Raw genomic sequence first — 53,754 nt, 5'->3', positions numbered from 1 at the left:
TGTGCTTGCTGATTGGCTAGCTGATACAGATGCTGAAGTACTTTGACTTGCAGATACTGACGCGCTAGCTGATTGGCTTGCACTGATTGAGGCAGACACGCTGTTACTCATGCTTGTGCTTGCTGATACTGATGCACTGATTGAGGCAGATACGCTGTTGCTCATGCTTGTGCTTGCTGATACTGAAGCACTGATTGAGGCAGATACGCTGTTGCTCATGCTTGCACTTGCTGATACTGAAGCACTGATTGAGGCAGATACGCTGTTGCTCATGCTTGTGCTTGCTGATACTGAAGCACTGATTGAAGCTGATACGCTGTTGCTCATGCTTGTGCTTACTGATTCAGATGCACTGATTGATGCGGACACGCTGTTACTCAAGCTTGTGCTTGCTGATTGACTTGCACTGATTGAAGCAGACACGCTGGTGCTCATGCTTGTGCTTGCTGATACTGAAGCACTGATTGAGGCAGATACGCTGTTACTCAAGCTTGTGCTTGCTGATTGACTTGCACTGATTGAAGCAGACACGCTGGTGCTTATGCTTGTGCTTGCTGATTGACTTGCACTGATTGAGGCAGACACGCTGGTGCTCATGCTTGTGCTTGCTGATTGGCTAGCTGATACAGATGCTGAAGTACTTTGACTTGCAGATACTGACGCGCTAGCTGATTGGCTTGCACTGATTGAGGCAGACACGCTGTTACTCAAGCTTGTGCTTGCTGATTGGCTAGCTGATACAGATGCTGAAGTACTTTGACTTGCAGATACTGACGCGCTAGCTGATTGGCTTGCACTGATTGAGGCAGACACGCTGTTACTCATGCTTGTGCTTGCTGATTGACTTGCACTGATTGAGGCAGATACGCTGGTGCTCATGCTTGTGCTTGCTGATTCAGATGCACTGATTGACGCTGACACGCTGGTGCTCATGCTTGTGCTTGCTGATTCAGATGCACTGATTGACGCTGACACGCTGGTGCTCATGCTTGTGCTTGCTGATTGGCTAGCTGATACAGATGCTGAGTGACTAGCACTGATGCTTGCTGATACAGAAGCTGAAGCACTTTGGCTTGCACTAATTGACGCAGACTGGCTCGCGCTTACTGAGATAGACGCTGAGTTCTGGTTGTTAGATGCTGAAGCTGAGGCACTTTGGCTTGCGCTTACTGATGCTGAAGTACTTTGACTTGCAGATACAGAAGCTGAAGCTGATTGACTAGCTGATACAGAGGCTGATTGGCTAGCACTGATGCTTGCTGAGATAGATGCTGAAGTGCTTTGGCTCGCACTAATTGACGCTGAGTGGCTCGCGCTTACTGAGATAGACGCTGAGTTCTGGTTGTTAGATGCTGAAGCTGATTGGCTAGCTGATACAGATGCTGAAGTACTTTGACTTGCAGATACTGACGCGCTAGCTGATTGGCTTGCACTGATTGAGGCAGACACGCTGTTACTCATGCTTGTGCTTGCTGATTGACTTGCACTGATTGAGGCAGATACGCTGTTGCTCATGCTTGTGCTTGCTGATACAGAAGCTGAAGCACTTTGGCTTGCACTAATTGACGCAGACTGGCTCGCGCTTACTGAGATAGACGCTGAGTTCTGGTTGTTAGATGCTGAAGCTGAGGCACTTTGGCTTGCGCTTACTGAGATAGACGCTGAGTTCTGGTTGTTAGATGCTGAAGCTGATTGGCTAGCTGATACAGATGCTGATTGGCTCGCACTGATGCTTGCTGATACTGATGCTGAGGCGCTTTGGCTCGCACTAATTGACGCAGACTGGCTCGCGCTTGCTGAGATAGAAGCTGAGTTCTGGTTGTTAGATGCTGAAGCTGAGGCACTTTGGCTTGCGCTTACTGATGTTGAAGCACTTTGACTTGCACTTACAGATGCGCTTGCTGATTGGCTAGCTGATACAGACGCTGAGTCGCTTGCACTTACAGATGCTGAAGCTGAAGCACTTTGACTTGCACTTACAGATGCGCTTGCTGATTGGCTAGCTGATACAGATGCTGATTGACTAGCACTTACTGATGCTGAAGCGCTTTGGCTCGCACTAATTGACGCTGACTGGCTCGCGCTTACTGAGATAGAAGCTGAGTTCTGGTTGTTAGATGCTGAAGCTGAAGCACTTTGGCTTGCGCTTACTGATGCTGAAGTACTTTGACTCGCACTTACTGATGCTGAAGCTGATTGGCTAGCTGATACAGATGCTGACTGGCTTGCACTTGCTGAAGCACTTTGGCTTGTGCTTACTGATGTTGAAGCACTTTGACTTGCACTTACAGAAGCTGATGCTGATTGGCTAGCTGATACAGATGCTGACTGGCTTGCACTTGCTGAAGCACTTTGGCTTGCACTTACTGATGTTGAAGCACTTTGACTTGCACTTACAGAAGCTGATGCTGATTGACTAGCTGATACAGATGCTGAGTGGCTCGCACTGATGCTTGATGATACTGAAGCTGAGGCACTTTGGCTTACGCTTACTGATGCGCTAGTTGATTGACTTGCACTTACTGATGCTGAAGTGCTTTGGCTCGCACTAATTGACGCAGACTGGCTCGCGCTTACTGAGATAGAAGCTGAGGTACTTTGGCTTGCAGATACTGATGCGCTAGTTGATTGACTTGCACTTACAGAAGCTGAGGCGCTTTGGCTAGCTGATACAGATGCTGAGTGGCTCGCATTTGCTGAGCTTGATGCTGAGTGGCTCACACTGATGCTTGATGATACTGAAGCTGAGGCACTTTGGCTTACGCTTACTGATGCGCTAGTTGATTGACTTGCACTTACAGAAGCTGAAGCACTTTGGCTAGCTGATACAGACGATGATTGGCTCGCGCTTACTGAGGCACTTTGGCTTGCATTTGCTGAGCTTGATGCTGATTGGCTCGCACTGATGCTTGATGAGATAGATGCTGAAGCACTTTGACTTGCAGATACTGATGCTGAAACTGATTGGCTAAGGGATCCGCTTTCTTTAATATTTACTTGAATGTCCTTAAAGTTAAGCTGTCCTGCTTCGTCAGTAATCTTATATTTAAGTGTTACAGTTCCTGTTTTAGTAGGCGTCCCAGAAATTTGGATAGATGGGATATAACCAGTTTTACCAGCCCCTGATTCATTGGTTCTAGTAGTAACTGTTAATCCAAGTGCTTCTAGTTCTTTCTTACCATGAATCAGTTCAACCGCTTGATCTGCAAGGTAAGAACTTTGCCAAGAACCAACAGACTTATCTCCTTTGTTATTACCATCATGAACATATAAAGTTTCATTAACTCGTTTACCGACTTCAATCTCAGGAACTAGTGGTTCAGGGGAAGGAGTTAGTGAGTCTTTGCTCTTGTTGATAATTGACTCCTGCGCAACCTCAGTTACAACTTCCTCTGGACGACCTAGATAACTAAAGAATTCAGCATCCTGACCTCCCAATCCATCATTATGTTTGACGAGCATATTAGGATTTTCAGTTAAAACCTTCCCTGTAATAGTGACTTTTGGAACATAGGTAAAATCAGCACGTCTTTCCACCCCTTGAACGAACCTCAAGCCCATATATTTGGTCCAACCACCATTACCAGTGTACAAGCTAATAGCATTTTTAGCATCTTGCTCATATCTATACTGTTTATCATTATGGAAATATATAGTTTCATTAACTGTGTCTCCTACCTTATATTTTGCAAGAGGCGCCAGTGCTTCATGTTTCCCTTCAGCATCATACGTCATGGCAGGACCCTTAAACTGACTAGTAGTAAGAGTTATTCTTATGTTGGTTTGAGGAAAACTACGTCCGTCAAAGGTCGCATTTAAATAAACAACATCGTTAAATGCTTTTGGATTGTCACTCTTGAAAGTTATATATGGAACATAACGTCCGGGTGCCACTTCCACACGACCTGTTTCCGAGGTAATATTGTATTTTGCTTGTACTTCTTCCCAGCTTCGAGTCCCTGTAGATTTTATTGGAGAAAGTCCTGCAAGCTCACTATCCTTATATGAACCGTAGGGATTTTCGTCCGCATCAAATTGAGACTTATGCATATAATATGTCACTGAGAAAGGTACACCTTCTCGTCCCTGAAAGAGCCGTTGTCTATTTAAACGACCAGTTGTTTCTGGAGAATTGGTACTATATGGGTCAGTATTTAGAAAGAAAGGTTCTTTTGAACCAGTATCGACTATATTTGCTCTAAATCCAGTATACCCTGATTTCTTAGGTGAGACAGAAACAGTATTGTCTACCTTTTGGTTTTTCTCAGCTTGCTTGGCTGTCTCCTTACCTTGGGCTTGGTTCTTATCTGCTACAACACCAGCTGCGATGTTGTTGCTAGTTGTTGCTGCTTGGCTTGTGCTAAGAGCTGCACTTGCCAAACTTTGGTTAGCACTACCTGATACAAGACTTGCCGCAAGGTTGACCTTAAGGTTGAGCGATGCAGAAGCTGAGGTAGACACAGAAGCCTGAGCTGATGGTTCGCTAACAACAGATGTACTCTCAACTACAGAGGCAGGTGCTTGAGCGCTCGCTGAGGCTGATGGTGTAGAGCTTACTGATGCAGATGCTTTTGCACTTGCTGAGACTGATGTAGGAGCTGATGTTGATTGACTTGCTGAGGCAGATTGACTGACTGAAGCTGACTGACTTGCTGAGGCAGATTGACTGACTGAAACTGACTGACTCGCACTCGCTTGATCCTCAACAGATTGACTGACTGATACAGAAGCTGTTGCAGATGCTTGTTCTGCTTGGGCTTTCTTTACTTCCGCTTGCGCTTGAGCGATGATTGAGTTGGCACTTGTTTCAGTTGTTTCAGCTACTTTCGGTTCAGCTGCGATGACTGTTTTATCCTTTTCTGTATACTCAGATGTTTCATCCGCATAAACAGTTTGCTCTTGAGTCATCACAAATCCTGCAGCCCCCGCGGCCAGGATTCCCCCTATACCCGCTAGCGTGTTAAAACTAAGGTGTGCGTGATCAAGTTCTTCAGTGTCTGACAGGGTACTAGAGACAACTTCGCCCATCCCACCGATACGGAAGAGATCCAATTGAGAGTTCGAGGCTTTTACCCAGTTTTTACCCGACTTGTAAAGCTTATAACGCTTTTTCTCATCTACGATCTCGAAATCTTTGTTAAATTTTTTACTTCGAAACATTCGATTCCTTTCTTTTATCCAATTGCGACCCTTTGTTAATCTCATGACCATTAACAAAGTGTAGATTGCGCTGCCTCCCAAAACCAGAGTTAATAAAAGTTGCAGTCAGTTTCAGTTTTTATCCCTTTGACTCAGAAAAAGCAGATTCCATCTGGGATATACCAGCCGTTTTTATCCAGTATATAACACTCATCATTTTACCAAAACGGATTCCCCTTTTCAAGTAATTATATGTAAAATAACAAATGAAAATAGCTAATTTTTTCAGAAAATCCGCTTTTAAGCTTCAAATTGTTGAAAGCGTTTTATTATCTTTCGAACCCCCTACTCCCCCTTTCACACTAGTTCAATTAGATAGAGGCAAAAAAACCTTGACGATTTGCTCGTCAAGGTTCATCTTTTCCAGAGACCTCCTCCATCCAGAAAAAATCCTAGAAAAAGTGTCCCAACTGCATGATGATTGTGACCAAGAGAGTGATAAGAAAAAGAATGCCACCTAACACTGCAATCATACTAAACTCTTGCTTCTCTCTTTTCAACGGTCTCCTACGATTATCTAGTTGCTCGTTGATATGTTCCTGCAGAATTCCCTTTTGCTTCTCTGGCATGATTGTCCTCCCTTACTAAATCTGCATAAAGGAACTTGCCCTCATCGAAAGCAAGTTCTCATGTATCTGGTTAAAGAATGGCCTTATATTGCTCCAAACTAGCTTGATTAGCAGCCTGTTTCTGTCTAGTAAGTGCTGCTTCCATCTCTGATGAGTGGGCAAGGACACTTTGAATCTTATCCACCATGGTTGAGACATTTTCTGGTGCGTAAATGTGATCATCCGCAATAAATCGACGACTATGGCAAGTGTTTTTGAAGCTGAGAATCAACATGTTGTTCTCAAAGGCTGTGCGACAAGCATTAAGGATTTCATCGCTGATATTGATATCTAGATACAAGTCACATCTCTCAAAAAGCTCTGCAACCTTTGCCGGACGAATATTTGGATAAAGCGAAACATTCGGATAACGATTGAGCCCCATCAAATGGCCAGACATTTCTGTGATGGCTCCAATATGGAAATGTACATTTGGCAGCTGAGTCAAGAGCTGCTCTATTTGCTCAAGCTGATCACTATTGGTCAAAATCAAGGCTTCTGGATTCATATTATTAAGACGTTGGTAATCATAAATATAACCAATATTGTGGAAATAGACTTTTTCTTCCGGTGTTGCCAAGCTTTGAATTTTCTCATATACCTGCCTGTCCTGAACAGCGATGCGGATATTGCGATGAGGCATTTTCATAGCTACTTTCATATTACCAGGTAAGGATTCTCCGATAGGCTCTTGCCAGAAAAGAACATCTTCTGCACGACCATTTTTAGGACGAAGAGCATAGGCCACCAAGAAGGGGGTTGCTAGAGAATTATAAATAATACGATCTGTATCATATCCACGATATTGCAGATAAAAGACGACAAATTCTTGTTTAGATTTAAAGATATGACGCTTTCCTTCAAGTGTCAAGATGATATCACCAGTCAGATGATTTTCCATAATGACTACGACATTGTTCTGGTCAAAATAACGAGTATGGGTCGGACGTTGTGTCTGATCATAGGTTATTTGTGCGAAAAGGCGTCCTTTGCGATTGTAGATATCTGCTGCTCGAACCTGCCCCTCTGTATCCAACCATTCGACAGCCCGCACACGTCTTTCATGCGTCGGTTGGCGATAGAAAATATTGGCACGCTTCTTGCCCATATCTAAGATTTCGCCATTCACATTGCTGGAGCGAATCTCCCATAGGTGAGGTTTCGGGACAAGATTAAAATAAATCGGCCGGCCTTCTGGTGTATCCAAATCTCCTGTAAAATAACTGTAAGGAGACTCGACATCTGGTGAAAGATAGCCATCGTCTTGTACAACAACAACAGGACAATCAAGTCCTGTTGCTTTTAATGAACGTAACAAATCAAAACTTGCTTGATCATAGCGGTCAAACAAACAAATCATAGTGGTTATGCCTTTCTTTCTGATTCCTACTTACTTGGTCTGAGCAGATCGGACAAGATCAGACCAGCGCTGGGCAATATGCTCATCAAGGTAAGGCTCAGCTACCTCGTAGGATACACGGGACAAATCTTCTTGAGAATGTTGAGTTAATAGCTGAACAATCTTTTCCGCATACTCTGTCGTCATAGCATCTAGATCATCTGGACGAGCCTTGGGAATTAGGTAGCCATTTTCTCCATCACGGATAAAGGTCGGATTGCCATAACGAACATCAAAGCCAATGATGGGCAGACCAGAGCCAACTGCTTCCAACAGAGTCAGACCAAAACCTTCACTTGTAGATGCAGCTAGATAAACAGAATAATTCTTATAAATATCCGCCATATGATGATGCCCCATCAATCGAATATAATCTTCTGCCTTCAAATCCGCAATCAACTTCCGCAGCATAGCTTCCTCACCGCCTGTACCGTAGATATCAAAAGTGATTTCCGGTAATTGCTCATGCGCCTTCACTACAGAGTGAATCAGCCAATCAATATGCTTTTCACTGGCCAAACGAGAAGCTGTCATCAAACCAAAAGGCTTCCGCTGACCTTCTGGTCGGCGCAGCTGATCCAAGCTACCCACAGGAATAGTTAAAATGTTCTTAGGCTTGATGTCGGTATATTGAGCAAACTGCTCTTTCAGCAGCTCTGTTTGAGCATCCGTCGAGTTGATGATGTAGTCCACTTCTTCTGCGTATTCAAATTGATACTCGTAGTAATTATTCCACAGGATATAATCTTGTTCTGCGGGATTTTCACTAAAGTGGTCTGCGTGAACGATGACAGCTAGTTTAGCAGCCCCCTTATTGGCGAAGATTGGCTGGCCAATATCTGTCTCTCGGTCTAGAATCAGTAAATCCTTATCTGTCAACTTCAAGCTTCTCATGAAATGAGCAACAAACTCCTGCTTGGAGTAGAAGACCTGATCTGGAAAACGATAAACTTGCGTTTCTGGCTTACCGTCTACTTCATCGATAATCTCTTCGTAAGCCACACTACCATCTTCATTGAGCCAAGTCCGTTGGTAGAGACGAGCCCGACCATCTACAGGACTATAGTATTCAATAAAGTTTTTGGTATAAGTATAATATTCTTTCTGAATGAGACAGCCACGCGAAACAATCTCTGCCCGCTCAATCAGTTCATTATCCATATCGCATGAATAGCACGTTACGAAATCATTATCTCCAAACAAGATCCGAAAGGTCTTGTTCTCAGGATTACGGACGATTTCTAGAGGTTCTCTATCAAAACTAGCTAAGACTTGTGCTAGAGTGTAGGTTGTTGGAGCAATCTTAACATCTGTAAAATATTGATAGAGCCAGATGACCTCAGAGTCTTCAAAGCCGATATTCTTCGTCAAATGTTCAATATTATCGGCTGAAATAAAATCCATAAAGATGAATTTTGCCTCTAAGCCCACACTGCGAAGCAATTTTGCACGATAAATTTGTGCGTACTCAACCCCGCTGCTTGCCCAACCAATTCCTAGGTTGATGTTATAAATTGTCATAAACCATGTTCCTCTTACAAAAGATTATCTTTTTTAATTCTTGAAAGGCGTTTGATGATTTTTCCTTTCTTCTTTTTCTCTTTTTCTTTATCTTCGTCTTTAGACTTTTTGACAGGAGAAGTGAAGTAAGTAACGGGAACAGAGCTATCTGTACCTGTCTTAGCAAATGTTTGCTCAATATTTACAACTTCTTTTTGTGGAGCAGAGATTTCTACTGGGACTTCTTCCTCACCAAAAACATCTGATTCATTTACTTCTTCTTCATGCGTTTCAAGAGAAGCTTCATCGAATAGACTTTCAGCTTCAACTTGCTCATTTGAAGCCTCGTCTTCTTCCAAAGGCGTATCAAACAAATGTGTAGCTTCATCTTCCTCTAAAGGAGTATCAAATATGCTTGCAAATTCGTCGTCTTCCGAAGCTTCCTCGATTAGACTTGCGATATCAATTTGACCCTCTAAAGTTTCTTCGTCTAGAATCTGACCAATTTGACTAAGAAGCTCTTTGATTTTTTCCTTTTGTGCCTTATAGAGCTGTTCCGTTTCAAGACGTTTTTTCGTCAATTCATCGATTTCTTCAAGGATAGACGATCTTACTTGTAAGAAGTCTTTCTGGGCTTTTTCTAGAACCTCTTGAGCCTCTTTTTCTGCCTTTTCATGTGCTTCAATAATCAGCGATTTAGCATAAACGACGGCTTCACCGATTTCTCTTTCTTGGTTCTTTAAAGCATCAATTTTTTTACGTAAAGATTCAATTTTCTCATTCTTTTTACGAATTTCACTATCAAATCCTTCTTCTAACGATTCAATGTATTCTTCAACTTCCTTGGCGCGATAGTTACCAAATAAGGTCTTTTTAAGTCTCATTCTGCTCCCTCTATTCTTCATTTATTCTAATTATATACTATCTTATCAATTGTAGCATAAAATGACGCTTATTACCATTGTTTTCTAAGCCTCAGATCAAAAAAATCCGAATTCTACAGGAGGAGATAGAATCCTATTCATCAACTATTTCGATGATTTTTTAAGATTATTTGCATCTGGTTTTATAAACAAAAACACCTGAATAGACGACATGCAATCCATTCAGGTATTTTCATAAAAGGTAACTAGATCTAAAAGCATCTATTCTAGAAATTAAGATCTACCCAACTAAGAGGCGTGTAGCCCAGAAGCTCAACACCATCATATTCTACTGTTTTCACAATCTCTTGAATATTTGTTTTTAGCTCTTCTATTGACAGGCTATCTGACTCATCTAATACCAAATCATCTTCCACAATAAACAGTGGTTTTTGATAGCGGTCATAAAGATTATTCATAGCTAGGCGAAGACCTACAGGATCAATTGGATTCTTATTGGTATTATTATAGCCATATTTATTTATAAAGACTTCTTGAGAATTACTAGATGCATGGTAACTAAAGCTAACAAAATCAACCTTTCCGACTCGTAAGTCAAAGAAGTCATCATTTTCAATATCCAAAGCAATCTGCTCACGCTCTAATCGGCGCAAGAAATGGTTTGGATAAGAACCACGAACTTGTACATCTGTAAAGACATAGTTTTCACGGTTCTTGACTTCTGCTTCCATCGCATCAATCGCACTATCTAGATTCTGACTATAGTTACGACTAACTACCAACATGCCACCAAATTGAAATTCTGGGTTGATTGATTTTCCAAGCTTAACAGCACGTGCCGAAGCGACCAATTGATAGTGAGCCGCCTGCCAGATTCGTTGGTTTCGATTTTCTCCATCTTCAAAGGACAGACCGCCACCAAGATATGGTAAATGATGTAAAATATTAAATTCATTAAAAGTAATCCAATATCTTACCTTGTCTTTAAAATGTCTGAAAACAGCTTCTGTATAATGCTCATAAAGTTCAATCATCTTGCGGCTCTTCCACGCGCCGTATTTTTCATACAGATGAAGGGGAAGATCGAAATGACTTAAAGTTACAATCGGTTCAATGTCCTTTTGCAACACTTGATCAATGATAGCTTCATAATATTTCAAACCTTCTTCACTTGGCTGCGCTTCTTCACCAGTTGGGAAAATTCGTGCCCAAGAAATAGAAATTCTATAAACATTGAAGCCCATCGATTGAATCATATTCAAATCACTAACATAATCCGGTTGACTCGCTAAAGTAAATTGCCCCAGAAGATCATAGGCACCTATTGGTACTTTTTTGTAGTTGATTTCCCCTGTCAGTACTCCTATACGTGGTTCACTAATTGGTAATACATCCGTCGTTCCCAAACCTTTATTGCTGTTGGGCATCGTATTTCTAATCATAATGACTCCTTTTGATTTTGTGAATATATGTGGATACTATTGTATCCTCTAGTATCTTTAAAATTATCGCTGATCTTTCTTATTTTGAGCGATAGAAGCCAATCCAGATAATGTACTAGCGACATTTTTTAAGTCAGGAGAAATTGGCTGTAAACCTGGTCTTACCATCTGATATGCCTCTTGATCTGTCACGCTCAAGTTTGGAGTTGTAGACACTTGAACAGACAAGCTTTCTTGAGATAGTGCAACCGCCTCTGAAAGTTCCTGAGATGCAAGGTTCATACTATCAAGCGATTCTTGTTGATAGGCAAGACGCATTGATTCTGTTCGAGACAAGCTAAGTGACAGAGATTCTGAGACTTGTAAACTATGTGATACTGACTTAGACTCTGAAACACTCTGTCTGTAAGAAAGCAACTCTGAGACTGAAATACTATAAAACTCAGATAAGGAAACTCTCACAATACTTTGACTGATTTGCTCTGATTCACTTAGGGAAATCGATTCACTCAAACTAAAGGAAGTTGAGATGCTGACACTATGACTAAGAGATTCTGAAAGACTGATAGAGGTTGAGGTGCTCTGACTAGCCGACTCTGAAACTGAAATTAACTTGCTCTCATATGCAGATTGGGCAACAGAAGCACTAACTGAGAGTGAAGAACTGATCCAATTGTACTCTGAAATTGATTGACTCAAACTTAAAGAAGTTGAAAGACTCGCACTCTCACTTAATGACTCAGAGATACTGAGGCTCTGGCTAAGACTTTCAGACTCACTCAAACTCAAGGAGCTTGAAACACTCAGGCTTTGACTCAAGGATTCTGAAACACTGAGGCTCTGACTAAGGCTTTCAGACTCACTCAAGGAAACTGATTCACTTAAACTAAAGGCAGTTGAAAGGCTTGCACTCTGACTAAGAGATTCTGAAACACTCAGAGAGATTGAAGCACTCTGACTAATAGAGTCGGAAATCGATGTTAACTTGCTTTCCAATTCAGATTGGGCAACAGAAGCACTAACTGAGAGTGACGAACTGAGCCAAGTATACTCGGAAAGTGATTCGCTCAAACTAAAGGAAGTCGAAATGCTTGCGCTCTGACTCAAGGATTCTGACACACTAAGGCTCTGGCTCTCTTGTTCAGATTGACTGACTGAAATTGACTCACTGAGGCTCAAAGAGAGTGAAGTGCTGACACTCTGGCTCAAGGATTCTGAAAGGCTGAGACTCTGACTAAGGCTTTCAGATTCACTCAAGAAAGTTGACTCACTCAAACTGAAGGAGCTTGACGCACTGAGACTTTCGGATTCACTCAAGGAAATTGACTCACTCAAGCTGAAAGAAGTGAAGACGCTCACACTCTGACTGAGAGATTCTGAGACACTAATAGACTCGGAAATTGATGCCAATTGGCTTTCCAATTCGGATTGAGCAACAGAGGCGCTAACCAACAATGAAGAACTTAACCAAGTATACTCGGCAACGGACTCACTCAGGGAAATTGACTCGCTCAAAGAGATTGACTCGCTGAGACTGAGAGATTCTGCTGTCCACTCACTCAAAGATTCTGAAAGAGAAAGGGACTGGCTATGGCTAAGTGATTCTGATAGCCGCTGACTCTCCTTGGCTGATTCAGATTCGAAAAGAAGTTGAGAAAATGCTTCACTCAAGGATAGAGACTGACTGATGCTCAAAGATTCAGATGCCGAAAGGCTAAGTGAAGTAAACTCAGACTGAGCCAGCCACTCAGAAGTAGAAAGGCTCAGGCTAGTGCTAAGAGAAATCAAGAAAGTATCCGGTTTATTCTCGTTTACTGAAGGTGAATCAGCTTCCTTCTCATAAACTGAATCTGAAAGACTCAGAGAAGCCTCTTCTAAGGCACTTAGAGACTCAGATTCTGAAAGGCTCAGACTAGCACTAATGGATTCTGACAGAGAAACTGACTGACTATCCGCTACCGAAGTTGAAACAAATTCGCTAAGAAGGATAGAAGCTGACTCGGAAAGGCTCTCGCTTGCACTGATAGAAGCGGATAACCATTCACTCTCATAAAGTGAATCTGATTCTGATATGCTGAGAGATTCAGATTCAAAGATACTCCAGTATTCAGACTCAGAAAGACTCTCACTGGCACTAATAGAAGCGGATAACCATTCACTCTCATAGAGTGAATCTGATTCTGATATGCTGAGAGATTCAGACTCAAAGATACTCCAGTACTCAGACTCGGAAAGGCTCTCGCTTGCACCGATAGAAGCGGATAGCCATTCACTCTCATAGAGTGAATCTGATTCTGATATGCTGAGAGATTCAGATTCAAAGATACTCCAGTACTCAGACTCGGAAAGACTCTCACTGGCGCTAATAGAAGCAGATAACCACTCACTCTCATAGAGTGAATCTGATTCTGATATGCTGAGAGATTCAGATTCAAAGATACCCCAGTATTCAGACTCAGAAAGGCTCTCACTTGCACTGATAGAAGCGGATAGAGATTCATCTTCAAGAACCAGCTCAGATTCTGAATCTGACTGATCGATAATATGAGAAGAGTCTAAAGAATAAGTCTCTAATGAATCATTTCCCCACAGCGAATCTTGAAGAGAACTCTCGCTTGTTGAAACAGAGCCACTATCGAAATGTTCAGCAGACAAACTCATTGAGGTCGAAACGCTCATTGATAAACTTTGACTGACATTTTTTATCAGATCATCTACTACCAAGCTATTATTGGCTTGAAAATCCTCAAAGTCTTCCATAATAGAAATTGGTTCTGTCTGTGGTTTTAATTCTTCATTAACACCTAACACAACCTGATTCTGCTCTTGGGGTTTTCGGCTAATAGGTTTTAAGATGGCTGCATCCGGATCATAATAATTATCATCCTCCGTCACCAATCGTTTAAACTTCGATATAACGCGCTTAAACCCCTTTGATTTTGCTTTATTATTCTTACCCATAAATATACATTTTCTCCCGAATGCAGTTATATCCTTATTATAAAGTCTATAGCACAATCTGTCAAAACTTTAGCCAAAGAAAACCTCTAATTTCCCTGTAGGCTGAACATTGACATAACTAAGCGCCATATTTTTTATAATTTTAAGATTCATGTCTGCATTCATTCTCTTATATGACTCAAAAGCCTCTTTATGAAACTCATATACAGGATTCTTTTGTGCATAACCTTGACTAACCACTAAAGTTTGAAATTGTTGGAGATAGTCAACTTGCTCCACCCAGCAATCATCCACTGCTCTTAGCACTACGGTACGTTGAAACTGTTCAAACATATCTGAATCCTCAATCCTATCTCGTTTTCGCTGATATTCTTCAATAAAAAGCTTGGTTAGAAATTTTTTGACTTGCTGAATATTTGTCACATCTAGATTTTTTGGAATGTCTTGACAATAGTAACTAATGTTATCCAAAACAAAACGATACAAATCATCTTGCTCTTTAAAGGGATGTTTCTTCACATAAGCATCCATGGCATCTGATAGCACAGATAGAAAATAATCTAAATCAAAATCCGGATGAGCAATGATGTCATTCCGTTTATTATAGATGATCTGCCGTTGAATTCGGATACTTTCGTCATACTGCTCCGTTGATCGTCTTGAAGCAGCTGCCGCATTATCGCTGTTTCTCTGAGCTTCTGTCACCTCATATTTAATACGAACCGATTTTAGATGAATCTTCTGTTTTTCCTCTGGCTTATCGACTTCTTTCTGATAAAAATCATTGATCCACTTACTGCCAGTCTTCGTAATAATGTCATCTTCGAGTGAAACAAAGAATTTACTTAGTCCAGGCGCACCTTGACGGCCTGCACGACCACGAAGCTGTAAATCCACTCGTTCACTGGACATTCTCTCTGTTCCAATAACCGCCAGTCCGCCTAATTTAGCAACACCTTCTTCTAAGATAATATCCGTTCCCCGACCAGCCATAGAGGTTGCGACGGTTACCGCAGAACGCCGGCCAGCCTGTGCAATCATCTCTGCTTCTTTTGCTGCATTGTAGGCATTTAGCACGTTATGAGCAATTCCTTCCTGCAGTAGGAGCATGGAGTAAATTTCTGACATTCTTACCGATCCTGTCGCAATCAGAACTGGCTGCCCCTTTTTGTGTAGTTTTTTAATATAATCCAAAGAAGCATAAAGTTTTTGAGGGATAGTTAGATAAATCTCATCTGGATAATCAATCCGTTGATTGGGTTTTCTAGTTGGTACAACGACTACTCCCAAGTCATACACTTCACGAAATTCATCTTCACAGACCTTCCCTGTACCCGTCATCCCCGCCAATTTAGGAAACATCTTGAACAGATTTTGATAGGTAATAGAGGCCATGGAGCGTGTTTCTAAGGAAATCTTTACGCGTTCTCTCGCTTCCAAAGCTTGGTGCAAACCAGATTGAAGTTTATTCCCTTCTAAAACTCGCCCTGTTGCCTCATCCATCAACTTGACTTCGCCATTTTCTACAGTATACTGACGATCTTTTTCAAATAAATGATTGGCCCTTAAGGCCAAATTGATTTGACGGATCAGTTGGTAGTTATTTGGATCGTAAGCATTTTGTACACGGAAGTATACTTCTGCTTCCTTGACACCTTTTCTCGTCAACCAGACTGAAGTCCGAGTCGAATCTAGCTTAAAATCTTCCCCTTCCTTCAAGGTCTTAACAAACTCATCACAGGTAACAAATAGATTGGACTGAACCCGCGGAGAGCCTGATATAATCAGAGGCATCTGGGCACTATCCAAGAGAGCTGCATCAACCTCATCCACTAAACAGAAATAGAACTTAGGCAAGAATTTCTTTGCTTGAGAGGTCGCTAAATTTTCTTCAAGGTAGTCAAATCCCAGCGCACTATGTGTTGTATACACGATATCACTTTGATAAATCCGCTGCTTTTGCGCAACCTTCAATTTTTTAGCTGGATTTTCTGAAACACCAATCCCAACTGTCATTCCTAAGTAATGAAAAACAGGAGCCATTTGTTTAGCGTCACGTATCGCCAAATACTCATTGGCCGTAACCAAGATGGTGCTGTTTCCAGTTAAAGCATTTAAGTACAAGGGCAGAACTGCTGTTAGTGTTTTGCCCTCTCCCGTCCTCATCTCGGCAATCTGATTGTCTTGCATGACTAAGGCACCTAAGATTTGCACATCGTAAGGATAGAGCCCCAAGACACGCTTAGCCGCTTCACGAATGGTGGCATAGGCTTCTGGTAAAATTTCCTGTAGCCTTTCTCCCTTAGAAAGACGGCCTTTAAACCATTGAGTTTTGGACTGTAATTCTTCATCTGACATGGCTGCATAATTATCAGAAAGCTGATTAATCTTTTCTAAGATTTTTTTATAACGCCTTAGTTTAAAGGAATTAGCTAAATGTAATTTTTTAGGCTTCATTCTTTCTCATCCACTCTTCCGTTTTCTCCAAGTCTATTTTTTGAAGCAAAAAGGACTGATCCAACAAATAATCAATTTTGGTTAGTACCCGTGGCCTATTTTTCAGATGGGCATATTCTTTTACTCTAGCTGGATTGAAGCGTTCAAGCAGCAAATCTCTGAACATAGGATAATTCACCCTATTTCGATAGCGATCCAGAATATGCTGATAATCCAATTCTGACATAAAATCATCAGTTACTAAAGCATAGGCATTTTCAAATTGCTGCGAGTAAAGCAAGGCTGCGATATTTGAAATCGGCCCATAGCCAGCAAAAGCGACCTTTTCAAAAGAATATTCTCGAGATAGCTTTTCAATTGTTCCAAGCAAGATTTCGAAAAACTCTTTTCCCATATACAAAAGAGCGTCTTTATAGGAAGAATTGACTACCAACAAATTTGGAAAATGTTCCCGAACAATTTCTGGAATGTAGCCCGTCCGATTGAAATCAGGCTCCGTAAAGCAAACGTAAATCGTCTCTTGATTGACGTCCTTATGCAACAATTTCGAAATCCAATAGCGATCGACAGTATAATCTGCCACACCTTCTTCAGCAATATAGATGCTTTCAAACAAGAAACGATGGCAACCTGAACTCACTAATTGAACTTTATAATGATGGGTATTATTAGGAACACGAACGCTCATCGTCTCACCCTGCTTAATAATTTGATTAAAAATCTCCTCATCACGCGCATTCAAAAACTCAATCTTCAAGTAGGTCGAATTTTCAGGAAGAGTCTCCAGATGGCTCCCAAAGATATATTTTTCTCCTCGCTTCAATTCAGGAAGCTGGCTCGTATTTCGTAAAGCCTGATAGTTTGCTTGCGAATGCCATTCATGAATGACTGTACCAGACGGCATGAATTGATTCTCATATAAAACATGCCCATCTGCTAGCAGCTTCACAGACGATCCATATAGATACTGTGATACACTTTGCATATCCCAATAAGCAAAATAGATTTCTTCCTTGTATCTCACGAATCAAACTTCCTTTCAAAACTATTCACTAATAAAGTTTTATATTGATTAAAGAACCATTCGACAATTCCTTGCGTATCATCATTATGTCGGCCAGTCAATCCTTTACTAATGACATTAACGCGATAAGCTCGCTTCCCTAGCTCTTCTAGCATATCAGGGTAGGCCGTACCATCGTAGTCATCATGATACATATAAGACACAATAAATTTCGTCCTTGAAAAATTAGCTTCTTTGAACGATGTCCAGAAGTGCTCATTAAGTTGAGCTATTCCTTCCTCTGATAATTCTCCTGTTGTACGAAGCACCAAATCTAAAGAAGTAGGAAAACCTCCAGGACGAATCGTGGATTCATTCTCTGCAATATCGCCTAAATTTACTAAGGGCTTACCGACAATCACTGCATGAGGCTCTAACTTGGAGGCATAATACAGGGCTCCAAAGGTCCCCATTGATAGTCCGGATAAGGTCAACTGATCCCTTGTAAAGCCTAATTCATCTAAACAGTGATGAATAACCTGAACAAGCTTTTGCTCTAGCTCTTCTGAGCCGAGATAGAAAGCACCACCCTCAGAACGTGGATCTCCAATCAACAAGAAAGGCGCTCCCAAATTGTTCATCATCCAGTATCCCTCAAACCCTTCAGCTGGACGATAACCAGAAAAATAAATATTGAGAGGTGGCTTCAAATCACCAGGATGGAAGTAGTAAATCAATTCCTCCCGATTTTTATCCACGACACGATTTCCACCGATCAACAAGTCTCCATAACCCAAATGAGACTGGCGATGGTGGAATGGTCCAATTTTCACAATTCCTTGACCTTTTACTTGAACACTGACGCTTAGGTAATAAGAATCGCTGGTATCCAAAACGAGAGGCTTATCAAAAGATTCTTCATCATAAATCCATTCTTGCATGGGAGAATTGCCAACTGGATAACCCTTGATGACATAACGAATTACGCAATCTTCAGAATTTCTGAACTCTGGCCATAAATCCAAAGGGGCGTCTGCACTCAGAAAGATATTGTACTGATAGGTTGCTACAGTTTGGTAATCCTCACCATATTGACCACACAGACGGAGATAGTTAGTTCCTTCATAGTTAATCTGACCTGAGAAGGAGGGATTGACGGCTAGATGATTAACACTGAGCTTGGTACCACTTTGCTTAGAAGAAAAGCCCCGTGAAAATAGATACAGCATCTGAGCTGGATCTTCAAAAGTAGACTGAACGGCCCTTTTGCGTAAAAGGAATCTTTCCAAAGTTTTTGTAGTGATTTGACAGCGCTCATGATAAAACAAGCGATAAACCTGAATTAAGCTGTCTAATACTGTGATGTACTCAAAATGCTCAACAGTATCGACCAATACAACATCATAGGGCTTAGCAGCCTTCGGTTTCTTCCCATCCTTTTTTAAAATACCAATATCTTCGGGCAAGAGAGACATGATATCTTCTGGTTTAACAAATGTCCATGCGATATTACTAGGAATCTCATATTGGTGCTGCCAATTCTCATTGGCAATCTGTAGGACACTAATTCTGTTCATTTAGCTTTAATTCCTTTATCGTATTTTTCCACATTTCGACAATTTCTCCCCTTGTATACAGCTCAATCCTCTTAACCGAATGCACCAAAGACTGATTCCAATGCTCCAAATCAGTCAGATAGTACAAGAGGGCGTCTTTCAGGCTGGAAATATCATCCATGATCCAACCATTTTCGCCATGCTTCACATAGGAAGAATTATACAAATTCACCTGAGGAATCCCTCCACTGATACCCGCAATTTGAGTTCGGATATCGGCCGGACTTCCCAAGTCTAAGATGATACGAGCATACTGCAAGGCTTTGGCCAAATCAGTATCACTCTGAATCACTACAGTATCAATCCGTTCGCGAACAATCTCCTCTTCATCATCAAGAACTCGGTTCTCACCTCTCGCTCTTTTCTCTTTATCAACAAAAATCAAGTCTTGTTCATATTCTGGCTTAAGTGATAGATAGCTTTCTAGCACTTGTTTTATATAGGCTTCTCGACCAAAGTCCTGACTCTGTGTCCCAACCAGTAAGTCAATCCACTCATGTTGTAACATCATATCAAATAGGGAAGTAAAGACATATTGGAGATGGTGCTCTGGTAAAGTATCGAAATTGACATAGACAATCAACTCTTTTTTCCGCTGACTATGCCCAAGATTCAACTGAGTGTCATAGGGGGGAATCTCATAATAAGCAGGAAGTTGCTCTTCTTCTACTTCCTCTACTTGTCCTGCAATCTTCTCGATTTTATCTAAGCTATCTACCACAAAAAATGGTGTATCTTTTAAATCAGAGAATAATTGTTCTGTATTCGTAATCGGATAACGATTGCCAAAGAAGGACAGAACAACAAGATGATCCTTCTTAATCCGTTGGAAAAAATGATTATGCTGCACATCTGCTGAAACAATAATCGAATCATCCTTGGTTAAAACAGAAGCCAAATGCTGCTCCAGCTTTTCTTTAACAAGCTCCTCAATATTCTGATAGACATCCTTGGCAAATGTGCCCTGTGCCTCAGGATTGATAATGACCTGCTGGTTATCGGCTGTCAAAAATTCTCTGAATTGCCATATCCCTTGTGCATTCAGATAGTCCTGATAATAAGGCTGATTGTGCTCAAAATAGATAATACTGGAGACAAAGCCACGGTCATCAAAAACAAGCTGATAATCTATCTGATTATTTTCAAAATAGGTAATATCAAAAATATTACCTATTTGTGAAAAATTAATCTGAGCATGAGGTAGGTGATCAACGTGAACATCGACAATAAAAGGAGTATAAAAGATTTCTGCTCCCTGCGGCCATTTCAAATCATCCAAACGAATTTTTCGTGCAGGCACATCTATTAGACCTTGTATGCTATCAAATAGATTCCACATGTCTTCTGACGAGATTCTCTGTTGATAAAAGAAGGTCCGAATATGAGGTGAATAATTCAAAATCAGGATAGAGTTGGACTCGCCTGATTGTTGAAACATCCGCAGTAAATTTACGGCATCATCAAACATCATATTTTTCGGTTGCAGATAGAAAGGTAGGGCAGTAGAATACCATTTTCGATCTTGTTTATACCAAGACGGTACAAAGTAAAACATATCCCTCTATTCTCCTTTTACTTCTAGTTCTTTATGATAATAAGTCCCGATTCTTAAGATTCGTATTTCTTCACGCAAGGGCAAGAGCATGCTGATCAAAATGACTAGTGTGCTTGGCAAGGTCAAAAAGAAACTTGGCAAAGGCAAGAAGAAATTAATAAAATAGGGCAGGCCGACATACAAGATGAGATAGATAGCTCCTATATTTGATTGCAAAGAAATATAGTGTTTTAACACTTTTAAGGTTTCTTTCCCAGGCTGAATATAGTCAAAATATTCTCCCTGACGCTGCAAGCGTTTCGCTGTCTCTTCTGGTTCCAAATTGATATAGGCAAACAAAATACCCAACAAGTAAATCGCAACTAGATAAACAAAGAGACCCAAGGGCTTTGTAAAGTCAAACAAATTCCCAAATTTTACTGAAAATCCTTTCCCTGTCCAGTCTAGTAATAATTGGAACAACATCAAGACACTTGTTGCATACATAATGGGCATTCCACCAGAAGGAATGAACTTAATTGGCAAATAAGATTTATCATAGTAGCGACTGCTTAACATGATCCGATTGAGAGGCAGACGTATCTCGGCTTTCTCACATACGACAGCAACAAAAGTCAAGAGAAGATAGGCCAATAAAGCCACAACTAAAATCATTCCTCCTCGGACAGAAGACAAGGATTTCCCAAGCAGGACTATTAATTGGTCAGCAAACTGGAGTAAAATACCTGAAATGATAATAATGGTTGACCCTCCCACTCCCTTACGAGTATTAAGACTTGACAACCAAATAATGATAAAACTACCTGTCACAACTGTGAATAAAACTGCTAGATTATAGAGCCAATCATCCACGAGAAGTAGAAAGCGACCATTTCCTCTATAAGCGGTGTACATAATGGCTAGTCCCTGCACAATCGCAAAGAACAAGGTTAGGATTTTTTGAAAGAAATCCGTTTTTTTAAGAGACCAAGCTTGTATATTCCAGCTTTTCTTTAGGTTCATGACTTGCCATACAATCATGGTCGTAATCCAAGGCCCTAAGCCTAGAGAAAATACTGAAATCTGAGAAACATCAATTCCTGCCAGCAAATACAAAGCGGCCAAGGGATTGTCTTCCTTTATCCGAAAAGCTTCCATACTGCCATTGTAGCCCGGAAGCAAGATATGTCTTCCTAATATATAAATAGCAATGATGAACAGTGTAAAGAGGATTCTCTTTCTAAAAATATTCTGACGCTTCTTTATCTTAAGACCAAAGTGCTCCATTTATTATCCTTTATTTGTATTTTGGACTTGCCCAGAGTCCTCTTTTCATACATAAACTTGTCTTTTAAGCCAAAGACTTAAGAAAGCAAGCCCATTCCATAGAATTATAGATAAGGAATCAACTTGCTTTCTCTATTTCGATTACAAAATGTAGGACAATTCGTCATTTAATTAAAATCTGATCGAATTTTTTCCACCATTTCCTGATAGTTCTCATGTGAGAATACTTGCTCTGAAATCCCTTCTGTTTGTACATTATCAAAGGAATAAACAGGCTTACCAGACTCTTGAAACTCTCTAATTACAGTATCGAATTTCTGATCGTGATTGATATCAAGATAAATGTCGCTGCTTGCAAGTAAATCTCTCAAAGGATATGGCAAAATTGCAGGGTGCAAACGAATATTTTCATAAGCCATCAGTTTGAGTAACTTATCAGACATCTGTGTGTAGGCAGCAATATGAAATAGACAGTTTGGTAATGCACTCGCCAAATCTTCAATTCCCTCTAGTCTATCTGAGTTTGTCAGGGTTACACAATGGAGAGCAAAGCCTTCATCCCTCTGTTTAATAGCTTTCTCGACATCAAATTCATCTGTCTCAATAATTGTAGACCAATCAAGAGAATTGTAAAACCACCATACTTCACGCAGACGCATGTTGGAAACAGTGTTCCATGGTTTTTGACCAGAAATATAATGCAAAACAGCAGGTAGTGGGGAAAGTGGGATTTCGAAAATCCAGTCATGCTTATCTAGCGCAGCTCCCATGTCAAAGCCGATTTGAAAATTGTAAGTATCTTCCAAATCAAGTTTTTTGCCCTCAAACATCAAATTCAAGATAGACTGATCACCTTCAGTAAAATTGGCTAATTCCCTATCTGTCAACTCAACCAATTGCTGAGCCATGTTTTCTTCACGCCAACGCTTATTATTGATGAGCAGCACTCCAGAATTAAAGCCCAAGCCTACTCCATACGTCGCGCGAATCGTTGCTACATAATAATCCTCCATATCCATCTCAAAAAGATGGTCCAGATTTCGTGTCACAACAATATCACAATCTAAATATAAGACTCTATCTGCTTCAACATAATTCGGTATAAAATAGCGCCCGTAAGCCATGTAGTTGATGTGAGCATAAGTTCCAGCTTCCCATTTCGATTTCACCTGATCGTCAATCTGATCATTAAACAATTTCACATCGTTCAACTGACTACCAGCTGCTTCTACCTTCTGACGCGTATAGTAAAACCATTCTTGAGGAATGTCCTGATTGAAAACATAAATATCTAAATTTTTATGATGACAGCAAAGAGATTTTATGGTCGTTTCAATCTGTCTGATATACCCATAATCTCCTGAAACCACAATGGCTTTTTTATTTCCCAAAATACTACTCCTACTATGTTTATGATATTCTCTAAAAAGATCACTATTAGGGCTCATTATACCATAAATTCCGCCTTTATTCAAACGCCTTCTTGGAAGCTAGACCTAACTTTTCTAGCCTTAAAAGAGAGGTGAAAGCTAAGCAGGAAAAAGAAGAAGGCTTGCTATAAGCGCTTCTAATATATCCATCCTTTTAAAATCAGACAGCCGCCACCTATAACATCTTTAAATAGATGCTGATCATGCTATCAAAACTTATAGAATTAGGCCATCTCAAAGAATTAGCAGGTATTTTCTTGAGAAAAATGAGAGTGGGACAGAAATCGGTAATTCGTTAGAATTCGATTTCGTCATCCTACCTCCGCACAGTTGAGTAGGACTGTATAAGCGGATGAAATCAGCCTAGTAGAGCCCACTCAACCACTGCGTCTTGCTCGACAATCCAAAGACAATTGAGAGGCTAGGACTTTTGTCCCAGCCTCATCTTACCCTACTTACATCACTTAGTTATTATGCACCCGATTCATGTATTCGGTGTAAGATTCTGTATGCATCAGTTCCTTGGCATTCTTGACCCGATCAGCAGTCGGTGGCTTCACCCCTTCCAGTGAATAAGGAATGCCCAACTCCCGCCACTTGAATTCTCCCATAGTATGGTAAGGAAGGATTTCAAACTTATCAACGTTCTTGAGTGTTTTCACAAACTTACCTAGCTCAATCAAGTCCTCATCACGGTCCGTCAAACCTGGCACCAGAACGTGTCGAATCCACACTGGCTTCCCAATATCTGATAGGTATTTCGCACAGGCCAAGATGTTTTTATTCGTCTGGCTGGTCACGATTCTATGCTGTGCTTCATCAATTTCCTTGATATCCAGCAAAACCAAATCCGTCACCGCCATCAGTTTATTAAACTTTTCTAGGTAACGAGGTGTGTTTCTAAAAGGCAGAGCGCAAGTATCCAGCGTACAATGAATCCCCAGTTCTTTGGCCTTAGTAAAGAAGGCAATCAAAAAGTCGATTTGCAGAAGTGCTTCTCCCCCGCTGACTGTAATGCCACCTTTATTACCCCAGAAACCTTTGTAACGAAGAGCTTCTTGTAGGACATCATCCACGGTCCGCAGCTGAGATTTGTTGGTCTCCATCTCCCAAGTATCTGGATTGTGGCAATATTGACAACGCATATGACAGCCTTGTAAAAAGACGATGAAGCGGATACCTGGTCCATCCACTGCCCCAAAACTCTCCGTAGAGTGCACCATTCCCGTTACTTTTCCATAATCAATCGCTTCTTCAACCATAATAACCCTCTTGCACTTGAAAACGTTTTATTTTATTTATATTATACCACGATTTGACTAAAAATAGATAGATTCTGCCTATTTTTTAGAAAACAAACTGTTTTTCAATTTCATTTTCATTGTGTTACAACAGATAGAGTTTTTCAGTTTTTCTAAAAACTACTACTCTCCGTTTCCATCTTTCTCCATAAAAAAAGCCGCCCTAGAGGGCGACCTTTTCGGAGATTGTTATGAAAAAAAGGTGCGGAACTATAGCTATAACAGCTGCTCATCTGTTAAACTAAAGGACTCCTTCTATCAAATAAAGTTAAGAGGTCTTCATTTGATGCTTTTAGTATACTGCACCATACTTAAAAGAAGCTTAAGCTGGTTTTAATCATTATTTTACTAGAATAGCTAATGTTTCATAGGGTTTCAAAGTCATAGTCGCGGCTACTGCTGTCTCCTCGTAATTCGAAATCAGCACCTGCCTAATTTGATAATATCTAAAAATGCTCTATCTTCTATCTCTCCGACGGCCGCCAGTTTCAGTATACAGAGAGCCGGCACAAACTAGATAAATTTCGCTTTGTGGACTTTGCCACACGACAGAAAGAATGAAGTTTTGATTCAGCGAGCATAAAAAATCTCCTCTGTCAGCTAAAATCTAGCTATCAGAGGAGTTTTCCTGTTCTTTAGTTTGTTTTTAGTTTTATACGTTGTTTATATTTAGGAGATGATATGAAAATTTATGAAATGTTGATACGAGAATCTATTTCTTGCTTCTATTGCTAGTACTGGTTAGGCTGCTTTGTTTAACTTGGAGCGAATAAATAATTTCTGATAGGTTACTTTTACTTTATACGTCATTGGACTGCCCTCGTTTCTTATTTGTTGAGACTAGTATAAGACTCTCAGCTTAAGCATTCCTTATAAAAATCTTGCGGAAAACTTAAAAAGAAGCTGAATTTATTTTTCAGCTTCTTCATTTTCTTCAATGATTTCAGATATTTCCACTTTCACCTTGGTGACACGGCCATTCTTGACCTTGTCATTGGTCAAAATCAGTTTTTTATTCTGACTTTCCACTTCATAGCTGAGCCGTTCTGTTGGATTTGGAATGGTCCCAACACCAGTCAGATAATAACCAGCAATAGTATCCACATCATCACTATCGATTTCAACTTCAAAGTATTCATTAAAGTCATTGAGGGTCATGGTTCCTAAGACAATGTAGGTATTCTCACCGATTTCATGGACCTCGATTTCAGCCTTGTCTGTCTCATCGTCAATCTCACCGACAATCTCCTCCAAGAGGTCTTCCAGCGTAACCAGACCAGCCATACCGCCATACTCATCCAAGAGAATCGCCATTTGGTTTTGCGTATTACGTAATTCCTTTAGCAAATCATCGACAAACATGGTTTCCGGTACAAAGAGTGGCTCCTGCAGAATCCTACGCAGAACAATATTGTCAAAACCATTTACAAAGCCTTCATTCAATAGACGTTTTGTGTGAATGAGACCAATGACATTGTCCTTGTCGCCATCATAGACAGGAATCCGCGAAAAACTCTGCTTGAGAATGCTTTTGATGATTTCTTGAGTATCATCCTGAATATCAACCATAAAGGCATCTGTCCGCGGCACCATGAGTTCACGCGCCATCAGCTCATCCAGCGAGAAAATACCCTGCAACATTTCGATTTCGTCTGCATCCAGCGTCTCCTCGCTCTTAGTCAACATGTACTCAATCTCATCCCGCGTCATCTTTTCGTCTGCATCGTCGAACTGCATCGGCGTAATCCGACTAAGGAGATTAGTCGAAGCTGAGAGCAACCAAACGAAAGGACTGACGATTTTCCCTAGGAAGATAATCACTGGCGCAGTGCGAATCGCCAAACTATCCTTGAGATTCATGGCAATCCGCTTAGGATAAAGCTCGCCCAAAACAATGGAAATATAGGTCAAAAGAGCAAGTGCCAAGAAACTAGCAACTGCATGTGCCGTTTTGGAATCACCCATCCAAGAAGCAAAGATTTTCCCTAGATTGTCCGCAAAGCTTGCCCCCGACAGGATATTGATGACGGTGATACCGACCTGAATCGTTGACAGAAAGTTATTGGGACTTTCAAGAACTTTTAATAAACGAATGTATTTGGCATCGCCTTCCTCGGCTTTCTGCTCGACGCGAGCTCGATTGAGTGATACCATCGCCATCTCAGAAGCTGAGAAAAAGGCATTTAGTAAGGTTAAAACGAATAGCAGTATTGCTTGCAATAAAATACTCTGACTGCCAGGGTCTTCCATGGATTCTTCTCCTAAAAATTATGATCAACCTTGATTATAACATATTTTTAGGATTCGTGCACAAAGATTTATTGGAAAGCGTTTTGCATCTTAATTCTCCAAATCCTGCAAGACTTTTTCTAGCCGAGAAATAGCTCCGACAGGCAGGGCTGTCTTGGGATATTTCTGATTGAAGGCCAGCAGGAAGTTTAAGCGAACCTGCATTCTTTCACGAATGAGCTGTCTGTACTTGTCGTCAAAGTTTGGAACAGCATAACCCTTATAATCTAGGTACTCAAAACCTTCCAAAGGACCAAAAGGCTTAAATTGAACCTTGCCGTCTACAATCTGCTCGATAATATCTAAAGATACTTCCTTTGAGATGCCCTTGCCCATGTAAAAACCAGTATTGATAATGTAGCAAGCAACGCCTGACTCAAATAAACGACGGAATTTCCGATAATCTTCTACCAGTGGATAAACGCGGAAAGGATTGGCATAGGGCTCAATAACCAAATCATCATGCAAGCCAGTGACATTCTCAGCATTTGAGCGCTTGGTCATCAGGGTGCAGCCCATTGTGGAAGCCATCAGCGGATCATTGATCTTAACCAGTGGCGGCAGAGAATCATCTTTCATAATCCAGAAGATAGCATTGATGGGCTCATCAATCCGGTCTACTCGATTTGGAGTCGCAAAGCGCGATTTGACAGTCCGTCCATTCCCATTGCGGATGTCCTCTGTTACTAGCTTTTTCCGCCCATTTTCATCCAGCGTCACTCCACAATTCTGCACGGTGACAAAGAAATCCTGCTCACTGTGACCCGTAGGGTAGTCATTGGTCTTGTCAAAATAAGACGGTTCGAGGGCAATAGAGGAGCCATCCTTGACCGAGATAATGAAGGCATCGTCATGGAGAACCTTGATGTCATATTTATGGTCATGTTTAGCATGCGTCAATGTGGATTTTCCTGAACCGGATAGACCAAAGAAAGATGCAACATAGTCCTCTTTGTCCGTATTTTGCTTGAAAATTTTCAAGCCCCCGTGGCAGGCAACATAGCCATTTCTGGCCGCTGTTCCCCACGCCAAAGTCAAGGTTGCCTTTTTCAGCTCCCCGAAATAATTTAAACCCAGAATAACGGCGCAATTATGATTGGTATCAAAGTAAACCAAACCTTCTGGATAGTCTGGATGCGTCCACTTGGGATCAAAAAAGACAAAGATATCATTTTCCTCGTACTTTTTAGAAGCTCGTAGGCGATTCTTAAATTCCTCATCCAAAATCTGGAAATTCAAGAGCCAAGAATAGAGATTGTTGATTTCTTCCTGAGGAACCATCAGATGGGCGCAAACCATGAAGTCCTCATCCAGCCCCACGACTGCATCTGCCTTATAAAAGGTCCTCTGATGTGCCTGATAAACAGCACTACGAACCAGAAACAGCAAGTGCTCATCTTCCTGACGATCTATGCCATAAATTCGTCTAGCCTTGGCAGTTCGGCCGACAACCGCCCCCGAATTAGTCAATAAAACGCGGGCATAAGAAGGAAGTCCCAGCTCCTTAGTATGAATCACCGGCATGTCCAGCACAACCGTTCCAGCAGCTACCGAGGCCAGTTGATAGGCCTCTTCTACGGTCTTGATTGCCTGAACCTGATTCTCATAAAAGGCTGTCTCTACAATGGTCTTCAAGGGCGAAAAATAAGAAGAATCTTTTCTTATTTCTTGCGGAGAAAATTTACGACGTGTTACCATAACGATACCTCCTTTATGCTATTACTATTATTTTAGCATAAATATCCAATGATAGACCATAAAAAATGCAGTAAAAAAGAGAAAGGTGAGCTTTCTCCTATTTTTTTATAATACCAAATTCTTCATTCTTCTTTTGCTGCTGAGCTTCTTTGTGATTGTCATAGAGGTTGGCAAGGAATTTCACAATTTCCTTGAGGATGGAGTAGGTCGGAATCGCTACAATCATGCCCATAATACCATAGATATTACTTGAAAGAAGCAAGAGAACCATAATCGTAATAGGGTGCACTTTCATAACACTCCCAACAATACGAGGATAGAGGATATTCCCATCAATCTGCTGGATAATCAACATATAGATTAAGGCTGCCAGCATTTTATTAGGGTCAGTAAAAAAGTAGGTAATCAGCATGGGAATCAAGCCAATACTAGGGCCCACATAAGGGATCAAGTTAGCTAAAGCCGAGAAAATAGCAAATACTAAGGCATACTTGAGTCCAATGACACTGTAACCAATATAAGCTAAGGTTCCAATCAGCAAGGCATCAATCGAAATACCACTGATATAACGGGCAACGGTCGCATTGAGATTGGTCAAGAGACTAGATATATTAAGCTTATCGCGCTTGAGAACAGTCCGCTCCAGCATAGGCAAAAGCTTGTGTCCATCCATCAAGAAGTAGACCAAAAAAATCGGGGTCATGATGAGAATCATGAGGGTATTGATGACAGCAGACACTACGCTACCCAGACTATTGGTAACACTATTTAAAATATTTTGCAGAATATCTACATAAGATAGATTAAGTTGCTGGATAGTAGACTGAATATTTAAACTCTTAAAGAGGGGATTTTTGGATAATTGATTGACAAAACTCTGTATTTCCCAATAGAGATTTTGCGTCGAATTAATCAAACTGGACAGCTGGTTAATCAAAATTGGCAAAAGGTAGATTACTCCGACTGTCACTAGACCAAACAGTAGGAAAAGAGTGATTAAAATCCCGAAAATTCGATTGATTTTCAACTTTTTTTCGAGCAGTGTCACCAGAGGATTTGTAATATAGTAGAGAAATCCTCCCATAACAAAAGGAATTAAAATCGTATTGATAACGCTCACCACTGGCGTAATCATATCTCCCATCTGGCGCCAGATGAAAAAGATAATCGTCAGCAACAAGACTTCACTGGTCCAAAACATTAACTTACTTTTATGAAACATCTTTACTCTCCTCCAAGTTATTTTACCATAATTTATCATAAAATAAAGGTGATTTCATAAAAGAAAGAATAAAAATGGAAACATTATTAAGTTCGAAGAATTTGGCTAGTCACAAAAGATCTCGCCATCAAAATCTAAATCAGACAAATAAAAAATCACCTGAAAGGCAAGGGCTGAAAAGCACAGACTTTCAAGTGATTTTTGATATCACTTCCATCAGGAAGCAGATGATCAATTGATAATACTATAAAAGTTTAAAATCTTAAGCAGATGATTAGCCCTTAATCGGGATTGAAATCTCAATCAAACTATTGGCATAGATCGTCCGAATAGCAGAGGCGTCAATATTCTTTTGGTCAATTTTTCGTTTCAAAAAGAATTCTCTAATTTTTTCAATTTCTTGCTCTCGTATCGCACGATGCTTATTTGAAATGAGAATTTCGTAATGGCTAGGGGCCTCTGTGAAAATAACATCACTATTGCCTGCAGAATAAACCTCTACAAGGGTTGCATCTGTGCTTTCCAACTGATTTTTTACTAATTCTGCGTGGGTATTCGTCGTATTTATAAGCTTCATTCATTTGCCTCCTACCTTAAATCGTCGCTATTATTATAACACGTTTTTCAGGAATTGTGAACGATTGCCTGTAATTTATATCATTTTAAATATAGCAGGCTAGTTATTCTGATATTTGCGCTTCCACTGCTCAATTCCCCATTTATGGCTGCCACGTTTCAATTTTTCAATCGCAAGATCGACAGGAAACCATGCCAGATTATTGAAGTCTTCCAGCGGCTTTTCTACTTCCTGATACGAAAGGGCTTCATAAATATAGGCTGGATTATAAAAATGCGTGTCCCGATGGCGAGAGTAAAAATATTCATCCGCTTGACCAAAGTAATCTCCTACCTGGATACTAAAACCAAGCTCTTCCAGCAATTCCCGCTCGAGAGTAGCCAGCTGGTCTTCTCCTTCTTCCATTTGACCTCCAGGAAGAAACCAAGCGCCATTAGGAGCTTGCACTAAAATAATATTTTCTTTCTTTTCATCCGGAATTACTGCATAAACTCCATAACGCGTCACATATTCGACATTTTCCTCATGAAATCCAAATACTGGATGGGCCATTATCTTTCCTCATTCCTTCTAATCTTTATTACTATCATAAATAACTTATACTAGCCTGTCAAGAGTTTAAACTTATTTTTTCAGCTTTCACAAAGAAGTCCAGTTCCTTAGTTTTCAAGTGAAAAAGTCCGCCTCAAGTGAGACAGACCTTCTTTTACTTATCAGTCAAATCCAATAAGATTCGGCTGGCTTATTTTTCTTCAAACCCTTGAGCTACTGCGTCCGCAAAGTTTTCTTCTACGATGCTTGCACAGTGGTCACAGATGACTGCATGGTAGCTACGTTCCGCAGTAGTTGGATCGATACGACGGCAACGGTCACAAACTTCACCAGCTGCACGTTCAACTGTAAAGGCAACATCTTCGAAGCTTACTGCTCCTTCTGGCGCTGCACCTTCTGCGATGGTCAATTCAGACACGATTAAAAGTTGGGCTACATTGCTATCCACTGCTCCAAGAAGCGTTTTCACCACTTCATTTGGATAAACTGTTAGATGTGCTTCGAGTGATTTACCAATAACTTTCGCATTACGAGCTTCTTCCAAGGCTTTTTGAGCTTGTCCACGGAAGTCCATGAAGGCTGACCATGTATCCAAGATTTCTTCTTGGTTGGCAAAAGTTTCCGCTTCTGGTAATTCTGACAATTGAACGAAGTCTTCAGCTTCAAACTCAAGATATGACCAGATTTCTTCCGCAGTGTGAGGAAGGATTGGTGTCAAGAGTTTCGTGATTTTGACAAGAATGTCATAGAAGACTGTCTGCATTTGACGGCGTTCGATTGATTTGGCACCTTCGATGTAGACAACATCCTTGGCGAAGTCAAGGTAGAAGGCTGATAAGTCAACGTTGATAAAGTTCACCAAGGCCTTGTAGATTGTCAAGAATTCAAAATCAGCATAGGCATCACGAATGGTCTTAACAAGCTGGTTAAAGCGGATGGTCATGTACTTATCAACGGAACGAAGCTCATCGTAAGCGACTACGTCCTGCGCTGGGTTAAAGTCAGAAGTGTTGGCAATCAAGAAACGAAGAGTGTTACGGATCTTACGATACGTTTCAGAGACTTGGCTCAAGATATCCATAGAGATACGAACGTCGTTGCTTGAGTCAACACTTGTTACCCAGAGACGCAAGATTTCCGCGCCAAATTGTTTTTCAACATCGCTTGGAGCAATGGTATTTCCAAGAGATTTAGACATCTTTTCACCTTTACCATCAAGGGCAAATCCTTGCGACAAGATTTGTTTGTATGGTGCTACGCCATGGTTGGCAACTGATGTGATGAGTGATGAGTTGAACCAACCACGGTATTGGTCAGAACCTTCTAGGTAAAGGTCTGCTGGGTATTTGAGTTCTGGGCGGTTTACTACAACTCCATTCCATGATGAGCCTGAGTCGAACCAAACGTCCATGATATCCGTTTCTTTCTTGAATTCGCCATTTGGTGAACCTGGATGCGTAAATCCTTCTGGCAAGAGGTCTTTAGCATCACGTTCCCACCAGACAATAGAGCCGTGCTCTTCAAAGAGTTGAGCCACATGTTCGATGGTCTCAGCTGTCATGATTGGTGTTCCGTCTTCTGCGTAGAAGATAGGAAGGGGAACTCCCCAGGCACGTTGACGAGAGATAACCCAGTCGCCACGGTCACGAATCATGTTGTAAAGACGAACTTTACCCCATTCTGAGTGGAATTTCACTTTTTCAATTTCGTCTAAGATTTCTTGGCGGAATTTAGATACAGAAGCAAACCACTGTGGCACTGCACGCCAGATGATTGGTTTTTTCGTACGCCAGTCAAATGGATATGAGTGAGAAATTTCTTCTTGTGCAAGAAGAAGATTACCAAGTTTTTCGATAACAGTTGGAACAACCTTATCATAGAACTGACCTGCAAAATCAGGACCAGCATTTTCCATCATGATACCGCGTTCGTTAACTGTTACAGCAACTTCAAGACCATTAGCAACGCCAACATTGTAGTCATCCTCACCAAAACCAGGGGCTGTATGGACGATACCTGTACCGGAGTCAGTCGTAACGTGGTCACCAAGAATCACCAGCTCATCTACAGAAGAATCCCAAGGGTGAGCTGTCACAATGTGGTTCAATTCTTGACCACGGTAAGTTGCTAAGACTTGTACATCAGCCCAACCAAATTTCTCAGACAAACTGTTCAACAATTCTGCAGCAACTACAAACTTACGAGTTTCACCAGCTGGTTGTACGACTAAATAATCAATATCCGCTCCAACTGTCAATCCACGAGAAGCTGTGATGGTAAATGGAGTCGTTGTCCATACGACAATATAGGTGTCTGTATCTAGAACACCTTTCCCATCTTTAACTGGATTGGCATAATAAAGGGAGGTTGAAAGCAAGTCATGGTATTCAATTTCCGCTTCAGCCAGGGCTGACTCAGATGACCATGACCAGTAAACTGGCTTGGCACCACGATAGATATAGCCTTTCTTAGCCATTTCACCAAAGACACGGATTTGAGCCGCTTCATAGTCTGGAGTCAAGGTCACATAAGGGTTTTCCCAGTCACCAGAAACACCCAAACGTTTAAAGTCTTCTCGCTGTTTGTCAACTTGAGAGAGAGCATACTCACGGCAAAGTTTCAAGTACTCAACCAAGTCCATTTCTTTACGTTTAACACCTTGTTTTGCCAAAACTTGCTCGATTGGCAGACCATGTGTATCCCAGCCTGGGATGTAAGGGGCGTAAAAACCTGACATGGATTTTGAACGAACAATAATATCCTTAGAAATCTTGTTCATTGCGTGTCCAACGTGGATATTTCCGTTTGCATACGGAGGGCCATCATGCAAGGTGAAATGTGGTTTTCCTTGGTTCAATTCTTGACGACGTTGGTAAAGTTTTGCTTCTTCCCATTCTTTTTGCCAGATTGGTTCTTTATTTGGCAAGCCAGCACGCATTGGAAATGCAGTTTTCCCAAGATTCAGGGTTTCTTTGAGTTTCATTTAGTCTCCTTATTCCATCATAATTTTCAAAATAAAAAACCACAAACTTCTCCGAAAGGACGAAAATTCGTGGTACCACCTTTGTTTAGACAGGAAAAAACCTGTCCCTCTTAGCCCGTAACGTAGGCGGACGTCGTTTCTTACTCGCTTCAGAAACGATGAAACAGAATGATAAGTCAAACAAAAGGGATTACAGGTCTTTCACCACCACCTGTTCGCTGAAAATATTTTGTTTGCCTTGTGTTTCTGCACTTATAAAAGATCCACTTGAACTTTAGAATCTTCATCCAAATCTGAAAGTTCTCCAGATTCTAAAATTTCTTTCTGTTGTGCTTGGATCAGCTCTTCATCTATAGTCTGAAGAGTCTGTGTTTCTGCCAAATCTCGATTTGCTTGCTCAATTCGTTCTTGTAATTCAGCTAATTCTTCCGGTGAGAATTGGCGCGTAACATCCACTTCTTCCTCTAGCTCGACTTTTTCTCCAAGCGCTTCTTCAACTACCATTTTAAAGGCTTCATCACTGGTTTGGAGATAGGCAGCAGTTGGGCGAAGAATATCTTCCCAATCTTGAGAATCAACAATACTTAGCTGACTTTCAATCGTCGATTTGAGGCGCTGATGAAAGACACGTGTTTTATTTTTCAATTCTTCTGTCTCAACAGCTACTCTTTTGGCGTTATCTGTAGCCTGACGAAGAATATCATTTGCCTTATACTTGGCTCTATCTAATAAACGTTGCGCATCTTGCTCTGCTTGCTGCACAATATTTCCTGAACGTTCTTGTGCAGCCTGTTTGACCCGCTCTGCTGTATCTTGTGCAATCAAAACAGATTGGCTGAGCGAGTCTTTCATTTCATCAAAATAAATTAGGCGCTCTTCAAGATTGCGGATTTTTGCTTCTTTCTCATGATTCTCGCGGATTAGCTCCTCATAATCATTGACAATGATATCAAGAAATTCTTCAACTTCATCAATATCATACCCTCTAAATTTGGTCGAAAAAGCTTTATCTCTAATATCTAATGATGTTAGTGCCATATTTCCTCCTTATTTGCTAGGTAATAATTCAACTGTTAGTTTATGCTTCCCGTTTTTGGAAAAACCATTTTCTGTTAAAATCTTAAATCTTCCATATTTCCTAACGCTAATCAAATCGCCCAAAGAGAGCTGTTGGCTAGGATTATCAATGGTTCTGTAGTTCTGCTTTACCTGCTTCCCCATGATTAGTTCCACAGCTTGACTACGTGATAACTTAAAGACTGTGGCTACCAGCTTATCCAATCTGAGACTAGAGGCCAAAACATCTGTTGTTTTAGTCGCTGGTGAGTCTTGTAACTGATCTCTGAAATCAACTCTTCTTAGCCGAACTGGAACTTTAGCTATTTTAGAAACATTCGTAATGAAATATTCTTCTAATCTTCTATCCACAAATACTTGTGCACGGTCATCCACGACGATGATATCGCCAAACGTCCGCCTCTCAATCCCTAGCTGATGCAAAAGGGTTCCCATAATTTGTGAATGAGTCACCTTATAGAACTTACTTGCATAGGTAATCTCTAGCAAGACCACATCGAAATCTTCGAGTTCTAATTGATAATAGGTAGGTGCAATCAATACTTTAGCAAACTCACTTGGAAAATAATCTGAACTAGAAAATACTTGCACATCATATTGCTTACTCAAATTTTTGAGAATATTGACCTGATGAGGATTCAAAAAAGCAGTCGTCTCATAGCTATATTGATTTTCTACTCTTTGAAGCAATTCCATGCTTTTATCCAGAAAATCTTGATCATCCTGAGAATAATGCTGATAGATATTGTTTACCATAGCAATAACAAGGAAGCAAGGAAATGGAGAAATAAGGTATCAAGCACTCTCAAGGCAAAAAGTGCCACCAGAACAGTAAAGTCTAATCTACCAAACTGCAAAGGTAACCTGCGGAATAAACGCAAAAATGGTTCAACCAGAGAACCGACAAGCCTTCCTAGGGCTGTTTGGTAAGCTCCAGGGAACCAAGACAAGAGTGCATAGATGAAGACGAGAAGGGAGTAAAGATCAATTAGATTAGAAACTAATTTTAAAATAAAGTAAATCATTAATTATCTGCTGCGTTTCATATCAAAATCGTATTCACTCAGATCCACATCGTTTGGAAGGCGAATATCTTCTACATTGACGACAACATTGATTGGAGTGAGCAAGTACATGGTACTAGCAACTTTTCTCAAGTTCCCAGCCAAAACATAGCGCGCCCCATCAAGATAATCCAAGCAACGTCTCGCTTGTACCTCTGTCATATATTGAAAATCAATTAAGATACTCTCATTCGCCACAAGTAAATCAACAACCTCTGTTGCTTCCTCATATTTTTTCGGATAGCGAACATCAATCGTAACCTTCTCACTAGATTTCACTCGATGCTGAGCCAGTTCTTGTTGGCGAGCATGCAATCTAGTAATATTTTCCGTTGCAGGCTTTTGTTGGACTTGTGAAGAAGCTGAACGAGTACGTGCGTTTTCCTTTGCTGATGCAGCCGGAACTGGCTCGATCTCTGCAGGCTTCAAAACAGAATCAGATTCATCTAAAGGCTGTACTGGTAAGTCAGACTTTTCTCCATCTTCTGTAAAGTATTCTATAAATTTATCAAATTTATCTTTAAATGACATAGTTCTTTCCTATTTAAAAAATGCTGTTCCGATTCTGACATAGGTTGAGCCGTTGGCAATCGCTTCTGGATAATCACGGCTCATTCCCATACTCAAATCAGAAAAGGGCATGTTTTTTAACTGTTTGCTTTGTAAGTTTAATTGAAGCTGATGTGCCTCTGAAAAAATCTGATTCAGCTCTTGATGATCAGCTTCGAGTGGAGCCATGGTCATCAGGCCAACAATGCAAATGTTTTCTAAGGCTGCAAGCTCTGGTAAAACACTATCTAGTTCTTCAACTAAAAAACCATGCTTGCTTTCTTCTTTTGAAATATTCACTTGCAAGAAACAATTAATCACATGATCTGCTCGCTTGTTGATTTCTTGAGCCAATTTGACAGAGTCTAAAGCATGGAAATAATCAACATAGTTGATCACATCTTTTACTTTCCTTCTCTGCAAACTACCAATCAAATGCCAAGTAAGGTTTTCTTCCTTTAAAGCATGATATTTTTCAAGAAACTTATCTACTCGATTTTCTCCAATATGTTTGATTCCTGTATCCACGAGTTTTTTCGCTGTTTCACAGTCAACATACTTGGTAACCGCAATAATGTTTACGGAGTCCTTCAATCGATTTTCTTTTTCAACTATTTGAGCAACATTTTGAAAAATTAAATCTTTATTTACTTGAAAATCCATTTAATTAGCGATTTCTAAAGAATGGCGGTGTTTCAAGTTCGTCATCCTCTTCCTTGATATCGGTAAAGCGCTCTACACGACTAGAAGGCACAGGTTCTGCTTGACGAACAATTGATTCACGGCGTAAATCCCAGTCTCCAAAGGCTGAAGCTCTAGAAGTTTCTACAGTTGAGCGATGAGAAGGAGCTGGCATTTCTCTTGTTTCTGCCATATCGAAGTTTCGATCATAATGAGCAGATGCTTGTGCTGAGCGTACTTGCTCAGCTCGGCTCGCAGGTTTAACGCCTTGCAATCCACTTACCTTATCAACCTTATCCTCTTTAACACCTGTTGCAACAACAGTCACACGGATTTCATCCTTCATAGATTCATCAATAGAAGTACCAAGCCAGATGTTAACACCATGACCAGCTGCCTGATTAACGATTTCAGAAGCTTCTTCCGCTTCAATCAAAGTCATATCTAGGCCACCAGTAACGTTGACGATCACGTCTTCTGCACCGTCAATAGTTGTCTCAAGAAGTGGAGAGTAGATAGCTTTGCGAGCTGCTTCGATAACACGTTCTTCACCGCTTCCGATACCGATCCCCATCAAAGCATTACCTTTATTTTCCATAACAGTCTTCACGTCTGCAAAGTCAAGGTTAATCAAGCCGGGGCTAGTAATCAAGTCAGTGATACCTTGAACCCCTTGGCGGAGAACGTTATCAGCTTCACTCAAGGCTTCCAAAAGCGGAGTCTTCTTATCAACGATTTCCAAAAGGTTGTTATTTGAAATGATCAAAAGAGTATCTACATGTTCACGCAGTTCATTGATTCCTTCAACGGCAAAATTACCACGCTTGCTTCCTTCAAATCCAAATGGACGAGTTACAACTGCTACAGTTAGGGCGCCTACTGATTTAGCAATGCGAGCAATAACTGGTGCAGCACCTGTACCAGAACCACCACCCATACCAGCAGTGATAAAGACCATGTCTGCTCCTTGAAGGGCTTCAGTCAAAACTTCTTCGCTTTCTTCAGCTGCTTTACGACCAACCTCAGGTTGACCTCCAGCACCCAGACCACGAGTCAACTTAGGACCAAGCTGGATAACTGTTTCTGCTTTTGCACTGCTAAGTGCTTGCACATCTGTATTTGCTGCGATAAATTCTACGCCAGCAAGACCTTCATCGATCATTCGGTTAATAGCGTTTCCGCCGCCACCGCCGACACCAATTACTTTAATGACTGCACCTTGTGCTGCAGCCGCATCAAATGAAAATGTCATAATCTATTTATTCTCCTTACTCAAACATATTACCAATTAAATTGCGCATCTTATCTGTAAGACTAGCTTTTGGTTCCTCTTGTGGTTCTTCATTTCTAAGCGGTGCAATTTCTGGTTCCACCTCTTGAACTGGTTGAACTGGTTCAACCGGCTGATGATCAAAGCGAGGTACTCTATGACTTGGACGTTCAAAGCTAGTTGCTTGATGACGCAACTGCTCGTCTCCACGAACAGCAGCTTGTGCAATTCGATCCACTTCGGTCAGATTGCCAGCATACTCTGAAAGACTAATCACGTGGGCAAAAGCTGGATTACGGATACCGATTTGATTTGGTACATATAATTTAGCGTGAACGCCAAATACTTCCTGAGCTAATTCTACAACGCCAGGCAAGATTGCTCCACCACCAACGATTACAATACCACCAGGAAGATCTAACACGTGTCTTCTATCTAAATCTTGCTTGATTTGTTCAAAAACATGTTTGATACGAGCAGAGATGATTTCAGCTAGATAGGTTTCTGTGATTTCAACTGGATTAACTTCCCCGATAACTTCAACTGGGAAAGATTCTGTGCCTGCAAATGGTACATAAGCTACACCATAGTTAAACTTCAAGCTTTCTGCCAATTTCTGAGAAGTTTTCAAGACTTTTGAAATGTCTTTTGTGACATAGTCGCCGCCTTCTTGATAGATATTGGTAAATTGTAATTCTTGATTTTTTACAGAAGCAACTGTAGTTTGTCCGCCACCCATATCAATGACTGTCGCGCCAAACTCCCGTTCTCCTTCGTTCAAGATGGATTTTGTCATCGCTAAAGGAGAAATGATAATATTCTCCAATTTCACTCCTGCACGCTCCACTGTTTTACGGAGATTATGCAGGATTGTACGAGGACCAGTGTAAAGTAGGCCGCGCATTTCTAGGCGAATCCCCATCATACCACGAGGATCACGGATCCCTTGGAAGCCATCAACAACAAACTCTTCTGGAATGAAGGTAATTACTTCACGGTCAGGAGTCATGCTCTTGGTCAAGGCAGATCTTACAACGCTCTCGACATCTTCATCGGTAATTTCTTTGGAGTCACTAGTCACAGGAATCATTCCTTGAGTTGGCTCAATTTGCAGTAGATTTGCAGGCAAGCCAACATTCACTAGTCCAATTGAAATCCCCGCTTTTTCTTCTGCTTGAGAAATTGCTGACTTAATAGCCGCTGCTGCTGCTTCAATATCGACAATAATCCCATCTTTAACGCCAGCACTCTTTGCATTGCTGACTCCAATAACATTCATTTCACCGTTGATGTGCTCTGCCACCAACACTTTAATTGTGCTACTTCCTATATCTAATCCAGTAAAAAAGCCATCTCTAGCCATTACATCAGTCCTCTCTGTCTTCCACGTTTCCATTCTAATACAAATAACTCTAGAAAATAGGGTTATCCAAACTTTATTATATCATAAAAATACGAAATTGGCGCAGTTTTTTATCTATAATAATTAGTTATTTTCAGAAATCTCTGGCTTTTCTGCCTGAGATTGAGCAGAATGCTCGGTAGATTGCTCTGCATGTTGAGTTGAAGATTCTGTATCTTGCACATCGTTACTAGCCTCATGGATAACTTCATTTTCTGTGCCTTGCGCATAGCTAAAAATACCAGCCTCCATATCGACCACGCTTGGCACTTCCAACTGAGGATGAATTCCTTCATAGTAGGGAAGTTTCTTAGCAATATGAGAAATAGGAACTAAAATTTGGTGTTCATCAAACATGGTAATAGTCACTAAATCCTCTGTCACCTTGCTAGGAGTTAAATCAACTTTTCTAATGCTCTTTTTGACTGAATCGGGAACATTCTTCAGTTGTTGAACAAACTCCTTGATCAAGCCTGCATCCGAAAAGGTCACATCCATCCGCTCTTCGGGCAAGGCATCAGCTGCAACCTCATTTTTTACGTATTCTCCACTCGTTAAAATAGGATAATACTTAGAATCTTTCTGCAAATAACCTAAAATGCCATATTCCTGAACATCGATTTTGAAAGTCAGCGGAAATTGATAGGTCATATCTACATTTTCAATCCAGGGGCTAGAAGCTTTCAGATTTTGCTCATAATGATGGCGATTTTTGTAAACAGTAACAGTATAATCGCGCTGATCGATTTTACTACTTCTTTTTAGTTCCTCCTGACTCACAACCTTGTTTCCTGTAAATTCAATGGTCTTCATAGTTGCAAGTGGCGTGAGGAAATAAAGGGACGCTAAAAAGATTAGGGAACTTGTCACTAAAACTGGCAAAGCCCGATACCAATGGATTCTCTCAATTGGAACCTTCGGAGGCTCAAGCTGATCTACTTCTTCCTCTTGCTCTTCTTGTTCTTGGACTTCCTCTTGCTCCTCACCTTCAGTTTCAGAATCTTGCACTTCAGTTTCTTCTTCACTTGTAGGAGAGTCTGTGTCAGTTTCTTCGGAGACTGTATGCTCTTCGTTAGAAGGCTCTTGATTTTCAAGCTTTGCCTTCATTTCTTCTTTTTTCTTCTCTAGCTCAGCTTGTTTCTGCTCTAACTCTGCTTGCTTCTTTGCCTTTTCTTGAGCTTTTTTCTCAAGATACTCTTTATTTCTGACTTGCCATTCAGAGAGAGAAAGTTGAGCATCTTTTTGCTTATCTTCCTTGCTTTTTTTCATATTTTCCCTTTGTTAATATTTTGCTTTAAAATTTCATAAAATTCATCTACTGATGTTAGTTCAGGCGCTTCTTCCATTCGTTGATAGTAGGCAGCCTTTTCCCTCAGTAAATCATCCACTGCTACTTGGAGATTGACCCGATTCAAGTTTTCTTCATTGATTTTAAGCGCATAGCCTTTTTCCAAGAAGTAGTTGGCATTTTCAATCTGATCTCCTCGACTTGCCCCCAGCCCTAAAGGTACAATCACTTGCAACTTCTTCATCGCCAGTAATTCAAAGATGGTATTAGAACCGCCTCGTGTCACGATGACATCTGCCATAGCCATCAGTGGCTGATACAGATCTGTCACATAGGACACCCGGTAGATACGGTGGGAAAGCTCATCCAAACTAGCATCGCCTGTCAGATTGATAATATTATATTTTTCAATCAAGCGATCCTTATTTTTTGTAATAAAATCATTGAAAACTTTCGCGCCTCCTGAGCCACCGACAAAGAGCAAGGTAGGTTTTCCTTCTGTGAAATGAGCCTTGATTTTCTCAATCTCAGCTGGTTCTGTTTGAGGGAGAGTAGCAATCTTGGTCACCGCTCCAACATGTTCAGCCTTGCTCAGTCCTTCAGCTTGCTCAAAAGTCGTGAACATCTTTGTCGCGCATTTATAACCGATTTTATTGGCCAAACCAAGCGACAAATCAGACTCATGGATAAAGACTGGAACGCCGGTCACCTTCGCCGCAATCACTGGCGGAACAGACACAAAGCCTCCTTTTGAAAATAGGGCTTTGGGACGGACTTTTAACATGATGCCCAGCGACTGGAGAATGCCGCCTGCCACTTTAAAAACATCCCAAAGATTCTGCCAAGAAAAATAGCGACGGAGCTTGCCAGTTGCAATCGAATGGAAAACAATAGGTAGTCCTGATTTTTGAATTTCCTTGTACTCAATCCCATGGCGGTCACCGATATAATGGACTTCCCAGCCCTCTTCGATAAATTTAGGCATCAGCAAAAGATTGAGGGTTACATGGCCAACTGTCCCTCCGCCTGTAAATACTATTTTTTTCATTTTATCCCTTTAATTCTTTAAACACTGCAAGGAATTCATCGCCCCGCACTTCAAAATTCTTATACATATCCCAGCTGGCATTGGCTGGACTGAGAAGGACAATATCCCCAGGCTCCGCCACAGAAAAGGCTTTGCGAGTAGCATCTCTGATATCTGAAGCGTCCAGATAGCTTACTTCTGCCTGATCCGCAGCCCGCTTAACACGCGCAGCCGATTCTCCCAGAATCACCATCTTTTTCAATCCCTTGATATCTGGCACCAATTCATCAAATTCATTGCCACGATCCAGGCCACCAGCAATCAAAATGACCTTGCTATTGTCAAAGCCTGACAAAGCTTTTTGTGTCGCTAAGATATTAGTTGATTTACTGTCATTGTAAAATTTGACTTGATTGATTTCGCCCACATACTGGAGCCGATGCTTGACACCACCAAAATGAGCCAAGGTTTCTTTAATAACTTGATTGTCAATCCCGCGCAGTTTAGCGACAGCAATGGTTGCTAGAGCATTTTCTACATTATGGCTACCAGGCACGCCTAGTTCAGAAGCTTTCATAATGGCTTCCCCACGGAAAGTCAGCACATCGCCGTCCAAGTAGGCTCCATCGACTTGTTCTTGGGTTGAAAAAGGAATCACCTGGGCTGCCGTTTTCTTAGCCAATTCTTTCGCCAAATCTTGATTGAAATTCAAAACGACATAGTCAGAAGCCGTCATATTTTTTTGGATATTCCACTTGGCCGCCACATAATCTTCAAAAGAGCCGTGATAGTCCAGATGTGTTGGCATCAGATTGGTAATCACCGCTATTTCTGGATGGAAGGCTTCGATTCCCATTAGTTGGAAGGAAGAAAGTTCCATGACCAAAGTGTCTGTTTTACCCGCATCTTGAGCAACTTGACTAGCTGGAAATCCGATATTCCCAGACAAAAGACCATTTTGACCACCTGCTGTTAGCACTTCCGCAATCATGGTCGTGGTCGTGGTTTTTCCATTTGAGCCGGTAATGCCGATAATCGGCGCATCTGAAATCAGATAAGCCAGCTCCACTTCGGTAATGACAGGAATCTGCTTTTCCAAAGCCCTCATGACCATAGGATTATTGTAAGGAATGCCCGGATTTTTCACCATCCATTCAAAATCTTCATCCAATAACTCCAATGGATGACCACCTGTCACGACCTTAATTCCTTCTTCAAGTAAAGATTGGGCAGCTGGATTTTCCTCGAAAGGTTTCCCATCATTAACCGTCACAATCGCTCCCAATTTATCCAAAAGACGGGCAGCTGACTCCCCTGATTTAGCTAAACCCAACACCAAAACTTTCTTATTGGCAAATTTTGAAATAGTCTTCATCATGTACCTCTTCATTCATACTACCTTCTATTTTACCTTTTTTTGCGAAAATAAAAAAGTCATATCAGGCTTTTATTTTAACTGTTAACAGCTTTTAATAAATAAGAAGAAATGTTATTCTCTTTGAAATCTTTGAAAAACCCTTTTATACAAGTAAAAACTATCCAAAACATTTAATTGCCAGTGTCTTATCAAACCTGACCTACTCACTGATGGTCAACAGCATTCAAAAAAATTAAGCCTTCTCTAAATGAAAAACATCGGTATCTGTATTATCTTTCTACTCAGTCAAAACCACCATCGAAGAATCTCGCTTTAGATAAACAAAAGGAACTAGGCCACCAAAAGTCTACACGACCTTTGGAATCCTAATCCCTTCCTTATAGTTTATGAGTTTAAAGTTTTTTTGATTTCTGAGATGGTACTAGACGCTCGATGTCCATCAAGGCCCACACTGTTATAATAATCAAAAAGATACTCACAAATAATTCTCCAGGCAATTTAAAAATTTGAAAAATTGCCAAAGCAAGCAAAATGATCAAGGCAACCAGCAAAAGTACAAATGTCAAGACATTCAGCGTTCCCTTAATACTAGTTGGAATGGCAAATACATAGAAAAGCAGGATTAATATTCCAATAATCAGGTAAATCATGCCGCTCCTTTCTACCACCAGTCAACTCAATGATTTATTCTGCTGCTTGTTTTTTCTTGTTTTTATTAGCTTTTTCGCGCTCTGCCTTGTTGAGGATTTGCTTACGCAAACGGATTGACTCAGGCGTTACTTCCATGTACTCATCATCGTTCAAGAACTCGAGTGACTCTTCAAGGGTCAAGATACGAGGTGTCTTGATAACCGCTGTTTGGTCCTTGGTAGCTGAACGAACGTTGGTCATTTGTTTAGCCTTAGTGATGTTAACTGTCAAGTCATTCTCACGAGAATTCTCACCGATGATCATTCCTTCATAAACCTCAGTACCTGGGTTAACAAAGATGGTTCCACGTTCTTCAATCGACATAATAGAGTAAGTTGTAGCCTTACCAGCATCGATGGAAACAAGGGCACCACGGTGACGGCCTCCGATTTCACCAGGGATAACTGGCAGATATTGTTCAAAGGTATGGTTCATGATACCGTAACCACGAGTCATTGACAAGAACTCAGTTGAGTATCCGATCAGACCACGCGCTGGAACAAGGAAGACTAAACGAGTTTGACCGTTACCAGTTGAAATCATATCCAACATTTCACCCTTGCGTTCAGAAAGGCTTTGGATTACAGAACCTTGGTATTCTTCTGGAGTATCGATTTGAACACGTTCAAATGGCTCACATTTAACACCATCAATCTCTTTTACGATAACTTCTGGACGAGATACTTGAAGTTCATAGCCCTCACGACGCATGGTTTCGATCAGGATTGACAAGTGCAATTCTCCACGACCTGAAACTGTCCACTTATCTGGTGAATCTGTTGGATCAACACGAAGGGAAACGTCTGTTTGTAGCTCAGCCTGCAAACGTTCTTCCACTTTACGAGACGTTACCCATTTCCCTTCACGACCTGCAAATGGTGAGTTGTTTACCAAGAAAGTCATTTGAAGGGTTGGTTCATCGATGTGAAGGATTGGAAGTGGTTCAATAGCATCCGTTGGCGTAATAGTTTCACCAACAAAGATATCTTCCATACCAGATACGGCAATCAAGTCACCTGCTTTGGCTTCTTGGATCTCACGACGTTCCAAACCAAAGAAACCGAAGAGTTTTGTAACACGGAAGTTTTTAGTTGTGCCGTCTAGTTTAGAAAGAGTGACTTGGTCCCCAACTTTCACACTACCACGGAAGATACGTCCGATACCGATACGACCTACGAAGTCATTGTAGTCCAAGAGTGATACCTGGAACTGCAAAGGCTCATCTGAGTTATCGACTGGAGCTGGGATATGGTCGATGATGGTATCAAAGATTGGTGCCATTGTTTTTTCTTGATCAGCTGGATTGTCTGACAAGGAAGAAGTTCCGTTAATCGCTGAAGCATAAACAACTGGGAAATCAAGCTGGTCATCATCTGCACCAAGCTCGATGAAGAGTTCCAAGACTTCGTCCACTACTTCTGCTGGGCGAGCAGATGGTTTATCGATTTTGTTGACAACCACAATTGGGACAAGGTCTTGTTCCAAGGCTTTTTTCAATACGAAACGAGTTTGTGGCATAGTTCCTTCGTAGGCATCTACGACCAAAACAACACCGTCAACCATTTTCATGATACGCTCAACTTCTCCACCGAAGTCCGCGTGTCCTGGCGTATCCATGATGTTGATACGTGTTCCGTTGTAGGCAACTGCTGTATTTTTAGCAAGGATGGTAATACCGCGCTCTTTTTCGATATCGTTTGAGTCCATAGCGCGCTCTGCCAATTCAGTACGAGCGTCAAGAGTTTCAGATTGCTTTAATAATTCGTCAACGAGGGTTGTTTTACCGTGGTCAACGTGGGCGATAATCGCAATGTTACGGATATCTTCTCTTAATTTTGTCATGATTTCCTCTAAATCTTATTATTTATTTCCAACTAAAAATTATAACACAGTTTTTTCCAAAAAACACGGGCTAACCAAGTGTAAATGTTTTCATAGGCAAATCGTAAACTGTAGCTATTTTTGCAATTTTACTTCCGAAAGTGTATGATAAAAAGAAAAAAAGAATCGATCCAAACCTTTGAAAGGAAAACTCATGCGACTTGATAAATTCTTAGCCCTAGCTAAGATTAGCCGGAAAGAGATGAAACAAAAACTGCGACTAAGGCAGATTGTAATTGACGGTCAAGCAGCTCGCTCTCTCAGTCAAAATGTCGATAGTGGCCTCCAGTCCATTAGCCTGGCTGGTAAAGCTTTAAACCACCTAGCCCACCATTATTTTCTGTTGAACAAGCCCGCCGGTACTGTCACTGCCAATTCTGACTCGGATAAGATGACTGTCCTAGATCTAATTGCCCCAGAAGATTTTAAGGACCAGCTTTACGCCATCGGCCGTTTGGATCGCGATACACGGGGGCTGCTTCTGATTACAGATAATGGGCCACTGGGATTTCAACTCCTCCATCCACAATACCATATCGCAAAGATCTACTATGTCGAAGTCAACGGCCCTCTTGACCAAGAAGCCATAGTTGCTTTTCAGCAAGGCATTGTTTTTCTGGATGGCACTCGTTGCAAGCCCGCCCAACTTCAGATTCACACGACTAGCCTCGAACACTCCACCGCCTCAGTTACCATTTCTGAAGGAAAATTTCATCAGGTCAAGAAAATGTTTCTAGCAGTTGGTGTCAAGGTCACCTATCTCAAACGCACTCATTTCGGTGATTTTCAGCTGGATCCCAATCTAACAGAAGGCAGTTATCGACCGCTGAATCCTTCCGAACTCGAGATTATCAAAGGCTATTTGGAACAAACTTGGTAAAACAAAAAGGCTTATTCAAGCCTTTTTATTATTTATTACATAAATCCATTCATAGTCAGAAGAAATCCTGCAATCCAGTTGATGATAGAAATTACAATACCAACGATATTCAGAATTCTTTCTGTTTTATAATCTAATTGAGTCTCTTTTTGGTGATAATTACTCAAAACCAGACTGATAATACCTAGAATAAGACCATCTATTGGTTTTGTATAGATATTTCTACAAAGAATCAGCTTGTCTTTACCTTACCAGTCCAAGAATCAAGGCCGTAAGACAGAATATAAATATCACTAAAACCTTGCTTTTTCAAGTAGATTGCCGCATTGGTCACACGTTGTCCACGACTATTTTCATAAAGAAGAACTGGTTTGTCTTTGCGAAGTGCATTGATACTAGACTTGAGCTGTTGAGACGGAATATTGCGCGCGCCCAAGATATGCTTGCGATGGAAATCCGATGAATCACGCAGGTCAATCAATTGCCCCTGACGAATCAAAGCTTCAAACTCACTGTTATCTACTATCTTAGCTGCACGACGAATACGGAAATAATTGAAGCCCATCCAAGCCAACATTCCCAGCAAAATTGCCCATAAAATCCAAGTTCCCATTCTAGTTTCTCCCTTTATCTTCTAAATACTTCAACTCTGCTTGATGCTCTCTGCGTAGGACAGCCTCAGCCTCTAGATAATCAAGCTTATCCATCAGGCCGGCATCGTAAATCCGTTCCAACTCAATTTTCATCATTTCAATATCATAAAGACGCTTGCCCATATAGATAATGATTCCGAAATTTTTAAGAAATTGCTGCACATCATAGAGTGTTTTCATGAGCTATATTTTATCAGATTTTAGCAGAGTTTTCAAGATAGCAAAACAGAAAAGACAGCCATGGAGACTGCCTTTTCAGGAGATTATTATGAAAAAGAAAAGTTTAGGAGTTCTATCAAACAAAGTTAGGAGGTCTTCATTTGATAATCTTAGTATAAAGGAAGAAGCTTAAACAATCCTTAAGAAAAAAACAGAGAGTGGGACAGAAATCGGTCATTCGTTAGAATTCGATTTCATCGTCCCACCTCCGCACAGTTGAGTAGGGCTGTAAAAGCTGATGAAATCAGCGTAGTAGAGCCCACTCAACCACTGCGTCTTGCTCGACAATCCAAAGACAATTAAGAGGCTAGGACTTTTGTCCCAGCCTCTTAAACATCATTTTACAAACCTGGTGCTTGGCCAAGCTCAGCTGTCAACATCCAGATCGTCTTTTCAAGGTCTGCCTTAGCACCAACGAAGATGTCATTGGTTACATCGTCGCCTTCTTCATCCGTTACATCCATAGCTTCTTGGTAAAGATCTGTCAGATAACGGAAGATTTCAATCACGCGCTCCAAGCTTTCTTCAACATTCTTGCTGAATTCGCCAGCCTTTTCCTCAATTTTGCTGTGTTGGATAAACTCTGTCAGAGTTGAATAAGGCTTGCCACCTAGAGTAATCAAGCGTTCGCTAACTTCATCCAAGGTTTCATCAATTGTATCCATGTATTCGTCCATTTTTGGATGCCATACCATGAAGCCTGCACCACGCATATACCAGTGAACTTGGTGAAGAGCAATACGAGCTGTATAAAGATCTGAAACCACTTGGTTAAGAACTGCTTTTGTTTTTGGTAAAGAATTTTGGTTAGTGAAAGTTGCTACGTCTGCTGCAGCGCCATGTTTTACTTGAGTCATAATGATACCTCTCTTTTTTATTTGTAATCATTCTAATCTTTATTGATTATGTTTTAATTATAATGCTTCTAATTAAGAAAGTCAAGCCTTAAAACTCAAAATTTTACTTTATTAGAAAAGTTGTAAAATTTCAAAATTTTTCTGCTCAAAATCACGAATAAACAAGTATGATTCATCTATACTTTTTTCTAGTTGGAACGGTTCTAGCCTCCTTTCTTGGCTTAGTCATTGACCGCTTCCCTGCACAGTCCATCATCTCTCCAAGCAGCCACTGTGACAACTGCAAGCAGATACTCAAAGCACGGGATTTGGTCCCTATCCTGTCTCAGTTGCTTAACGGCTTCCATTGCCGTTTCTGCAAGATCCGCCTTCCTATCTGGTATGCTGCTTTTGAGTTAGTGCTGGGCTTGCTTTTTCTAAGCTGGAGTTTAGGCTATCTTCCGCTAGCCCAGCTCTTACTGCTAACTATGGGCTTGACCTTGGCCATCTACGATCAGCGCGAGCAAGAATACCCCCTTCTGGTCTGGCTAATCTTTCAGTTTTTGCTGATGGCGACAGCGGGCATCAATCCGCTCATGCTCTTCTTTTTAACCTTGGGACTTCTAGCCTTCTTTTTTAATCTTCGTATTGGAGCTGGCGACTTTCTCTTTCTAGCTTCCTGCTCTGCTATTTTCAGCCTAACAGAGATTCTCATTCTTATCCAAATAGCTAGCTTCTCTGGCCTCGCCTGTTTCTGCTTTAAAAAGAAAAAAGACAGGCTAGCTTTTGTGCCTTGTCTTTTGTTTGGTGTGGTAGTTCTTATTTCTTATAAGCTGCTGCTTGGATAAAGGCTGCTATACCGGCATCCTTTTCATGAAGAGCTTTGACAATCTTAGATCCGACAATGACTCCATCTGAGACTTGATTGAAGCGGTCAACATCCTCTAAAGTCGAAACTCCAAAGCCCGTCAGCACTGGAATCTCTGCAATATCACGGAGTTTGCTCAAATGCTGGTCCAAATCATTGCGGTAACTTCCGCTCTTACCTGTCACACCGTTGATGGCTACAGCATAGATAAAACCTTCAGCTTCCTTGACCAGCTCCTGCTGACGTTCTAGACCAGTCGTCAGGCTCACTAAAGGAACTAGAGCGATATCTGAATCTTCCAGCAGAGGCAGGATAAAGTCCCTATGCTCGTAGGGCAGATCCGGAATAATCAAACCTTTAACCGGTGTCCTAGCTAAATCCTTGACAAAATCTTTGAGACCGTATTGGAAGATAGGATTGAAGTAGGTCATGATGATGAGAGGCAGCTGAGTGTCCAAATTCTGCAAGCTTGCGACTAAAGACTTGGCCGAAGTATGGTGGCTCAGACTTCTCAGACCGGCTTCTTCAATAACTGGCCCATCTGCAACAGGGTCTGAAAATGGCAGGCCGATTTCAACGGCTGACACGCCCAAGTTTTCCAAAAATGCGATAGTTTCTGCTAATCCCGCTAAACCTTTCTCGTGATCACCAGCCATAATATAGGGAAGGAAAATCCCCTTACCTGCTTTTTTGATGGCTTCTAAATGCTGAGTGAGTGTTTTAGTCATGGGCACCTCCTTTTTGAGCCGCTTCTCTTTCCAAGCGTTCCTTTACCTGAACGACATCCTTATCACCACGGCCGGATAGGCAGACGATCATTGATTTATCTGGCCCCAACTCCTTAGCCAGCTTAACTGCGTAAGCAATAGCGTGGCTAGACTCTAGAGCAGGGATAATCCCTTCGATACGAGACAGGAGCTGGAAGGCTTCCAAGGCTTCTTCGTCTGTGACTGGCACATAAGTGGCACGTTTGATAGCATTAAAATGAGAATGTTCAGGACCGATGCCCGGATAGTCTAGCCCGGCAGAGATAGAGAAAGCTTCCAGAATCTGCCCTTGCTCATCCTGCAGGACATCCATCAAGGCACCGTGCAAAACACCTGGCCGGCCCTTGGTTAAGGTCGCAGCGTGTTCATCTGTATCGATGCCTCGCCCAGCCGCTTCTGTTCCATACATGGCAACTGTGCTATCGTCTACAAAGGGATAAAAGAGCCCAATAGCATTGGAACCCCCGCCAACGCAGGCCACTAAAGCATCGGGTAAGGCACCTGCATTTTGCTCAGCAAACTGGCGCTTGGCCTCACGCCCAATCACGCTCTGATAGTCGCGGACAATCTCTGGGAAAGGATGGGGACCCAAAGCTGACCCCATAATATAGTGAGTATCATCGACCTGAGCCACCCAAGCTCGCAAGGCTGCATTGACTGCATCCTTGAGGACTCGAGAACCATCAGTCACAGACTCTACCTTAGCTCCTAAAAGTTCCATCCGAAAGACATTGAGGGCTTGGCGCTTGACGTCTTCTTCGCCCATGTAGATAGTACAATCCATGTTGAAAAGGGCTGCAGCTGTGGCTGTAGCTACTCCATGCTGACCCGCACCAGTCTCGGCAATAATTTTCTTCTTGCCCATTCGCTTGGCTAACAGGACCTGGCCTAGAGCATTATTTATTTTATGGGCACCAGTATGATTGAGGTCTTCCCGCTTCAGATAAATCTTAGCACCGCCAGCATAGGCTGTCAGATTTTTTGCAAAATAGAGAGGATTTTCCCGCCCTACATACTGCTTCAGCAACTCGTCCAGCTCAGCCTGAAAGGCTGGGTCTTTTTTACTCTCACGGTAGGCTTTGTCCAATTCCAAAACTGCTGTCATCAGCGTTTCGGGAACAAATCGCCCGCCAAACTCACCATAAAATCCTTCTTGATTGGGTTGATTATATGCCATTTTTCACTCTTTCTATAAATTCTGTTATCTTTTGTAAATCCTTCTGGCCATCCGTCTCGACCCCGCTTGAGACATCAACTGCGTAAGGGGCAAAGTGCTGAATAGCTTCTCGGACATTTCCTGCATTCAAACCACCGGCGATAAAGAAGGGCTGGTGGATTTGATTCTTGTCAAAAGCTTGCCAGTCAAAGGTCTGACCACTACCAGCAAGAGGAGCATCAAAGAGTAGATAGTCCGCTTGTTGGCTGACCCCCTTTAACTCACCCTTGACCTGATACGCTCGAATAACCGGCCGGCCAACCTGAGTCAGGAGTTCTTCATCAAAATCGCCATGAATCTGCACCAAATCCAGATTTGCCACTGAAATAGCTTCCTCTAGCTCCGACAAGCTCGGAGAGACGAAAACTCCTACCTTTCGGACAGCAGGCGGCACCAAGGCAGCTAGCTTCTGAGCTTGCTCCAAACTGACCCTCCGACGGCTCTCAGCAAAGACAAAGCCAATGTAATCTGCACCAGCCTGGCATGCCGTTTCCACAGCGCTGGCCGTTGACAAGCCGCAAATCTTAACCTTTGTCAATTTTCAGCTCCTTGATTTTTTCTGCCACATCCTCAGCCTGCATCAGGGCTGTTCCGACTAAAATCGCATGGAAATAAGGAGCTACTGGCTCAGCATCTTCCCTGCTGAAAATAGCGGATTCTGATACGTAAACCCTGTCATCTTTGAAATGGGCAGACAACTGGAGACTAGTATTGATATCTGTCTCAAAAGTGACTAGATTGCGGTTATTGACACCGATTATCTGTGCTCCTATTCTATGGGCAATTTCCAGCTCCGCCAGATTATGGGTTTCGACCAGAACTTCCAAGCCTAAACTCGTCGCAAAATCATAGAGCTCTTGCAGCCGCTTTTCAGGCAAGGCAGCCACAATCAGAAGAATAACTGTCGCTCCGGCATTGCGGGCACGAACAATCTGTTTTTCATCAATGATAAAGTCTTTATTGAGGGTTGGAATGGTCACTTGACTGGAAATCTCTCTCAGGTAATCCAGATGTCCTTTGAAGAAAATCTCATCTGTCAGAACCGAAATCATAGCTGCACCGCATCGTTCATAGGTGTGAGCCTGCTCCACTATATCCACAGCAAGATTTATATCTCCCAGACTGGGGCTAGCTTTTTTGACCTCAGCAATCAGCTGCAGCTCTTGAGGATGACTTTTGAGATAGTCATAGAGGGAATAGGTCGAGCGCAGAGGTTGCAGCTCTTCATAGGACATGGCCGCCACTTCCTGCTCTTTTTGCTTTAGAATGGTCGGGAGAAATTCTTTGCTCATTTCTGATACTCCTGTAGTTGCTTGAGTTTTTCATAGGCTGCGCCACTGGCGATCACTTGGCGAGCCAAAGATATTCCTTCTTCGATACTGTCTGATTTCCCATTGGCAAAGAAGCCTAGACCTGCGTTCAGAACTGTCATTTCCAAATAAGGGCTGGCTTGATTTTGCAGGACAGATACTAGAATATCTGCATTTTCTTTGGCATTGCCTCCACGAATTGCTTCAAGAGGAATTTCTTCCATGCCAATGTCTGATGGTAGAAAGCTGTGCAGGCTAATCTCCCCATCTGCCAGCAGCGCATACTGGGTACGACCATGAAGACCGGCCTCGTCCAGACCATCTGGACCCGACACGACCACTGCACGTTTACGCCCCATGTTTTTCAAAACCTCTGCCGTGCTCTCCAGCATATCTGGCCGACTGGTGCCCAAAAGCTGGGTTTCTAGAGCCATAGGATGGATGAGCGGTCCAGTCAGGTTCATGATAGTGGGAACACCTAGACTGAGACGAGCTGGCATGATATATTTCATAGCTGGATGAAGGTTTTTAGCAAAAAGAAAGACTATCCCCGTCTGATCAAAGATCTTACCCAAGCTGGCTGTATCCATGTTTAGGTTAATCCCCAAAGCTTCTAAAACATCAGCTGAGCCTGATTTAGAGGTAATGGATCTATTGCCGTGCTTAGCCATCTTGATCCCACCACCTGCTAATACGAAGGCCGCTGTGGTCGAAACATTGAAACTAAATGATCTGTCACCACCAGTTCCACAATTG

Annotated in this window: 42 protein-coding genes and 3 pseudogenes (1 of these 45 running past the window's edge); 3 read left to right on the top strand and 42 right to left on the bottom strand. The window is 41.5% G+C overall.

Annotated features, from left to right (window positions below; translation table 11 throughout):
• The 15 genes and pseudogenes from FZ941_RS10895 to FZ941_RS10765 form a co-directional block, all read right to left on the bottom strand.
• On the bottom strand, positions 1-5,160 hold a 5,160-nt coding region (locus tag FZ941_RS10895), incomplete at its 3' end, for a KxYKxGKxW signal peptide domain-containing protein (RefSeq protein ID WP_187418389.1).
• A gap of 431 nt (positions 5,161-5,591) precedes the next feature.
• Positions 5,592-5,768 (bottom strand): hypothetical protein, encoded by a 177-nt coding sequence (locus FZ941_RS06045; RefSeq protein ID WP_045498459.1) that lies wholly within the window; start codon positions 5,766-5,768, stop codon positions 5,592-5,594.
• A gap of 70 nt (positions 5,769-5,838) precedes the next feature.
• On the bottom strand, positions 5,839-7,167 hold the full coding sequence (gene gtfB / locus FZ941_RS06040; protein ID WP_148887215.1) for an accessory Sec system glycosylation chaperone GtfB: 1,329 nt from the start codon (positions 7,165-7,167) through the stop codon (positions 5,839-5,841).
• A gap of 30 nt (positions 7,168-7,197) precedes the next feature.
• Complete coding sequence (gene gtfA, locus FZ941_RS06035; RefSeq protein ID WP_148887214.1) at positions 7,198-8,727, bottom strand: accessory Sec system glycosyltransferase GtfA; 1,530 nt, start codon at positions 8,725-8,727, stop codon at positions 7,198-7,200.
• Positions 8,728-8,741: 14 nt separating this feature from the next.
• A complete protein-coding gene (locus FZ941_RS06030) occupies positions 8,742-9,590 on the bottom strand; it encodes a hypothetical protein (RefSeq protein ID WP_148887213.1) in 849 nt (282 codons plus the stop codon).
• Between the two features lie 266 nt (positions 9,591-9,856).
• On the bottom strand, positions 9,857-11,032 hold the full coding sequence (locus FZ941_RS06025; protein ID WP_148887212.1) for a family 1 glycosylhydrolase: 1,176 nt from the start codon (positions 11,030-11,032) through the stop codon (positions 9,857-9,859).
• A gap of 63 nt (positions 11,033-11,095) precedes the next feature.
• Positions 11,096-13,993, bottom strand: coding sequence for a hypothetical protein (locus tag FZ941_RS06020; protein ID WP_148887211.1), 2,898 nt, complete (start codon positions 13,991-13,993; stop codon positions 11,096-11,098).
• A gap of 69 nt (positions 13,994-14,062) precedes the next feature.
• Positions 14,063-16,450 (bottom strand): accessory Sec system translocase SecA2, encoded by a 2,388-nt coding sequence (gene secA2, locus FZ941_RS06015; RefSeq protein ID WP_148887210.1) that lies wholly within the window; start codon positions 16,448-16,450, stop codon positions 14,063-14,065.
• Positions 16,440-17,474 (bottom strand): accessory Sec system protein Asp3, encoded by a 1,035-nt coding sequence (asp3, locus tag FZ941_RS06010; protein WP_148887209.1) that lies wholly within the window; start codon positions 17,472-17,474, stop codon positions 16,440-16,442. Before asp3 ends, secA2 begins: the two co-directional genes overlap by 11 nt.
• Positions 17,471-19,030, bottom strand: coding sequence for an accessory Sec system protein Asp2 (gene asp2, locus FZ941_RS06005; RefSeq protein WP_148887208.1), 1,560 nt, complete (start codon positions 19,028-19,030; stop codon positions 17,471-17,473). The genes asp3 and asp2 overlap by 4 nt, the downstream gene beginning before the upstream one ends.
• The gene (asp1, locus tag FZ941_RS06000; protein WP_148887207.1) at positions 19,017-20,624 is read right to left on the bottom strand and encodes an accessory Sec system protein Asp1; all 1,608 of its coding nucleotides are present in this window, start codon (positions 20,622-20,624) and stop codon (positions 19,017-19,019) included. The genes asp2 and asp1 overlap by 14 nt, the downstream gene beginning before the upstream one ends.
• A gap of 6 nt (positions 20,625-20,630) precedes the next feature.
• On the bottom strand, positions 20,631-21,890 hold the full coding sequence (gene secY2, locus FZ941_RS05995) for an accessory Sec system protein translocase subunit SecY2 (protein WP_148887206.1): 1,260 nt from the start codon (positions 21,888-21,890) through the stop codon (positions 20,631-20,633).
• Between the two features lie 167 nt (positions 21,891-22,057).
• Complete coding sequence (locus FZ941_RS05990) at positions 22,058-23,281, bottom strand: glycosyltransferase (protein WP_148887205.1); 1,224 nt, start codon at positions 23,279-23,281, stop codon at positions 22,058-22,060.
• A gap of 503 nt (positions 23,282-23,784) precedes the next feature.
• Entirely contained in the window at positions 23,785-24,582 is a 798-nt protein-coding gene (gene pflA / locus FZ941_RS05980; protein WP_148887204.1) for a pyruvate formate-lyase-activating protein, read from the bottom strand.
• A gap of 379 nt (positions 24,583-24,961) precedes the next feature.
• Positions 24,962-25,063, bottom strand: a pseudogene (locus tag FZ941_RS10765) (DUF3459 domain-containing protein); the annotation flags it as partial.
• A gap of 23 nt (positions 25,064-25,086) precedes the next feature.
• On the opposite strand from FZ941_RS10765, the pseudogene FZ941_RS05970 reads away from it, so the two are divergent.
• A pseudogene (locus tag FZ941_RS05970) lies at positions 25,087-25,182 on the top strand (trehalose operon repressor); the annotation flags it as partial.
• Between the two features lie 348 nt (positions 25,183-25,530).
• On the opposite strand, the gene FZ941_RS05965 reads toward FZ941_RS05970, so the two are convergent.
• The 18 genes from FZ941_RS05965 to typA form a co-directional block, all read right to left on the bottom strand.
• Positions 25,531-26,871, bottom strand: coding sequence for a hemolysin family protein (locus FZ941_RS05965; protein ID WP_148887203.1), 1,341 nt, complete (start codon positions 26,869-26,871; stop codon positions 25,531-25,533).
• Positions 26,872-26,961: 90 nt separating this feature from the next.
• On the bottom strand, positions 26,962-28,608 hold the full coding sequence (locus tag FZ941_RS05960; protein WP_148887202.1) for a phosphoenolpyruvate carboxykinase (ATP): 1,647 nt from the start codon (positions 28,606-28,608) through the stop codon (positions 26,962-26,964).
• A gap of 97 nt (positions 28,609-28,705) precedes the next feature.
• Entirely contained in the window at positions 28,706-29,830 is a 1,125-nt protein-coding gene (locus FZ941_RS05955; protein WP_125407029.1) for an AI-2E family transporter, read from the bottom strand.
• A gap of 274 nt (positions 29,831-30,104) precedes the next feature.
• Entirely contained in the window at positions 30,105-30,407 is a 303-nt protein-coding gene (locus FZ941_RS05950; protein ID WP_005590795.1) for a DUF1827 family protein, read from the bottom strand.
• A 99-nt stretch (positions 30,408-30,506) separates the two neighbouring features.
• The gene (locus FZ941_RS05945; RefSeq protein ID WP_148887201.1) at positions 30,507-30,959 is read right to left on the bottom strand and encodes an NUDIX domain-containing protein; all 453 of its coding nucleotides are present in this window, start codon (positions 30,957-30,959) and stop codon (positions 30,507-30,509) included.
• 190 nt (positions 30,960-31,149) lie between these two features.
• On the bottom strand, positions 31,150-33,942 hold the full coding sequence (gene ileS / locus FZ941_RS05940) for an isoleucine--tRNA ligase (RefSeq protein ID WP_148887200.1): 2,793 nt from the start codon (positions 33,940-33,942) through the stop codon (positions 31,150-31,152).
• Positions 33,943-34,194: 252 nt separating this feature from the next.
• Positions 34,195-34,980, bottom strand: a complete 786-nt coding sequence (locus tag FZ941_RS05935) for a DivIVA domain-containing protein (protein WP_148887199.1) — start codon at positions 34,978-34,980, stop codon at positions 34,195-34,197.
• A 9-nt stretch (positions 34,981-34,989) separates the two neighbouring features.
• Positions 34,990-35,775, bottom strand: coding sequence for an RNA-binding protein (locus FZ941_RS05930; RefSeq protein ID WP_148887198.1), 786 nt, complete (start codon positions 35,773-35,775; stop codon positions 34,990-34,992).
• Positions 35,769-36,044, bottom strand: a complete 276-nt coding sequence (locus FZ941_RS05925) for a YggT family protein (RefSeq protein ID WP_005590800.1) — start codon at positions 36,042-36,044, stop codon at positions 35,769-35,771. The genes FZ941_RS05930 and FZ941_RS05925 overlap by 7 nt, the downstream gene beginning before the upstream one ends.
• A 3-nt stretch (positions 36,045-36,047) precedes the next feature.
• The gene (locus FZ941_RS05920; protein ID WP_148887197.1) at positions 36,048-36,614 is read right to left on the bottom strand and encodes a cell division protein SepF; all 567 of its coding nucleotides are present in this window, start codon (positions 36,612-36,614) and stop codon (positions 36,048-36,050) included.
• Between the two features lie 9 nt (positions 36,615-36,623).
• Positions 36,624-37,295, bottom strand: a complete 672-nt coding sequence (locus tag FZ941_RS05915; protein ID WP_005590802.1) for a YggS family pyridoxal phosphate-dependent enzyme — start codon at positions 37,293-37,295, stop codon at positions 36,624-36,626.
• A gap of 4 nt (positions 37,296-37,299) precedes the next feature.
• A complete protein-coding gene (ftsZ, locus tag FZ941_RS05910; protein ID WP_148887196.1) occupies positions 37,300-38,565 on the bottom strand; it encodes a cell division protein FtsZ in 1,266 nt (421 codons plus the stop codon).
• Between the two features lie 16 nt (positions 38,566-38,581).
• Complete coding sequence (gene ftsA / locus FZ941_RS05905) at positions 38,582-39,946, bottom strand: cell division protein FtsA (RefSeq protein ID WP_005592428.1); 1,365 nt, start codon at positions 39,944-39,946, stop codon at positions 38,582-38,584.
• Positions 39,947-40,069: 123 nt separating this feature from the next.
• The gene (locus tag FZ941_RS05900) at positions 40,070-41,254 is read right to left on the bottom strand and encodes a cell division protein FtsQ/DivIB (protein ID WP_148887195.1); all 1,185 of its coding nucleotides are present in this window, start codon (positions 41,252-41,254) and stop codon (positions 40,070-40,072) included.
• Complete coding sequence (locus FZ941_RS05895; protein WP_148887194.1) at positions 41,251-42,321, bottom strand: UDP-N-acetylglucosamine--N-acetylmuramyl-(pentapeptide) pyrophosphoryl-undecaprenol N-acetylglucosamine transferase; 1,071 nt, start codon at positions 42,319-42,321, stop codon at positions 41,251-41,253. The genes FZ941_RS05900 and FZ941_RS05895 overlap by 4 nt, the downstream gene beginning before the upstream one ends.
• 1 nt (position 42,322) lies before the next feature.
• Positions 42,323-43,675 carry a UDP-N-acetylmuramoyl-L-alanine--D-glutamate ligase gene (gene murD, locus FZ941_RS05890; RefSeq protein ID WP_148887226.1) on the bottom strand — a complete coding sequence of 451 codons (1,353 nt, stop codon included), beginning with the start codon at positions 43,673-43,675 and terminating at the stop codon, positions 42,323-42,325.
• Between the two features lie 395 nt (positions 43,676-44,070).
• Entirely contained in the window at positions 44,071-44,328 is a 258-nt protein-coding gene (locus FZ941_RS05885; protein ID WP_148887193.1) for a DUF3165 family protein, read from the bottom strand.
• A gap of 34 nt (positions 44,329-44,362) precedes the next feature.
• Positions 44,363-46,210, bottom strand: coding sequence for a translational GTPase TypA (gene typA, locus FZ941_RS05880; protein ID WP_148887192.1), 1,848 nt, complete (start codon positions 46,208-46,210; stop codon positions 44,363-44,365).
• A gap of 193 nt (positions 46,211-46,403) precedes the next feature.
• Between typA and FZ941_RS05875 the strand changes: the two genes are divergently transcribed.
• Positions 46,404-47,129, top strand: coding sequence for a 16S rRNA pseudouridine(516) synthase (locus FZ941_RS05875; protein WP_148887191.1), 726 nt, complete (start codon positions 46,404-46,406; stop codon positions 47,127-47,129).
• 35 nt (positions 47,130-47,164) lie between these two features.
• Here the strand turns inward: FZ941_RS05875 and FZ941_RS10760 are convergent.
• The 4 genes and pseudogenes from FZ941_RS10760 to FZ941_RS05855 all read right to left on the bottom strand — a co-directional run.
• Positions 47,165-47,335 (bottom strand): annotated as a pseudogene (locus FZ941_RS10760) (DUF4190 domain-containing protein); the annotation flags it as partial.
• Positions 47,336-47,361: 26 nt separating this feature from the next.
• Entirely contained in the window at positions 47,362-47,742 is a 381-nt protein-coding gene (locus tag FZ941_RS05865) for a rhodanese-like domain-containing protein (protein WP_148887190.1), read from the bottom strand.
• A 1-nt stretch (position 47,743) separates the two neighbouring features.
• Positions 47,744-47,962 carry a YqgQ family protein gene (locus tag FZ941_RS05860; RefSeq protein WP_015605510.1) on the bottom strand — a complete coding sequence of 73 codons (219 nt, stop codon included), beginning with the start codon at positions 47,960-47,962 and terminating at the stop codon, positions 47,744-47,746.
• A 380-nt stretch (positions 47,963-48,342) separates the two neighbouring features.
• A complete protein-coding gene (locus FZ941_RS05855; RefSeq protein ID WP_015605512.1) occupies positions 48,343-48,858 on the bottom strand; it encodes a DNA starvation/stationary phase protection protein in 516 nt (171 codons plus the stop codon).
• A gap of 167 nt (positions 48,859-49,025) precedes the next feature.
• Between FZ941_RS05855 and FZ941_RS05850 the strand changes: the two genes are divergently transcribed.
• The gene (locus tag FZ941_RS05850; protein ID WP_148887189.1) at positions 49,026-49,685 is read left to right on the top strand and encodes an A24 family peptidase; all 660 of its coding nucleotides are present in this window, start codon (positions 49,026-49,028) and stop codon (positions 49,683-49,685) included.
• Here FZ941_RS05850 and trpA read toward each other — a convergent pair.
• The 5 genes in view from trpA to trpD are tightly spaced (each overlapping or abutting the next) and all read right to left on the bottom strand, a layout consistent with a single transcriptional unit that may run on beyond the window.
• On the bottom strand, positions 49,657-50,433 hold the full coding sequence (trpA, locus tag FZ941_RS05845; RefSeq protein ID WP_148887188.1) for a tryptophan synthase subunit alpha: 777 nt from the start codon (positions 50,431-50,433) through the stop codon (positions 49,657-49,659). The two genes, FZ941_RS05850 and trpA, sit on opposite strands and share 29 nt — an antisense overlap.
• Positions 50,426-51,649 carry a tryptophan synthase subunit beta gene (gene trpB / locus FZ941_RS05840; protein ID WP_061411086.1) on the bottom strand — a complete coding sequence of 408 codons (1,224 nt, stop codon included), beginning with the start codon at positions 51,647-51,649 and terminating at the stop codon, positions 50,426-50,428. Before trpB ends, trpA begins: the two co-directional genes overlap by 8 nt.
• Positions 51,639-52,226: a phosphoribosylanthranilate isomerase gene (locus tag FZ941_RS05835; RefSeq protein ID WP_148887187.1), complete on the bottom strand. Its 588-nt coding sequence runs from the start codon at positions 52,224-52,226 to the stop codon at positions 51,639-51,641. Before FZ941_RS05835 ends, trpB begins: the two co-directional genes overlap by 11 nt.
• Positions 52,213-52,980 (bottom strand): indole-3-glycerol phosphate synthase TrpC, encoded by a 768-nt coding sequence (trpC, locus tag FZ941_RS05830; RefSeq protein WP_148887186.1) that lies wholly within the window; start codon positions 52,978-52,980, stop codon positions 52,213-52,215. Before trpC ends, FZ941_RS05835 begins: the two co-directional genes overlap by 14 nt.
• Positions 52,977-53,754, bottom strand: the 3' portion of a protein-coding gene (gene trpD / locus FZ941_RS05825) for an anthranilate phosphoribosyltransferase (RefSeq protein WP_148887185.1). It continues 227 nt past the right edge of the window; only the last 778 of its 1,005 coding nucleotides appear in the window; its start codon lies beyond the right edge, outside the window — the gene reads right to left on this strand; its stop codon occupies positions 52,977-52,979. Before trpD ends, trpC begins: the two co-directional genes overlap by 4 nt.

This window comes from Streptococcus sp. Marseille-P6264 (assembly GCF_902460355.1).
Classification (GTDB): Bacteria; Bacillota; Bacilli; order Lactobacillales; family Streptococcaceae; genus Streptococcus.
This window is presented reverse-complemented; position numbering and strand designations above follow the sequence as displayed.

Coding starts and splice junctions, on each gene's coding strand:
- FZ941_RS06045 (WP_045498459.1), bottom strand. CDS start 5,768: ATGCCAGAGAAGCAAAAGGGAATTCTGCAGGAACATATCAACGAGCAA.
- gtfB (WP_148887215.1), bottom strand. CDS start 7,167: ATGATTTGTTTGTTTGACCGCTATGATCAAGCAAGTTTTGATTTGTTA.
- gtfA (WP_148887214.1), bottom strand. CDS start 8,727: ATGACAATTTATAACATCAACCTAGGAATTGGTTGGGCAAGCAGCGGG.
- FZ941_RS06030 (WP_148887213.1), bottom strand. CDS start 9,590: ATGAGACTTAAAAAGACCTTATTTGGTAACTATCGCGCCAAGGAAGTT.
- FZ941_RS06025 (WP_148887212.1), bottom strand. CDS start 11,032: ATGATTAGAAATACGATGCCCAACAGCAATAAAGGTTTGGGAACGACG.
- FZ941_RS06020 (WP_148887211.1), bottom strand. CDS start 13,993: ATGGGTAAGAATAATAAAGCAAAATCAAAGGGGTTTAAGCGCGTTATA.
- secA2 (WP_148887210.1), bottom strand. CDS start 16,450: ATGAAGCCTAAAAAATTACATTTAGCTAATTCCTTTAAACTAAGGCGT.
- asp2 (WP_148887208.1), bottom strand. CDS start 19,030: ATGAACAGAATTAGTGTCCTACAGATTGCCAATGAGAATTGGCAGCAC.
- asp1 (WP_148887207.1), bottom strand. CDS start 20,624: ATGTTTTACTTTGTACCGTCTTGGTATAAACAAGATCGAAAATGGTAT.
- secY2 (WP_148887206.1), bottom strand. CDS start 21,890: ATGGAGCACTTTGGTCTTAAGATAAAGAAGCGTCAGAATATTTTTAGA.
- pflA (WP_148887204.1), bottom strand. CDS start 24,582: ATGGTTGAAGAAGCGATTGATTATGGAAAAGTAACGGGAATGGTGCAC.
- FZ941_RS05965 (WP_148887203.1), bottom strand. CDS start 26,871: ATGGAAGACCCTGGCAGTCAGAGTATTTTATTGCAAGCAATACTGCTA.
- FZ941_RS05960 (WP_148887202.1), bottom strand. CDS start 28,608: ATGGTAACACGTCGTAAATTTTCTCCGCAAGAAATAAGAAAAGATTCT.
- FZ941_RS05955 (WP_125407029.1), bottom strand. CDS start 29,830: ATGTTTCATAAAAGTAAGTTAATGTTTTGGACCAGTGAAGTCTTGTTG.
- FZ941_RS05950 (WP_005590795.1), bottom strand. CDS start 30,407: ATGAAGCTTATAAATACGACGAATACCCACGCAGAATTAGTAAAAAAT.
- FZ941_RS05945 (WP_148887201.1), bottom strand. CDS start 30,959: ATGGCCCATCCAGTATTTGGATTTCATGAGGAAAATGTCGAATATGTG.
- ileS (WP_148887200.1), bottom strand. CDS start 33,942: ATGAAACTCAAAGAAACCCTGAATCTTGGGAAAACTGCATTTCCAATG.
- FZ941_RS05935 (WP_148887199.1), bottom strand. CDS start 34,980: ATGGCACTAACATCATTAGATATTAGAGATAAAGCTTTTTCGACCAAA.
- FZ941_RS05930 (WP_148887198.1), bottom strand. CDS start 35,775: ATGGTAAACAATATCTATCAGCATTATTCTCAGGATGATCAAGATTTT.
- FZ941_RS05925 (WP_005590800.1), bottom strand. CDS start 36,044: ATGATTTACTTTATTTTAAAATTAGTTTCTAATCTAATTGATCTTTAC.
- FZ941_RS05920 (WP_148887197.1), bottom strand. CDS start 36,614: ATGTCATTTAAAGATAAATTTGATAAATTTATAGAATACTTTACAGAA.
- FZ941_RS05915 (WP_005590802.1), bottom strand. CDS start 37,295: ATGGATTTTCAAGTAAATAAAGATTTAATTTTTCAAAATGTTGCTCAA.
- ftsZ (WP_148887196.1), bottom strand. CDS start 38,565: ATGACATTTTCATTTGATGCGGCTGCAGCACAAGGTGCAGTCATTAAA.
- ftsA (WP_005592428.1), bottom strand. CDS start 39,946: ATGGCTAGAGATGGCTTTTTTACTGGATTAGATATAGGAAGTAGCACA.
- FZ941_RS05900 (WP_148887195.1), bottom strand. CDS start 41,254: ATGAAAAAAAGCAAGGAAGATAAGCAAAAAGATGCTCAACTTTCTCTC.
- FZ941_RS05895 (WP_148887194.1), bottom strand. CDS start 42,321: ATGAAAAAAATAGTATTTACAGGCGGAGGGACAGTTGGCCATGTAACC.
- murD (WP_148887226.1), bottom strand. CDS start 43,675: ATGAAGACTATTTCAAAATTTGCCAATAAGAAAGTTTTGGTGTTGGGT.
- FZ941_RS05885 (WP_148887193.1), bottom strand. CDS start 44,328: ATGATTTACCTGATTATTGGAATATTAATCCTGCTTTTCTATGTATTT.
- typA (WP_148887192.1), bottom strand. CDS start 46,210: ATGACAAAATTAAGAGAAGATATCCGTAACATTGCGATTATCGCCCAC.
- FZ941_RS05875 (WP_148887191.1), top strand. CDS start 46,404: ATGCGACTTGATAAATTCTTAGCCCTAGCTAAGATTAGCCGGAAAGAG.
- FZ941_RS05865 (WP_148887190.1), bottom strand. CDS start 47,742: ATGGGAACTTGGATTTTATGGGCAATTTTGCTGGGAATGTTGGCTTGG.
- FZ941_RS05860 (WP_015605510.1), bottom strand. CDS start 47,962: ATGAAAACACTCTATGATGTGCAGCAATTTCTTAAAAATTTCGGAATC.
- FZ941_RS05855 (WP_015605512.1), bottom strand. CDS start 48,858: ATGACTCAAGTAAAACATGGCGCTGCAGCAGACGTAGCAACTTTCACT.
- FZ941_RS05850 (WP_148887189.1), top strand. CDS start 49,026: ATGATTCATCTATACTTTTTTCTAGTTGGAACGGTTCTAGCCTCCTTT.
- trpA (WP_148887188.1), bottom strand. CDS start 50,433: ATGACTAAAACACTCACTCAGCATTTAGAAGCCATCAAAAAAGCAGGT.
- trpB (WP_061411086.1), bottom strand. CDS start 51,649: ATGGCATATAATCAACCCAATCAAGAAGGATTTTATGGTGAGTTTGGC.
- trpC (WP_148887186.1), bottom strand. CDS start 52,980: ATGAGCAAAGAATTTCTCCCGACCATTCTAAAGCAAAAAGAGCAGGAA.